The following is a 56,704-nucleotide window of genomic DNA, read 5'->3' on the forward strand; positions in this document are numbered from 1 at the left end:
CTGCCTGGAACGACTCGGAGTTCGCCCAGGGCACCTTCACAGCGGGGTCCTTCAACCTTGAGGGAAGCACCGACGGCACTGCATTCGCCGAGCACCCCGTTGGCTCGCCGGCGACCCTCTCCTTTACGGCCGCGCCCACCAACCTGGCGCCCGGTGATGTTGTCACTGCACCGTTCGCGGTGCGGCTTGACGAAGACACCACCAGCGGTGCCACGGTGACGGTCTCCACCGAATCATCCACCGGCGCACTGACCGGCCTGACATACTCGCTCACCCAATCGGACGCCTTCGGTTGCGGCGAACCGGTCACGGACACTTTGGTGGACCCCGGGACCGGATTGGGTACGACGCCGGGCAGCACCACTTTCGCGCTGGATGACGGCGGGGGTGCCGGTGCGGGAGCCGCAGTGAACCTGTGCTTCCGGATCACTGCCGGCTCCGGCCTGGTCCAGTCCCAGACCGGTTCCACCACCTGGGAATTCGCGGCCGAATCCCAGTAGTCCATGGGCACGCGACGCTCCACGAAGCACCGGGCGGTGAGGCCGCCCGGAAAGTACCTGCGGCTGCGTGCGGTCCTGGCCGGGGCCCTGGCGCTGGGCCTTGGCGGCTCGGTAACGCTCGCGTCCTGGACCGACAGTGACTTCGCCGGAGGGACCTTTGGCGCAAGTGTCTTTGTGACGGAGTCCAACGCCAGCAAACCCTACAACGCGTCGGGGACATGGAGTGCCAACGACGCTGCCCCGGGTGCCGCCTTGGTGTTTAACGCCACGGCCATGAGCCCGGGCTCGGTGGCCTACGCGCCCTTGGCCATTCGTACCCGGGCCGGGTCCGTGGGCGGAGAAGTGGTGCTCGGGGCACCGACGGTCACCAGCAGCGGCACGGGCACAGCGGACCTGGGGGCTGCACTCCGGTATCGTGTGGTCCGTTCAGCCGCCTGCGATGCCACCGCCTTCACGGGGACACCGGTGTTCGTGGTGGGCAGCGACGGAGCCAAGCCGTTCACCCAAGGCCAGGCGGCCGGCGTCGTCAATCCTTTGCAGGCGGCCACCGCCACACTGCCGGGGGCGCCCACGCAGTTCTGCTTTGAAGTGACCCTGCCCCTTGGCGCCAACAACGCCCTGCAGGGACAAACGGCCACTGCAACCTGGCAGTTCACTGCCACCTCCAGCCCATGAGCCGCGCTTTCACGTCCCGCGTCCGCGAATGCCTGCTGAACCTCGCCGCGGCCGGCGGTGCGGTGTGCATCGTGGCGGTGATCCTGGCGCTGGCATTCAACATCACGCTCATCTTGTTCAAGACCGGCTCCATGGCCCCGGGCATCCCCGCCGGATCCCTGGCCCTGGTGCGGGAAGTTCCTGCCGCTGACATCCGGGTGGGCGACGTTGTCACCGTTGACCGTCCCGGCAAACTGCCCATTACGCACCGGGTGCAGACCGTGGAGGATGCCACGGGTGCCTCCCGCACCATCACCATGAAGGGCGACGCCAATACCGCTCCGGACCCTGCGCCTTATGTGGTGGAACGGGTGCGGGTTGTCCTGTGGTCCGTCCCGGGGCTCGCGTACCCGCTTGCCGCAGCCGCCAACCCGGTGGTGCTCGGGGCAACAACTGTAGCCGTTTCCGGCCTGGTCACCTGGGTGCTGTGGCCGCGGAGTGAAACCCCCGGCAGAAGCGGCAACAAGCATGGCGGCCGCAGGCGTGGGCAGCATGTCGCGGCTTAAGCGGTGCTGGCTGTTGTTCCTTTGCGCCCTGATGCTCCAGCCTGCGCCAGCGCACGCCCTGACGTCCGATCGGCAGCCCGCCCGGGAGGAACCCTCCGGATGGTTGGAGCTCGACGCCGGTCCGGCCGGGAAGGTGCACCGGCTCACCCCGGGCCGGACTGCTGACTGGGCGGTGGCGGTGGGGGTCCGGGGCGAACCCGCCACGGCGCTGGAGTTGCGGCTGGAACCCGGGGCCGGGATCCTCCGGGACTACCTCAGTGTCACCCTGAGGACCTGCGGCCAGCCCTGGGACGAGGGCGGTCCGGCCGGCAGTACCTGCGGTGCTGGAGAAGACACTGTGCTGGAATCCACAGCGTTGAGGGAGGCCGAGGGGACGCGCCTGGATCTCCTGGGTGAGTCTTCGCGGGCCGCTTCCGGCTCCCCGCTACCTGATACCACCTATGTCCTCCTGACAGCAGCGCTCGCGGTCGATGCCCCAAAGTACGTGCAAGGGACCAGGACCAGCATCGTCATCGGTGTATTCGGCTCGGGCGATGGTCCCGGCGGTGCGGCAGCAACAAAGCCCGGCCAGCCGCCGTCGGGATCCCTTGCGGACACCGGCGCCCGCCTGGGTGGCTTCCTGCTGCTCGGTGTGCTCGCCGTGGGCGGCGGCTTTGCGGCTTCACGATGGCGGGGTGGGCGGGGATGAGGAAGTACCTGGCCGCCCTGGGCGCAGTGGCCCTCCCCGTGGCCATGATGCTGACGGCTTCCAACCCGCCGGCCGTCAGGAGGCTTCGTGGGCCCGTGGGACCTACGCATCCGGCAATTTCGGCACCGTGACAATCCCCGCCCCTACGCTGAACGGGCAATGCACCTACAACCCGGGTGTTTTGGGGTTGGGTGCCTACGTGCGGATCTTCTGGCTCCCGCCGTCCGGCTACACCCTGTCGCAGGCCGAGGTGCAGGCATCCACCAGCGGACTGGGCTCCGCGCTCGCACCGCTCACCGGGTACAACCTCTCCATCAACACCACCGGAAGTGCGGCCGCCGGTTACGTTACGGACGTACCCACCAACCTCCTGGGCGGTCTCCTGGGGCTGGGAACGGAACTGCAGATCGCCATTGTGATCAGGGACCCGGCAACGTCGTGGACGTCAAAGGCCGCGTCCGTGGCCAGCAACGCCGGGCTGATCGCCGGGCTGGGGGGCAACTGCCGGAATCTTCCACCCGGCACGTGATCCACCGTGTGCGCCCGCTGCAACCGGGCCGCCCACAAAACTTCACGCGACCGCCGTCGAACGCTCCTTGACACCAGACTTTCAGGTGCCATCGGCTAAACTTGGCTGGTAAGAGCCCCGAAACTCTTGCGTCTGCCGCGGCCGCGGCAGGCTGTACCAAGTACCGTCGGGGCATTCTCATGTACGGCGCCAAGGCCTGGCTTTCCAGCCGGGTCTTGCCCGAAAGAATGGGGGAGGATCCCATGCCCGCTATCGTGATCGTCGGAGCCCAGTGGGGCGACGAAGGCAAAGGCAAAGCAACCGACCTGCTTGGTGGCCGCGTCGACTACGTGGTCAAGCCCAACGGCGGTAACAACGCCGGGCACACCGTGGTGGTCGGCGGTGAGAAGTACGAGCTGAAGCTCCTTCCCGCGGGCATCCTGAGCCCCAACGCCATTCCGATTATCGGCAACGGCTGCGTGGTGAACCTCGAGGCCCTGTTCCAGGAGATCGACGGCCTTGAAGCCCGTGGCGCCGATACCTCCCGCCTCCGTGTGTCCGCCAACGCCCACCTGGTGGCTCCGTACCACCAGGTCCTGGACAAGGTCACCGAGCGCTTCCTCGGCAGCCGCGCCATCGGCACCACCGGCCGCGGCATTGGTCCGGCGTACATGGACAAGGTGGCCCGCCTGGGTATCCGCGTCCAGGATGTGTTCGACGAATCGATCCTGCGCCAGAAGGTGGAAGGCTCGCTGCGCCAGAAGAACGAGCTCCTGGTCAAGGTCTACAACCGTCGCGACATTGTGGTGGAAGAGATCGTGCAGTACTTCCTCTCCTTCGCCGAGCGCCTGCGCCCGCTGGTCATCGACAGCACGCTGGAACTGAACAACGCCCTGGACGAGGGCAAGGTTGTGCTCATGGAAGGCGGCCAGGCCACGTTCCTGGACGTGGACCACGGCACCTACCCGTTCGTGACCTCCTCGAACCCCACCGCTGGCGGCGCATCGGTCGGTTCGGGCATCGGCCCCACCCGCATCTCGCGGTCCATCGGCATTATCAAGGCCTACACCACGCGTGTTGGCGCCGGTCCGTTCCCCACGGAGCTCTTTGACGACATGGGCGTGTACCTGCAGAAGACCGGCGGCGAGTTCGGCGTGAACACCGGCCGTCCCCGCCGCTGCGGTTGGTACGACGCCGTCCTGGCCCGCCACGCCTCGCGCGTCAACGGCTTCACGGATTACTTCGTCACCAAGCTGGACGTGCTGACGGGCATCGAGCAGATCCCCGTCTGTGTCGCTTATGACGTGGACGGCGTGCGCCACGACGAAATGCCCATGACGCAGACCGAGTTCCACCACGCCGTGCCGATCTTCGAGTACTTCGACGGCTGGACCGAGGACATTACCGGGGCCCGCACGCTCGAGGACCTCCCCGAGAACGCCCGCAACTACGTGCTGGCCCTCGAGAAGCTCTCCGGCACGCGCTTCTCCGCGATCGGCGTCGGGCCGGACCGTGACCAGACGATCGTGGTGCATGATTTGATCGACGGCTAGTTTTACAGAATTACGACGACGGCGGGTCGCCCCAGGGTTCGAATGGAACCTTGGAGGCGGCCCGCCGTTTGTGGTTTCTGGACTGGCAGCCGTCTCGGACTGAGAAACAACGAAAATAGATATGTGCGTTATTCACAAGTTTGCATGCTTGTAATGCACGGTGACGTATGGCACGATGATGCTGGCATCCACTCCCGACCAAGGAACCTCCTCGTGAATATTGCACTCAAAAGCGTCCGCAAGCTGCGCATCCATTGGCCTGTATCTGTTGAGACGATGACCCGTATGGGGCAAGGCGAATCCAGCGCCCTCGAATCGGACACCGGCATCGCTCGCCTCCTGGACACACTGAAGGCCACCCCTGAGCTCGGCGGGTTCGGCAACTACCACCACGTCTTCGAATCCACGGCGGGTTTTGAGGGTTTCACCGTGGCAGAGGGCGCAAATCCAACGCTGGGTAAGGTCGGCCAGCGGACCATCTCGCCCACCTTTGTCTTCACGTCCTACTTCGATGCCGCCTTGGACGAACCATCCGTCCAGCTACTGGTGCAGCGCATTGTGGAAATCCACCCATGGGAGGTTCCCGTCATTGAAGTCTCCGCGCCGCTCAGCGTTTCCACCGGAGGCGCCGTATCCTCCAAGGCCGCGGACATCCTTCAGGAAAGGATCGCCTCGTGAAAGCTCCGTTGTGGCAGGAATTGGCGCCCCTGCTCGCCAACAGGACCTTCACCGACCTGACACACGCCTTCCATCCGGGCCAGCCGCACTTTGCGGCGTTTCCCGATGAGCAACGCGAAGCCCTCTTTGACATGGACAAGGGCGACGGATTCACCGCGCACAGGTACTCGATCGTCGGCCAGTGGGGCACGCACGTCGATCCGCCGTCGCACTTCATCCGAGGCGGCCGAACTCTTGACCAGCTACCGGTCCAGGAGATGGTGCTGCCCTTGGTGGTCCTGGACATCAGCAGCCGCGCCGCGACCGACAACGACGCTTCGCCGACGCTGGCCGACGTCGACGCCTGGGAGGAACGCAACGGCAGGATCCCGGCGGGATCCTTCGTTGCGCTCCGCACGGATTGGAGCCTGCGGTGGCCCGATGCCCAGGCAATGGCCAATCGTGATCCGGAAGGCATCAGCCACACGCCGGGATGGTCGCGGGAAGTCCTTGAGGTGCTGGTCGAGGAACGCAACGTAGCGGCGATCGGGCACGAACAGACCGATACAGACCCCGGCAGCGCCACATCACGCCAGGACTTCAGCCTCGAAACCTACATACTGGCCAAGGACAGGTGGCAGATCGAACTCCTCGCCAACCTGAAGGGCGTGCCGGAGTCCGGGGGCGCAGTTATAGCCACCTGGGCCAAGCCACTCGGTGGAAGCGGATTCCCCGCCCGCGTGTTCGCGGTCCACTAAGGCGACAGTCCGCCCGTCGTCAAGCCCGCGTCGGACTGCCCCCGGGACTGGCTAGAATCGAGAAATGTCAAAGACCTCCAGCATGGGCCGCGGCATGATGGCCGTCCTCACCGTTGGCGAGCGGCACGCCGAAGGGTACGACGGCGGTACGGTCGCCGAAGTTGCGGCGCGCCTGGACAAAGACCGCAGCCAGGTCTCCCGCAGCCTCAAAGGTGCACTCCAGGAAGGGTTCCTGGCACGCACGGCGGACCGGGCGTACTGCCTCGACTGGTCGCTCCTCACCGATGCCCAGCTGGTGACCGAGCAACGGCTGCGGACTGACGGGTTGGCGGCGTTGGAGGGGCTGGCGGCCGAATCCACCGAGGCCTGCTTCCTGGGCGTTCTCAGCGGAAACAGCACAGTCACCATTGCCGAGCACGTACCTGCAAGCGCCAACCTTGTTGGCTCATGGCTGGGCCGCCCCTATCCTGCCTATTGCAGCGACGCCGGCCAGGCTCTTCTGTGGGACGCTCCGGCGGAGGAAGTGCGGCGGATCTTCCAGAACGTGGAGTTCGTCCGGCACGGGCCCAACACGCCATCGTCGGTGGACGACTTTCTTCACCGCCTGGAAAGTGCCCGGAGCAGGGGCTACTCGATCGTCGACGAGGAGGCCGAACCGGGCCTCTATTCGCTTGCAGCACCGATCCGCGACTTCAAAGGCGACGTCGCCGCGGCGCTGCAGATAGTGGGCCCGAAAGAGCGGCTGGAACCCCAACGGGAACAGCATGCGCTGGCACTCGCGTCATGGCGCGACTGGCTTGAAACCCGGGTCGGCGGAATTCAGTGAACCTGGCCCTGGGCGGAACCCAACCGTTTTGCCGCCGCCTGCAGGGCCCCGGCCACCACAGCAATGTCCAGCTCAGCACCGGAAAGGCTGCCCAGCACGCTGAGTGCAGCCAGGATGTCACCGCGGGGTGAGCGCACAGGGACTGCCAGTTCCCACACAGCGTGCTCGTATTCTTCGGTTGCCAGGACGTATCCTCCCGGCCGGTCGCGCTCCATCAGCTCCTGCACCTCGGCTGGAGTGTGGGCGGCGGCCGGTCCGCCCACGCCGATGAAATTTACGTCCTTAAGCAACGAATGCAAGGCGCCGGTGTCGTGATCCCACAGCAGGGCCCTGCCTGCCCCCGTGCACCAGGCCGGTGTCACCATCCCGGGCTTGGCAAAACCGCCCAGAGCGGCGTTATTGATTGAAGCCCGAAGGAGCTGCACCCGCACGCCGTCCCGTACGGACAATCGGGCGCGGAGGCCAAACCCGGACACCAGCTCTTCCAACTCGGCTCTGGATTCCCGGACCCAGTTCCCGTTGAGGGAACCGGCCAGGGAAAAGAAGCGCCGACCCACCCTGAACGGCCCGCGGTCCTCCCGCTCCAACAACTCGAGGTCGCAAAGCTCCTGGGCCAGCCGGGATACGCGACTCTGTTCCATGTCCAGTTCCGCGGCCAATTGTGAGACACCCAGCAACTGCCTGCCCTGTTTTTCCCGGTCAGCCACCAACCGCACCAAGCGAAGGCCCTGGGCCAAGGACGACGCTTCGGATGGAACATCCACGGATCGGGCTCCTTTCAGCATGCTCTAGCCATTCTCACATGGCCGTCTCCTGCGCGAGGACGCGGGAACCCCCTGCCCACACTGTGTAGAGATCGGCAAGGATGCTGCCGTTGGCTGACTCTAGCTCATTCACCGTGATCTCCTCTCCACCTTGCCGGCCGAAGAGGACTACCTCGTCTCCCGGGCTGATGTCCGTGACGCCGGAAACGTCCACCACCATGGAATTCATGGAGACCGCGTCCACCACTCGAACCCGCTGTCCCCGGACGAGCACAGTCCCTGCCTTGGCCAACGCCCGCCTGTAACCGTCGCCATAGCCGGCGGTGACGGTGGCCAGCCGCGCGTGGGATCGCAGCGTATGAAGGAGTCCGTAGCCCACTTTGCTACCTGCGGGATAAGTGTTTACCGAGCCGATTCTGGCTTTGAAGGCCAGGCATCGCCGGTAGCCCGGATGCCGTGGATCCGAGTCGCCGTAGAGCAGCGCGCCCGTCCGGACCATGTCCAGCCAGGTTGCAGGAACGTTGAGCGTCGCGAAGGAGTTGGCTGCGTGCAGCAGTATCTGCTCACGTGGTATCCGGGCCGCACTAAGGATCGACAGGGCCTGCTCCAGGAAACGGCTCAGACCTGCTTCGATGTCCGCAACGTCGTCCAGCGGGAAATGCGTCATGATACCGGCAAGTTCCAGGTGCCGATGACTCAAAATTCCCGCTGCTGTTGCCCTCCCCAACGCCCCGGATACGTCAAGGCTGTGGCGGCTTATGCCGGATGAGTTGATGTCCAGATGGATGCGGACCACGCGCCCGGAATCAGCTGCAATCCGGTTGATTTCCCACGCGCTTTGAGGGTCGGCAACCAGCTCTTCGACGTCATATCCGACGGCGGCTGCTACCTCCTGTGGTGCGGCGGCGCGGACACGGAGCAACTTGCCGGTGAAGCCGACGCTCCGGGCGATAGCTGCTTCACGGTTGGAACCGACACCAATGCAGGGGACGCCGGTCCGCACGAGCGAAGGCATCAGCAGCTCCGCCCCGTGCCCGTACGCGTCAGATTTGATCACGGCGCAGACCTTGGCACGGTCACACAAGAGTGCCTGTACTCCACGCACGTTGGATTCGAAAGCGTCTCCGTCTACTTCCACCCAGCTGGCCAGATGATCAGTGCGGGGTTCGGGGGGAACCGGATGCAACATGGGGGTTCCTTTGAATACGGCTCAGCGGCCGGGCTAAACAGTGCCCGGCCGCTGAGCATGGATAACGGAATCAGGCCGGCTGGGCCTTGCGGGTCCTGCCGCCGTAGCGGAACCGGAAGAACAGGTAGCAAGCGGCCACGAACGGAACCCCGAAGTACAGCGCTGCTATCTGCGACGGGTCCATGGCGATGCCCACCAAGGAAACGAGGCACAGGACAAAGGCGAGGATGGGCACCAACGGAAACAATGGCGCCTTATAGGGGAGATCGGCTACGTTTCCGCCGTTGCGGACGAAGGCGCGCCGGTGGAAGAAATGGGAAGCCACAATCGACATCCATACGCCAACAACGGCAAAACCAGCCACGGACACCAATGCCAGATAGACGGTTTCAGGTGCCGCGACGCTGCTGATGAGGGATGCGAGGCCGCCCAGCATGCTCACGGAGAGCGCGATCATGGGAATGCCGCGGCGGGTGAGCTTTTTAAAGGCCTTCGGCGCGTGGCCTTCGTCCGCAAGCGAATAAAGCATGCGGGCACAGGAGAACAGGCCGCTGTTGCCGGCGGACAGCAGGGCGGTGATGATGACGAAGTTCATGATGTCCGCCGCATAGGGAATCCCCGCGGAAGAGAACACTGTGACGAACGGGCTTTCGTCCAGACCCACCTGGTCATAGGGGACCGTTGCCGCAATGACAGCAATTGCACCGACGAAGAAGATCAGCAAACGAATGACGGTGCTTCGCATTGCCTTGGGAATGTTTCGCGCGGGATCGGCCGTTTCCCCTGCCGCGACGCCGATCAGTTCAGATCCGGAGAAGGCGTAGAAGACCGCCAGCGCGGTAACCAGGACGCCAGTGAATCCATTGGGGAAGAGACCGGCTGAAGTATTGAAGTTCTCAAAGAGGAAGGGATGGTTGCCGGAACCGGACAACGGGTGAAAGCCAAAGAGGGCCGCGCCGCCGAGGATGATGAGGCCGATAATGGCGCCCACCTTGATGATGGCGAACCAGAACTCGGACTCCCCGAAGAACCGTGAAGAGATTGCATTGAAGCCGAAGAGGATTGCGGCGAAGACAAGGCACCAGACCCATACCTCGACATCCGGGAACCAGCGCTGCATCAAAAGTCCTGACGCCGTGAACTCCGAACCGATGGCCACGGCCCAGCAGAGCCAGTACAGCCAAGCGGTGGTGAATCCCGTGGCCGGTCCAATCGAGCGCGCTGCGTAGATGTGGAAGGCCCCGGATACGGGATAGGCAATGGCCAGTTCGCCGAGGCACGCCATGACAAGGTATACGACGAACGCACCAATCAGATAGGCGATGACTGCGCCCAGCGGACCGGCTTGGGAGATCGTATAGCCGGAACTCAGGAAGAGTCCGGACCCGATCACACCTCCCATTGCGATCATGATCAGGTGCCTGGTGCCCATTGATCTGCGAAGTCCGCTCGGGGCAGGCCCGGCGCCGGCTGCTTCCGGCCGGTGGTCCAGTTGCAGGGGTGTTGAAGATTCCATGTGATTCTCCGGTCGGTGACGGATGCGAAGGGGAAGAGCCGGGCGGGTCGAATTTCACCCGCTGGAGTCCGTAGTGATGAAGGTAACACAAAAGAACGCAAAGCAGTCATTAAAAACATTTATGAATGCATATAACGCACGCATAGATCTCCCGGATGACCTTTGATGTCCGGCGAATGGTCAAAATGACCATGCTCTCTGCCGGTATGACATGGCTGCGCTGACACCGGGCCCCCGCAGGATTGAGTCATCAAAGGCCACCCCACCTGAAGGAGCACCATGACCACCTACGATCTCGCCCTCATTGGCTTCGGCGGAGTCAACCGCACCCTTGCGGAAATCGTCCACATACGCGGTGAAGAACTCCGCGCCGAGCTCGGGTTCGGACTGCGCATTGTTGCGATTACAGACCTGCGCTTGGGATCGCTGATGGTCCCCGGCGGTATCGACCTCGGCATGGCACTGCACCTTTCGTCCGCTGAAACATTCGCAGACCACGGGGGATCCCGGGACACCAACAACGAAGCCGTGATCCGCAACTGCACGGCTGACATCATCTGCGAAGCCACCTTCACCAACCCGGAAGACGGTGAACCGGCCGTGTCCCACGTACGCTGGGCCCTGGAATCCGGCAAGAGTGTCTGCACAACCAACAAGGGGCCTGTGGCGCTCCAAGGCCCGGAGCTGGCACGCCTGGCCGAAGCGATCGGAGCCAGGTTCGAGTTTGAAGGCGCTGTGATGAGCGGTACTCCGGTCATCAGGCTCGCAAAGCAGATGTTCACCGGGCTTGCCATCGATGGGTTCGAGGGCATCCTGAACGGCACCAGCAACTACGTACTGGGCCGCATGGAAGCAGGCCTGGACCTGCAGTCCGCCGTTCGGGAAGCACAGGATCTTGGCTACGCCGAAGCCAACCCCACCGCAGACATCGAAGGATACGACGTCCAACTCAAGGTACTGATTCTGGCCAATGAACTGCTGGGTGCCGGGATCACGCTCAAAGACGTCAGCCGCGAGGGCATCTCCTCCGTAACCCCGTCAGACATCTCCAAGGCGGCTGCAGAGGGGCGGCGATGGAAACTGATCGGGTCAGCAAGCAGGAATACCGACGGCACAGTGTCAGCCTCAGTCAAACCGATGGCCCTGCCCTTGGACCATGGCTTGGCCGGTATTTCCGGTGCCACCAACGCCGTTTCCTTCGCCACGGACCTGTTGGGTCCGGTAACGATCTCCGGCCCTGGCGCCGGACGGATGGAGACTGCCTATGCCCTGCTCTCCGACATCATCGCCATGCATGCAGCCAAGAAAGTTGATTCCCATGTCTGAGACCTTGATCGCGGAGGTTCCAACCATGACCGACGTCCAGGATGTCACCAGTCCTTACGACCACCGGAGGATTGGCAGCATCAAGCTCACCAGCCTGGAAGAGGTAGAGGATGTCCTTGCCGCGGCGCGCGCCGGCGCCGAGGCATCAGCAGCGCTGTCCCGTAACGACCGGGGCAGGATCCTGGACCGCGCGGCGCAGTCCATCGAGGAACGCAGCGAAATCTTCGCCCGGACAATAGTCGATGAAGCAGGAAAGACCATCCGCCAGGCACGTAAAGAGGTCCTCAGGGCAGTGAACACCCTGCGGCTCTCAGCCGCGGAGGCCCGCCGGAATGCCGGTGAGGTCATCCCCTTTGACGCCTATGAAGGATCCGAGGACCGCCACGGGTGGTTCTCACGTGAACCCCTGGGAATCATTCTGGCCATCACGCCCTTCAACGATCCGCTCAACCTGGTAGCGCACAAGGTGGGGCCGGCAATCGCAGGAGGCAACGCCGTCGTACTTAAACCTTCGGCGTTGACTCCGCTGTCCGCCCAACTGCTGGCCGAAGCCCTCATCCAAGCCGGACTTCCGGACACCGTACTGACCCTTGTCCACGGTGGACGCGAGGTTGCCCGGAAGATCCTGTCCGCGCCGGACATCCGGATGGTGTCCTTCACCGGCGGATTCTCAACGGGCGAGGACATCGCAAGGACCGCCGGGCTCAAGAAGCTGGCCATGGACCTCGGCGGCAATGCGCCCGTCATTGTCATGGACGACGCCGACCTGGAGAAAGCCCTGGAGTCCTGCGTTTCCGGAGCGTTCTGGGCGGCCGGGCAGAACTGCGTTGGAGTGCAGCGCATCCTGGTCCACAGTTCCGTCTATCAGGAGTTCAAGGCCAGGTTCCTGGCCGAAACTGCATCGCTGGTGGTGGGCGACCCAAATGACGGAAAGACCGACGTCGGGCCGATGATCACCGCCGCGGCCGCCGGCGCGCTCATGGACAAAATCCGATTGGCCGTTGACGCCGGTGCAGTCCTGCTGGCGGGTGGCAGGAACGTCGGAAACCTTGTCCAGCCGACGGTAGCTGAGGCAGTTCCCGAAGACAGCCGGATGTGGCAGGAAGAAGCCTTCGGACCCCTCGTGATGCTGCGGCCCGTGGATTCCCTGCAAGAGGCAGTTGAGGTTGCCAACTCGATCGACTTCAGCCTCCATGCCGGGATCTTCACGTCCTCACTCGGCAATGCCATGGAGGCGGCCAAACAGCTCCAAGCGGGTGGCGTGATGATCAACGACTCCTCCGACTACCGGTTCGACGGAATGCCGTTCGGGGGTTTCAAGTACGGCAGCTTGGGCCGGGAGGGCGTGCGCTTCGCTTACGAGGATATGACTCAGCCAAAAGTCATCTGCATCAAGGACTGAGGGAGGGAAACTTTGCATAAGCAATATCGGGTGGAGGAAGACTCCCTTGGCCGCGTCGAGGTGCCGGTCGATGCCTATTGGGGCGCCCACACGGCCCGGGCCCTGTGGAACTTCCCCATTAGCGGAACTACCTTGGCGCAGCACCCCCGGCTCATCGTGGCCCTGGCAAGGGTCAAAAGGGCAGCCGCAGTCACCAACGGCCAACTTGGCGTCATTGATTCCGCCACAGCCCGGGCCATCGGCAAAGCCTGCGAAGCCATCGAGGCCGGGCGGTTCCATGATCAGTTCTGCGTTGACGTGATCCAGGGAGGCGCCGGCACCAGCACCAACATGAACGCCAACGAGGTGATCGCAAACATTGCCCTGGAAACTTTGGGGCACCCTCTCGGCAGCTACCAGTTCCTCCATCCCATAGACCACGTCAACCGTTGCCAGTCCACCAACGACGTGTACCCCACGGCCCTCAAACTGGCCTTGGCAGGAGCAGCGCAAGGCCTGTGCGAGGAACTGGACCGGCTGGTCGGGGCCTTCAAAGGCAAGGGCACGGCCTTCGCCCACATTGTGAAGATGGGGCGCACGCAGCTGCAGGACGCCGTTCCCATGACCCTGGGTCAAGAGTTCCAAGCCTTCGCAGCAACCATCGCCGAGGACCGGCAGCGGCTGGAAGAATCTGCCAGTCTCCTCCTTGAATGCAGCCTGGGGGCCACCGCCGTCGGAACCGGAATCACCGCCGCAACCGGTTACCGGGAGCGGGTAGTGGACGCACTGGCAGGGATCACTGGTTACCCGTTGGTTCCGGCCCTGAACCTGGTAGAGGCTACCTCCGATGTCGGTGTCTTCATGCACTTGTCCGGAATGCTGAAGCGCTCCGCGGTCAAGTTGTCCAAAATCAGCAGCGATCTCAGGTTGCTCTCCAGCGGACCACAAAATGGTTTGGGTGAGCTGAGGCTGCCGCCGCGGCAAGCTGGCTCATCGATCATGCCAGGCAAGGTTAACCCGGTCATCCCGGAGACCCTTAACCAGATCGCTTTCGCCGTCGCAGGCGCGGACACAACTGTCACCATGGCCGCTGACAACGGCCAACTCCAACTCAATGCTTTCGAACCGGTGATTGGGCATGTACTGCTTCAGGGACTGTCCTGGCTCACCAACGGAGCCCGCATCCTCCGGACCCACTGCGTCGAGGGCGTTGAAGCGGACGAGGAGCTGCTGCGGTCGAAGGTGGCGAGCTCGGCCGGTTTGGCCACCGCTTTCATCCCGGCGCTCGGATACGCAGCTGCAGCCTCGGTTGCGAAGCAGGCTTTGAGGGACAACGCGCCCGTGCTGGAGTCAATCACCTCAATGGGGTTGTTGGACGGGGATTCGGCCAAGGCCATCCTCGATGATGCCGCCGGACTCCGGCCGGGAATGCGTCCGGGCGGATAGCGCCCTAAACGGAACCTCTGCGGATCACATTGGAGAGCGTCATGGCCGTGACCGTATCGGCCACGCCCGGGATGGCGGCTATCTCCTCCCAGATTTCCTGGATTCGGCCCAAGGAACGGGCTTCGAGCCGGACGATCAAGTCAAAGTCACCGCTCAGGACATCGCAAAGGACTACCTCGGGGATCGCGCGGAGTGCAGCCAAAACGTCAGCTCCACGCATACGGTCCTTCCGGTAAACCATGAGGAATGCCGAAACGGAGTCCCGGGCATCTCCACCGGCCACCACGGTGTAGCCCTGGATGTAGCCCTGCCGCTCCATTCTTTCGATCCGCTGGCGTACCGCGTTCCTTGACAGCATGACCTTGCTGGCCAGTACCGCGTGGGGAACCCGGGCGTTCCTGGTCAACTCCGCGAGGATGCTTTGGTCAATACCGTCCAGGCTTGGTCGTTCCATGCGTCCCATCCACAAATAAGCATGCAGGCGCACAGTACAGCACCTGCCTTGACCGAAAGGCCCAAGAAGAAATGATACGTCCACAGCTCCGCGAGCCGACTGCGGGGGAATTCACGTGCATCCTTTTCGACATGGACGGCACCTTGGTCGATTCCGCCGAAGGAGTGACAGGGAGCGCAGCTGCGGCCCTGAAGGCAGTCGGGGCCGAAGCGCCTGGGCCGGAGGAACTGATGTCTTACGTGGGTCCGCCGATGATCGAGTCGTTCCGTTCGCTTCCGGGCATGGACGAAGAGCGGGCGCGCTTGGCCCTCAAGCATTATCGGACCCACTACGCCGAATGGGGAGTCCGGCAAGCCCGCCTCTTCGACGGCGTCTACGAGCTCCTCCAAGAACTGCCAAGCGGCCTCCCTATGGCTGTCGCCACCTCCAAGATTGAAGACCAAGCCCTCAGGATGGCTGACCTGCTGGGGATCGGCCAGTACTTCGTTGACATCTGCGGAGCCTCAGACGTACTGGATCGATCACACAAGAAGGACGTCATCGAAGCGTCCCTGCGGCGACTTCAGTTCCAAGGCGTGGACGTGGCCAGGCCTGTCATGGTGGGAGACAGGATTCACGACGTCGAGGGGGCTGCCGCCTTTGGAATCCCGACAGTTTTTGCCCTGTGGGGCTACGGCACCCAGGAGGAGCTGGCCGGTGCCGCTGCCTTGGCAGTCCACCCGAAAGATGTAGTTCCCATAGTGCTTGCCCAATAGGACCTCGCTCCACCCCAAGCCCGGGACTAATTCCGCCACCTCCGGAGTTACCTCTTTTTGGAGGAACAGCACGAACGCGACGGGATGACGGGATACATGACTACTGAGACTGAAGACGGCGTCGGGTTCCGATCCAAACGTGGCCCCATCCTGATTGCCCTGATGCTGTCCACCGGCCTGGTGGCGATCGATTCGACGATCGTCGCCACGGCCGTTCCGTCGATCGTTGAGGACATCGGCGGCTTCTCTTCCTTCCCGTGGCTCTTCTCGGCTTATCTGTTGGCGCAGGCCGTCTCGGTTCCTGTTTATGCCAAGCTCTCCGATGTCCTGGGACGCAAGCCGATCATCCTCAGCGGCATCGGGCTGTTCCTGCTCGGTTCCATCCTGTGCGGGCTGGCCTGGAGCATGCCGGCGCTCATCGCGTTCCGCGTGTTGCAGGGGTTGGGCGCCGGAGCGGTCCAGCCGGTCTCGATCACCATTGCCGGCGATATCTACACGCTTGCCGAGCGTGCCAAGGTGCAGGGTTACCTGGCCAGTGTCTGGGCCATATCGTCGGTCGTTGGCCCCACGCTCGGCGGTATTTTTGCTTCGTTGGAGATCTGGCGTTGGATCTTCCTGATCAACATTCCGCTGTGCCTGCTGGCCGGCTGGATGCTGGTCCGCACCTTCCACGAGGACGTCCAAAAGACCAGGCACCGCATCGACTACCTGGGTGCACTCCTGCTCACCACGTCGCTGAGCCTCCTGATCCTCGGTGCGCTGGAGGGCGGCCACGCGTGGGCGTGGGACTCCGCCATCAGCATCGCGGTGTTTGCGATCGGCGCGGTATTGCTCGGAGCGTTCCTGCTGGTCGAGCGGAAAGCGGCCGAGCCGGTCCTCCCACCGTGGGTGGTTTCCCGAAGGCTTCTGGCAACCACTGCGCTGGTCTCCTTTGGCGTCGGCGCTGTCATGCTCGGACTTACCTCCTACGTGCCGACCTTCCTGGAGGGCGCCATCCAAACCTCCCCCATCCTGGCGGGCCTGGCCTTGGCCGCGTTGACGCTCGGCTGGCCACTCAGTGCATCGCAGGCCGGCAGGTTCTACCTCCGGATCGGGTTCCGCACCACGGCCCTGATCGGCATCTCCATCACGGTCATCGGCACGGCGGTTCTTGCCTTGACGGCGTCAACTCCCAACGTGCTCCTGGTAGCCGTGGCCTGTTTCATCGTCGGACTCGGGCTTGGCCTGGTGGCCACACCGACCCTGATAGCAGCCCAGTCCAGCGTCGACTGGAACGAACGGGGCGTCGTCACCGGGACCAACCTCTTTTCCCGTTCCATCGGCAGCTCCATCGGCGTGGCCGTGTTCGGTGCGGTTGCCAACGCGATCTACGCGAACAGCGGCGGCCCGGACCCGCAGTCAACGGTCTCGGCGTCGATGGCCGTGTTCCTTGCCGTGCTGGTTGCTGCGGTACTGACGGTGGCAGCGGTGATCGCCATGCCCGGAGCCGGCGCGAAGGCCGCGCCCGAGTCGGCTCCTTCGGCGGAAACCGTGGGTTCGCAGGATTAGGCTCGATCCCGCAGGTCACAACGGAAGGGTCACAGCATGGAATTGATCACGGGTGCGGTGGTGAAGGTCTTCGAAGGCACCATCTGGGCCGAGGGACCGGTCTGGATCCCGCAATCCCAAACGGTCCGCTGGAGCGATATCCCCAACAACAGGATTCTGGAGTACAGCCCGGAGACGGGCCAAACGCGTGAGTACGCGACCGCCGTCGAATACACCAACGGGCGCACGCTGGACGCCGACGGAAGCGTGGTGCAGTGCAGCCACGGCCGGCGCCGCGTCGAGCGGGACCACGACGGCGTGGTGTCGCCGATCGTCGAAGCGTTCGGCGGGCGCCGGCTCAATTCGCCCAACGATGTTGTGGTGGCCAAGGACGGGACGGTCTGGTTCACCGATCCGCCCTACGGGATCCTCCCGGGCACGGTTGAGGGTCACGAGGGCGAGCTGGAGTACGGTGCCTGCTACGTCTTCCGTTTCGATCCCTCCACCCGGGAACTGACGCCGGTGGTCACGGACCTGGTGTACCCGAACGGGCTGGCCTTCTCGCCCGATGGGTCCTTGTTGTACGTCGCTGACACAGCCGGTCCGGCCCGCGGAGTTCCCTATCGCATCTGGGTGTATCCCGTGGAGCAGGGCAAGTGTGGCCCGGGCCGGACGTTCGTTGAGCTGGAAGACGACAAACCGTCCGACGGATTCCGCGTGGATGTCGAAGGCCGGGTGTGGACCTCGGCCGGAGCGTCGGTCCGGGTCTATGCGCCGGACGGCGCTCTGTTGGCGGACGTCGGGATACCGGAGAAGGTGTCGAACGTCTGCTTCGGGGGACCGGACGGCCATGACCTGTACATCACGGCGACGTCCTCGCTGTACCGGCTGCGGACCTCAACAACGGCAGCGGCCTAGCGTGTTGCTTTCCGACGTTTGTCCTGACTGGCGGCATCAGGTCATTCGGTAGAATATGATCATACTTATGTTCAAATGGAGCATAAGTGGGTATGCTTTTTCCAACCCTCACGGAAAGAGCAAAGATGCTTCTCGAACGAGACCTCATTCAAGCCACGGGATTCCGCAACGTCCGCAGCGGTGACCGCCTCACCGGATTCCAGTTGAAGCTGCGCATGCCTTCATACCGCGGCATGGCCGCGTCCCTGATCGATGGCGTAGCCGTCAGGGTAGGCAGTCTGGTGGATGTTCCGGCGCCGGTCCCAGTCTGGACTTTTGGCGGCACCACCTACACCTTGCAGGATCTGCAGGAAACTGATGGCGTCCGTTGGCCTTTGGAGGAGGCAGCCACCGTTACGGTGCCCTTCGAGGGCGGCCTGCCGCAAGGCGTACACGAGGTGTCCGTGGAGCTGAAGCTCCGCATGTCCTACATACCCCAGGAACACCAGCCATCGGTGTACCGCGAGTCCCGACACATCACGCTGGGTCCGGAAGGCGGCGATGGCGTCTTCCGCTACGGTGTCTCCCTGTACAGTTTCATGCACGATTTCGGAACGGTCCTTGACCTGGAAACCGCGTTGGCGGCCGTAGCGGACACGGGTGCAACCGGCGTCGAAATTCTCGGCGAAGGGCATGTTCCCGGCTACCCGGAGCCGTCCGCCGCCTGGATTGACGAGTGGTTCGGTTTGCTGGAGAAGTACTCCCTGGAACCCACCAACTACGGCTCCTGGATCGACACCCGCCTGCACCCGGGGCGCGGGATGACGGCGCAGGAAGGGGCGTCGGCGCTGCAGAGGGACCTCAGGCTGGCCAACCGCCTGGGCTTCGGGTTCGTGCGCCCCAAGATCGGCGTGGTTTCCAGCGACCTCATTCCGGACCCCATCTGGACCGAGTCCGTGGAGCGCTCGCTGGACCTGGCACACGAATTGGGCGTGGTGATCTGCCCCGAGATCCACTCGCCTACCCCCATCAAGCACCCGGTGGTGGATGACTACATTGAGCTCATTGAACGCACCGGGACCAAGAACTTCGGCCTGTTGATCGATACGGGGATCTTCCAGGACCGGCCCATTCCGCTCCGCGCTGGCGAGACGAGGGAAACGCGGCCCGCTTTCCTGGATGGCATCGGCGTGGATCCGGCGGATTTTGCTGACATCGCGAAATACGTGGTCTTCGTCCAAGCCAAGTTCCACGACATCGACGAGCACCTGGAAGACCAGCAAATTCCCTGGCAGCCCGTGCTCCAAGCCCTGAAGTCCGCCGGATACAACGGCTACCTCTCCAGTGAGTACGAAGGTGAACGGACGCCGTGGCGGTCCCTCGAACAGATACGCCGCCAACACTCGCTCATCCGCAGGATTGCCTCCGGACTCGACTGACTCAACCCCCGATTATTGGAGAAGACCCATGCCTAATGGACTGATTCACCACGACAGCCTCCGCGCCCATCCGGAAGGACTGGCGTTATCGCTCACCCTTCCCTGGTACCGGAGCCTGTGGCTCTCTTCCGTCTCCACCCTGAAGCTGACCGTCGACGGTGAGGAGATCGCGCACGAGGACCTTTCCCTCGAACTCGCCGGCAAGCGCTACGCCCTGGAGGAACTCCCCGAACAGGCGCAGACGCTGTGGTTCCTCCAGGAGCACCCGCTCCTGGTTGTCCGCCGCCCGGAACCCGTGGAGTTGGGGGAGACGCATACGATCCATATCCTCGGCGAGCTCCGCTTGCCCTACATGCAGATCGCGCCCGGCCAGGACGGTGGACCGGGAATGTATGTGCCGAACTTCGTCAACCAAACCCTGGAGCTCGCGGTGGTCGACCGGGACGCCCCGCCGCCCACATCCACGACGGCGGTCGCGCCCCCGCCGCCGAAAGCGGACGAAGATCCGTTCCACTTGGGGTTGACCCTCTACTCAGCCAGTGCCGAGTTCCGGGCAGGATGGTACGACTTTGACGGTTTGCTGAGCCGTGTGGCGGAGCTGGGCATCGGCCCGGGCATCGAGATTGTCGCCTCGCAGGTGCTGCCCACCTATCCGCAGGTCACCGACGACTTTGCCCGGTCCTGGCAGGCTGCCTTCGACAAATTCGGGTTCGCTGCGAGCTCCTTCGGCGCCAACCTGGACATGGGGCGCCGGCGGGACCGCGACATGACGCCGGACGAAGAGTACGAGTTCACGGAGACGCTCTTCCATGGGGCCAAGAAGCTCGGGTTCCCGCTGGTGAGGATCCAAAGCGCAAAGCCGGCGCTGCTGCGGAGGCTGCTGCCACTGGCGGAGAAGCTTGACCTCAAGCTCGCCTATGAGATCCATGCGCCCTTGGGCCCCAACTCTCCGGAGATCATGAAGGTCCGCGACGTCTACGCGGAGCTGGATTCGCCGTTGCTTGGCTTCGTGGCCGATTTCTCCTCCACCATGCACAGCATGTCTCCCACGTTGCTGCGGGCTGTATCAAGGGCCGGCCTGGACAGTGAGGCCTTGGAGCGCCTGCAGTCCATCTGGTCCACTGATGCCTCCATGCGGGAGCGCCAGGAGGAATTCATCGGGTACCTCCGCAGCCGGGACTTCGACCCCGCAAGGCTGGGCTCCTTCGCCCACCTTGCGTTCAACATGCACGGGCATGTTGATCCCCGCGAATGGTCGGACATCATGCCGCAGATCATGCACGTGCATGCGAAGTTCTACGACATTGACGAGCGCGGGAACGAGCCTGCCATTGACTACCCGGAACTGGTGCGGGTGTTTGTGGAAGGCGGCTACCGAGGCTACTGGTCGAGTGAGTGGGAGGGGCATGCCTTCGCCGAACTGGGCGAGGTGGACCCCCTGTTGCTGGTCCGGAAACAGCATGACCTGATCAGGCGCAGCATGCGTGCGGCTATGACCGCCGCCGTCTGACGCACAGCATAAAAGAGGAGCAGAGCCCGGCCGGGTTTCCGGCCGGGCTCTCTGCCCTGGGGTCAGTCTCCGGACTCAGTCCCTGATGCCACAATGGCCGCGGCCTCTTCAAACAGTCCGCGCATCCAGATGTGCTCGGAATCGGCATTGTGCACCGGATGCCACCACAGGGCGTTGACCAAGGGCGTGGCCGGGAACGGCAGCGGCAGGACGCGGACGCCGCCAAGCCGCAGCGCGATGGGAGCCAGGGCCGCCTGGATCAGCCCGATCCGGTTGGTTCCGGTGATGAAATGGGGGAGCGCTTGGAAGCTTTCCACCACGACCTCCACCCGCGGTTCAATGCCCAACTGCTGGATCTGCCGCTCTGCCGAGGTGAACGCGGATCGGGACTGGTAGGTCATGACCCACGGGAGCGTGGCGATGTTATCCATGGAGACTTCCCCGCCCACCTCCGCGTTGGTCTCGGAAACCACCGCAAGCCAGTCATCGCGCCACAGGTCCACGTAGGGCAGGCCGGTCAGGATGCCATGGGGAATCACCATGCCGTCCGCTGCCCTGAGCCGGTTGGCCGCGTCTTCCACCACCACGGGGTTGTGCAGCATGAAGCGGAAGCGCACTCCCGGCGCGCGCTCCGCCGCCAGCTCCGACACCACCTTTCCCACGGTCGTGAAGCCATAGTCCGAGCCGTAGATGGAGAATTCCCGCGCGGATTCGTTGGGCTCCCAACTGGCCTGGCTCTCGAAGACGCGGCGTGCGGCATCGAGGGCCAAGGTGGTGTGCTCGGCCAGCCGCAGTGCAAAAGGAGTGAGTTCATAGGTGTTTCCCCGCCTGGCCAGGATGGGATCCCCAAAGTGGTTCCGAAGCCGGGCCAGCGACGCGCTGAGTGCCGGCTGGCTCAGGTGAAGCCGTTCAGCTGCGCGGGTGACGCTCCGTTCGGTGATGAGCGCGTCCAGTGATGTCAGCAGATTGAGGTCGAGCCTGGAGAGCAGGGAGTAGTCCGTCACTGGGGGCATCCTTTGAGTCAGGGCCTGGCGGAAAAGGCGTGGCAGAAACATCTTACGCAGAGTGCCGGGACTTATGTGCGGTATCCGAAATACTTATGTGTCTTTCCTGCAGATGCCGGTCATACTGGTGAGTGACCGGGGTCACGGACCCCGACAGACAAAGAAGTCAGAAAGGCTGAAAATGACACAGCACCGCTTCCGGGGACTCAAGGTTGGCGTCCTCGCAATCCCAACCGCTGCGGCACTTGCGCTGACCGGCTGCTCGGGTTCCACTACGACGGGCACAGAGGGAGGCTCCAAGGAGTTCTCGCTGACGTTCGCCACGTCCAACACCATTGAGAGCCCGTTCCAGGAGTTGGCTGAGCAGTACATGGCTGCCCATCCCGACGTGAAGATCACGTTCAACGCCCAGCCCAACGACTCCTATGACCAGACGGTCCGCACGCAGTTGCAGGCCGGCAATGCCTCTGACGTCATCGTCACCTCGCCCGGGTCCGGCACGGGCCGCAGCATCCTCCCCCTGGTGGAAGCCAACTTCCTGGAACCGCTGGACGACTCCGCCAAGAGCCTTGTCCCCGTGGGCAGTGAAGCGCTGTTCGGAAAGGACGGTAAGGTCTACGGCCAGGCGCCCGAGATCACCGTGGTGGGCATGGTGGCCAACGAGACTGCGGCCAAGGCGGCCGGTGTCTCTGAATTCCCCGCCGACTTCGCCGGCCTGGAGAAGCAGTGCTCCACGCTCAGCTCCTCCGGAAAGTCCTTCTTCGCGCTCGCCGGTGCAGCCGCGCCCAACACTGGCCTGATGGCGATGTCGCTCGCAGCGACCCGCGTCTATGCCGAGGACCCCAAGTGGAATGAGAAGCGGAGCAACAAGGAAACCACCTTCGCAGACTCACAGGGCTGGAAAGACTCCCTTGAAGCCGTCAAGAAGATGAACGACGCCGGATGCTTCCAGAAGGGCGCAGCGGGTGCCGGCTTCGATGCCATCACCAAGGGCCTTGCCAGCGGAACTTCCGTGGCCGGTTTCATCCCCGGCCCCTCATGGAAGCAGCTGAAGACCGCGGCCGCCGACTCGGAGTTCGTGGTCCGTGCCCTTCCGGCGCAGGACAGCTCGGATAAGGGCTTTGTCTACGCCAGCGCCAACTACGCCTTCTCCATCAACGCTGCGTCCAAGAACAAGGAAGCTGCCAAAGCATTCCTGGCCTGGGCCGCCGAGCCGGAACAGACCAAGACGTTCGCCGAGATTGACGGAGCCCTCCCCGTGAGCGGCCTTGAGAGCTACGACTTCGGGTCGGGTGCCTACAAGAACGTCGGCGACCTCATCAAGGAGGGTAACTACGGTCCGCTGCCCAACAGCCAGTGGCCCAACTCCGCCGTCTATGACGCACTGGCCACCGGTGTACAGGGTCTCCTGACCGGCCAGAAGTCTGTCGACCAGGTCCTGCAGGCCATGGACGCAGCCTGGGGCTGACCCGGGACTCCCACCACCCACGCCCAGACGACTCAAAGGGACAAGCAAGGATTACCATGACTGCGACGATGCAATCCAAGACCGAAGCAGCTGACGCTTCCCGGCGAGGCAGGCGCGCTCCGGGAACGGCCCGAAAGGTCCGTTCCCGGGGCGGCTCCCTGCAGTTCGGTCACTGGTGGTGGGCCCTTCCAGGTATTGCCCTGGTGATCGCCATCCACTATGTGGCAACCGGGATTGGCGGCTACTTCGCTTTCACTAACTGGACCGGAATCGGCTCGTTCAAAGTAGTTGGACTCGCCAACTTCGAGGCCATCTTCAAGGACCCCACCAAGCTTGGGGCCTTGATGAACACCCTGTTCCTGGCCTTCTCGTCGGTGTTCATCGGCAACGTGGCAGGCTTGGTCATCGCCCTTGGCCTGAACCGCGTGCTGAAGACCCGCTACATCCTGCGCACGCTGTTCTTCATGCCCGTAGTGCTGAGCCCGCTGGCAACGGCCTACATCTGGAAGTACATCTTCGACTTCGATGGTCCCATCAACGTTTTCCTCCGGTCCATCGGAGCCGAAGATCTCGCAAAGCCTTGGCTCGCGGACCCGCAGTGGGCCATCTGGACCGTGCTGGTTGTCCTTGTATGGGGCAGCACCGGCTTCGCCATGGTCATCTTCATGGCGGGCCTGGCCAGTGTTCCCGTTGAAATCGAGGAAGCAGCAGCGATCGACGGCGCCAACCTCTGGCAGCGTTTCTGGAATGTCACCCTTCCGGGGATCCGCCCGGCCGTGGCCATTGCCACCACGCTCGGCATTGTCCAGGGCCTCCGGGTCTTTGACCCCATCATGGCCCTCACCGGCGGTGGCCCGGCCGGTGCAACCGAAACCCTGGCCACGCAGGTCTACAAGCAGGCCTTTGCCTTGGGCAACTTCGGCGGCGGTGCCGCCCTTGCCTTGGTCCTGGCCGTCATCATCCTGTTCTTCGCCGTGATCCAGCAGCGGCTGACGCGATCGAACCCCGAGGACTAAGACATGTTCCGCTACACCAAATTGACCCTCCTGCGTGAGATCGGCCTCTGGGCACTGGCCCTGACGTTCCTGGCACCTTTCTATTTCCTGGTGACCACCGCCTTGAAGTCCGACGCCGAGATCTACACGACGTCGCCGCTGGCACCGCCGTCGAGCCCCGACTTCAGCAACTTCACCGCGGTGCTGACCGCATCAGGGAACTCCAACGTGGTGCTTGGCCTGGTCAACAGCGTCATCATCACCGCGGGCAGCATCGTGGGCCTCATTGCCTTGGGTTCGATCACCGGCTATGTCATTTCCCGCTCCACCAAACGCTGGAGCAAAGGGGTCTACTACCTCTTCCTCATCGCCATCATCCTGCCCGGGCAGCTGGGAGCAGTGCCGCTGTACATGGGCGCGCGCACCCTGGGCCTGACCGGCTCGGCATGGGGGTTGATCGTCCTGTACACGGGTATGCTCCTGCCCCTGTCAATCTTCCTTTATGCCAACTTCTTCCGCGGGCTAGGAACGGACTACGAGGAAGCGGCCACCATTGACGGGGCCAGCAAGACCCAGATCTTCTCCAAGGTGGTGTTTCCCATGATGGCTCCGGCCACGGGAACGGTCACGATCTTTGCCGGCCTGATCGTGTGGAACGACTTCTTCACCTCGCTCATCTTCCTGGGCGGTTCCAGCAACCAGACCCTGCCGGTAGCCATGTACTACTTCATCGGATCGCTGGTGTCCCAGTGGAACTCGATCTTCGCCATTGTGATCGTGTCCATGATTCCCATCCTGGCCCTGTTCCTGTTCGCCCAGAAGCGCTTTATCCAGGGCTTCTCCGGCGGGCTCAAGGGCTAGCCAGCCACCCTCACCGACAATCCGTACAGATCTTAAGGAGACACCCATGTTCCAACTTGCGCCGAATATCGACCTTTTGTTCTCTGAGGCCGGCGAAAGTGCAGCCGACCGCGTCCGGGCCGCAGCGGCCGCCGGCTTTGACGCCATCGAGATGTGGGGACCCACTGGCAAGGACATCCCGGCACTCAAGGCTGCCCTGGAGGAGACGGGCGTCCAGCTCACGGCCCAGCTCGCCGAGCCGCGCATGCAGTTCATGATTCCGCCCAAGAACCACGAACCCTTCTATGAGGGGCTCGATGCCGGTGTGAAGGTGGCCCAGGAACTTGGCTGCCCCCGCATCGTCGTGGGCAGTGGCACGGGCTTCGGCGGCCGCAAGCGCCAAGACCAGCTGGACGAGCTCATCGAGATCTTCACCAAGGGCATCAACCACATCCAGGGTTCCGGAATCACGCTGGTCCTGGAGCCGGTCAACATCCGCGTTGACCACCCCGGTGCCCTGCTGGACCGCACATCAGAAGCCGTTTACATCGCCCGTGGCGTGGACTCGCCTGATTTCGGCATCCTTTACGACCTCTATCACTCCACCGTGGAGGGCGAAGACGTCGCCGCCGAACTGGCCAACGCCGGGAGCCTCGTTAAGTATGTCCAGATCGCAGACGCTCCCGGCCGCGGCGAGCCAGGTTCCGGTTCCATCGACTGGTCCGCGCGGCTCAATGACCTGAAGGCCAGTGGCTACGCCGGGCCTGTGGGCCTCGAGTACTACCCGACCATCGAGTCTGCCAAGTCGGTGCGTCGGATCCAGGAACTGGTGGCCTCCCGGTGAGCCAGCGCTCCTACCCTTCCGCAGTGGACGTCGCAATCGTGGGCAGTGGGCCCACGGCGTCGGCGTACGCACGGATCCTCAGCGAAGAAGCGCCGGGCGCCACGATCGCCATGTTCGAAGTTGGCCCCACGGTCAGCAATCCCCCGGGTGCCCACGTGAAGAACATCGCTGACGCGGAAAGCCGGATCCTGGCCCAGCGCGCTTCCGAAGGTCCCGGTGCAGGGGCTGCCACGGTCAACTCGCCCGGCGCCGTCAAGAGCGGCGAACGGAGGGCGAGGCCCGGCACGTATTTGCTGAGCGAAGGCTACGCCTTCCCCGGCGAAGACGGACTGCCCGTTGCTGCGATGTCCAGCAACGTCGGCGGCATGGGTGCCCATTGGACGGCGGCTTGCCCGCGTCCCTCCGGCAAGGAATCCATCGGCTTCGTGCCGGACATGGATGCGCTGCTGACCGATGCGGAGCGCCTCCTCGGCGTCACCACGCACGCCTTCGACGGTGCCCCCTTCTCCGACATCGTCCATGACCGGCTCTCCGCCGCCGTGGATGAGGGCCGCGAAGCCGCCCTGCGTGTCCAGCCCATGCCGCTCGCTGTCCACCGCGAGCCCGACGGCCGCCTCATGTGGTCCGGAGCCGACGTCGTGATGGGCGAGGCGACCCGGCAGAACCCGCGGTTCGAGCTGTTCGACGAATCGCTGGTCACCAGGGTGACGTACGACGGCGGCACGGCCACCGGCGTCGAGGTCCAGGACCGCCGGACCGGGCAAAGCCACCAGGTTGCGGCCCGCTTCGTGGTGGTTGCCGGGGATGCCCTGCGGACACCGCAGCTGCTCTGGGCCTCGGGTATTCGGCCCGATGCCTTGGGTCGATACCTCAATGACCAACCCCAGGTGGTTTTCGCCAGCCGGCTGGAGGGCGTTACGGCTCCAGTGCCTGCCGAGCCGCGGGCCGGCGGGGCGTTGAGCCAGCAAAGCGGCGTCGCCTGGGTTCCGTACACCGACGACGTTCCCTTCCACGGCCAGATCATGCAGTTGGACGCTTCGCCCGTGCCGCTCGCGGACGATGATCCGGTGGTGCCGGGATCGATCGTGGGGCTGGGCCTGTTCTGCGCCAAGGACCTGCAGCGCGAGGACCGAGTGGCGTTCGATGAGGACATCCGCGATGCCTATGGCATGCCGGCCATGCGCATCCACTACAAGCTGACGGCCACGGACCACGAGGTGATTGATCGGGCCAAAGCCGAGATCGTTCGCTTGGGCAAAGCTGTGGGCCACCCGCTGGATGAGCGTCCGTTTGTGCTTCCGCCCGGAGCCTCGCTGCATTACCAGGGTTCGACCCGTATGGGCGTGAGCGATGACGGAGAAAGCGTCTGTTCGCCGGACAGCGAGGTGTGGGGAGTGGCGGGCCTGTTCGTGGCAGGAAACGGCGTCATCCCGACCCCAACGGCGTGCAACCCCACGTTGACGGCTGTGGCACTTGCAGTCCGCGGGGCGCGCAAGATCGCATCTGAACTGGGCAGCTCTTTACTTATGTCAGAATCAGACAATAGAATTACTAAATAAGGAAAAAGTCCCGTGGGGCGCCGATGCCCCGGGCAAGACAAGGAGTCCCGATGATTGCCGACCGCATGATCGAGCAGGGAACGCTCACCACCGAAGGCGACCGGACCGCCGTCGAAGTCCGAATCCCGTGGTACCGCGCCCTTCCGGGTTCGTGCATCGCTGACGCGTCGCTCACCGTTGACGGTGTGGCTGCGCCCAAGGAATCGCTGCGCTGGACCATGAATGAGCGCACCTTCAGCTTCGACGAACTCGTGGAAGAGACAGGGGAGTGGTGGTACCCGCTGGATTCGGCCGTCCTTTCGGGCGAACTGCCGATTGATGACACAGCGGCTGACCATGAGGTCCGGGTGGACCTCAAGCTCTACATCCCCTACATCATTACGGACCACGGGGTCCTGCACATCGAAGAGAACTGCACCAAGACCATGAAGGTAGGACAGTGATGACCGGCCTCGGCACGCCCATCCAGGGCGTAACCCTGTACAGCTTTACCCGTGCCTTCCACGGCCGGCAGTACGATCTTGACGGCCTGATCCGCAAGGTGGCTGCGGAGGGCTTCGGCCCCGGACTGGAAATCATTGGCTTTTCAAGCCTGCGCGGTTTCCCGGACAAGATTGATGATTCCTTCGTCGGCCACTTCCGCGACCTGGTAGCGGAAGTGGACCTGGTGCCCACCTCCCTGGCCGTCAATGTGGACACGGGCATCCGCAGGGACCGCCTCATGAACCACGACGAACTGGTGGAGTACATGCGGACGCAGATCGAGGTGGCCTCACGGCTGGGATTCCCGATCGCCCGGGTCCAGATCTCCCTGACACCGGACGCCATGGAAAGCCTGCTGCCCGTGGCTGAAAAATACGGGGTCACCTTGGCGCTGGAGGTCCACGCAGACCAGCATGGCGCCCATGAGCGCGTCCTTGCCCTGCGCGATCGCTACGAGAAACTCAACTCGCCGCTGCTCGGATTTACCGCCGACTGGGGCGCTACGGTCACCGGATTCGCTCCCTCCCTTGTTGAGGCTTACCGGCGCCGTGGTGCTTCCGAAGAGCTGCTCCAGCAGGTAGTTGAGCTCTGGAATGGCTTCTACGCCGAGGGCCCGCCCAATACGCAGAAGGTCCACGGGGAACGCTTCGGAGCCTTCATTGGCCTGGCTGCCCGGCATGGACGTCCGGACCTCGGCATCGACTTCGCCATCAACGGCACCGGGCTGTTCGGTCCGGCTCCGATCGATACCTGGCTTGAAATCATGCCTTTCGTCCGCCACGTCCATGGAAAATTCTTCGGCATCGACGAGAACGGCGAAGAGCCGTCCGTGCCGGTACGGGACCTTGTCCGCCAGCTCGTGGAGAACGGCTACTCCGGTGCCATCTCCAGCGAATACGAAGGCTGGCACTGGAACAACTGGCAGGACCCCTTCGAGATCATCCGCGGGGAACAGACGGTCCAGCGCTCTGCAGCCTCCAACGCAGGCTCGGCCATGATTACCGATGCGTCTGAAGCCCGCCGCATCCTCAGCAGTCACCTCGCCCAGCCGGTCCTCGGCTAAGAAGAAACGGATACCACCATGTCTAACGGCATCGCAGGCTCGGGCATCGAGCTTGGCATCACCCTCTACTCCCTCACCTCGGAATTTGCGGCAGGGATCTACACCCCCGAGACTCTCATCAAGGCCGTCGCCGATGAAGGCCTGGGCCCCGGCGTCGAGTTCAACATCGCGCAAATGCTGCGCACCTATCCGGACGTCGACGACGAATTCGTCAAGCTCTGGCGGGACAGCATGGACCGCTACGGGCTGACCCCCAGTGCGGTAGGTACCAACCTGGACATGGGCCGCCGCAAGGACCGTGACATGACTCCTGACGAGGAGTTCGACTTCTTTGCCCGCCAGCTGAAGACGGCGAACACCCTGGGCTTCCACAAGATCGTCATCCGGTCCGCCGGCAAGGAACTGCTGCGCCGGCTCCTGCCGCTGGCCGAGAAGTACGACCAGAAGCTCGGCTACGAAATCCACGCCCCACAGGGCCCGAACGATCCCAAAATCCTGCAGATCCGCGAGATGTACGAGGAGCTGGGAAGCGAGCGGCTGGGCTTCACGGCGGACTTCAGCTCCACCATGCACAGCCTGTCGCCTACCCTGTTCCGTACGCTCACGCAGATGGGCCTGCCCGAGGAACACTTCGCAGTGATGCAGGACATCTGGCGCAAGCCCCTGCCCATGCAGGAACGCAACCAGGAGTTCGAGGACTACCTGCGCTCCAACAACTTCGATCCTGCCAATCTGGGCCCCTTCACCCGGCTCGCGTTCAACATGCACGGCTTGGTGGCTCCGGAGGAGTGGCTGGATATCATGCCACAGATGTTCCACGTCCATGCCAAGTTCTACGACATTGACCAGGACGGCAATGAGCCGGCCATGGACATCCCCCGCATCGTCCGCCAGTTCGTCAAGGGCGGCTACACGGGCTTCCTCTCCAGCGAATGGGAAGGCCACGCCTTCGCCGACCTGGGCGAGTCGGATCCGATCGACTTGGTGAAGAAGCAGCACGCCCTGATGCGCCGTGCGATCGAAGAGGCCCGCGCCACCGATTCCGTCGCAACGGCCTAGGGGAGGGGCGACATGCCTGCCATAGATACGGACCTCACGGCGGAGATCGAGCAACTGCGGGCCGAGCTGAAGGAAACCCAGCGCCTGGCCCGCCGCGCCAACGACCGCGGTGACATTGAAAACCTGTTCAACCGCTACATGTACCTGCACAACGCCTTCCAGGATGAGCAGATCATTCCGTTGTGGGTCAAGCGCGGGACTCCAGGCATTCGGGCCAGGTACACTAACGCCGGACAGTACACCGATTACGACAGCGTGATCGGGTACCACCAGGGCCGCCCAACGCCTGTGGGCAAGCTGATCCTGCATTACACCACCACGCCGGTGATCGAGGTGGCCGCTGACGGTAAGACCGCCAAGGGCGTGTGGATCATGACCGGCAACGAATCCGGGTTAACCGACCCGGAGGTGGCCAAGGAAAGCCCCGACTACATGTATTCGCCCGGCGAAGTGCAGGGCAAAAAGGTGTGGGCGCACTGGGTCTGGTGCAAGTATGCCGTGGACTTCCTCCGCCAGGACGGTGAATGGAAGATCTGGAAGTTCCGCTGCTACGAGCTCCTCCGGGCGCCCTTCGAGGAAAACTGGATCAGTTTCGCCGAGAAGAACCAGCACGCCTTCGCCCTGGACCTCATGTACTTCGGTGATGACGGCAAGCCCGTCTTCATGCCCCCGGCCGACGAGCCCGTTCCCGCCGAGTACCACCCGTACAGCCCGTCCACGCGGCAGACCCTGGATCCGCAACCGCCGGTTCCGCACCAGACTTTCGTCGAGACATTCGAGTAAGGATCATCATGGCAACCCACAACTCCCTTTTCCAGGACGCTGACGTCCGCCGGCACCCCGAAGGCATTTCAGTTTCGGTGCAGTTGCCGTGGTACCGCAGCCTCTGGCTGTCCGCTGTGGATGACGTGGCGGCGACCGTCAACGGCGTCGACATTCCGAGGTCGGAATTGCGCTTTGAACTGCAGGGCAAGTCCTACTCCATTGCCGAACTCCCGGACCAGTGGGAAACCCTGTGGTTCGTCGCAGACAAGCCGGACATCATCATCCCGCTTGACCGCGTCCCTGACGCAGGCGAGGAGATCGACGTCGAGGTCATCCTGACCCTCCGCCTGCTGTACATGCAGATCGCACCCATGCGCTATGTGGGCAACCGCGTGGCTGTTGAGCGCAAAGTCGTGCTGGCATGAAAAGCCTCCGGGTGGCCATGATCGGCTATGGGTTCATGGGCGCAGCCCATTCCCAGGGCTGGCGCACGGCACCGCGGGTGTTCGATCTTCCGGCGGGAGCCGAGATGGCGGTGATCGTTGGCCGCGATGCCGGTGCCGTTGCCAGGGCGGCCACCAAATGGGGCTGGGCCGAGTCGGCAACCGACTGGCGTGAAGTGATTGCCAGGGACGACATCGACATCGTGGACATCGTCACCCCCGGTGACTCCCACGCGGAGATCGCCATCGCCGCCCTGGACGCAGGCAAGCATGTGCTGTGCGAGAAACCACTGGCCAATACCGTTGCCGAGGCGGAGGCCATGGCCGCTGCCGCAGAACGTGCCGCCGCACGGGGCATCAAGGCCATGGTCGGGTTCACCTACCGCAGGGTTCCGGCGGTGACCTTCCTTCGCCAGCTCATTGCCGAGGGCGTGGTGGGCAGGATCGCCCACGTCCGCGCGTCTTACCGCCAGGACTGGCTCGTGGACCCGGACATGCCCCTGGCATGGCGGCTCCAGAAAGAGCACGCGGGTTCCGGTGCCTTGGGGGACATCGGAGCGCACGCGATCGACTTGGTGGAATACGTGACCGGTATGGATGTGGAACGCGTTTCCGGCGTGTTGGACACGATCGTCAAGCAGCGTCCGCTCCAGGGCAGCGGTTCCGGCCTCTCCGGCAAGGCCACTGCCGGCTACGGCCAGGTCACCGTGGACGACATCGCGATCTTCACCGGGCGCCTGGCCTCGGGGGCCTTGGCCTCCTTCGAGGCCACCCGGTTTGCCACGGGCCGCAAGAATGCGCTCACGATTGAGGTTTCCGGGGACAAGGGGGCTCTTGCGTTCGACCTTGAGGACCTCAACAGCATCCAGTTCTACGACCGGACGGCACCGGCGGACCTGCAGGGCTTCCGCAAGATCCTGGTGACCGAACCCGTCCACCCGTACGTCTCGGCCTGGTGGCCGGCGGGGCACATGCTCGGTTACGAACACGGCTTCTCCCACCAGGTGAAGGACCTGGTGGAAGGCATCGTACGGAACACGGACCCGCACCCCACGTTTGCCGATGGCCTCCGGGTACAGCGCGTACTGGATGCGGTGGAACGCAGCTCGGAGAACGATTCGGTGTGGACGCGCGTTGCGGCGGACGTCCCGGTGAAGGCATAGAAAGAGGACCACAACATGGCACGACCAATCACCCTGTTTACCGGGCAGTGGGCCGATCTGCCGTTCGAAGAGGTCGCCCGGCTCGCTGGAGAGTGGGGCTACGACGGGCTTGAAATCGCGTGCTGGGGCGACCACCTTGATCCCTGGCGTTGGGACGATGAAGCCTATGTCCAGGAAAAGCTCGACATCCTGGAACGGAACGGCCTCAAAGTGTGGACCATCTCCAACCACCTCAAAGGCCAGGCGGTTTGCGACGACCCCATCGACCAACGCCACCGCGACATCCTGCCGGACATCGTCTGGGGCGACGGCGACCCGGAAGGCGTGCGCCGCCGGGCTGCCGAGGAAATGAAGAACACGGCCCGCCTGGCCGCGAAGTTGGGCGTCAAGACAGTCACCGGTTTCACGGGTTCGGCCATCTGGAAGTACGTGGCCATGTTCCCGCCAGCCAGCGAAAAGATGATCGACGCCGGGTACCAGGACTTCGCGGACCGGTGGAACCCCATCCTGGACGTCTTCGACGAGGTGGGCGTCCGCTTTGCCCACGAAGTCCACCCGTCCGAGATCGCGTATGACTACTGGACCACCCAGCGCGCGCTGGAAGCGATCGGTCACCGCGAGGCCTTCGGCCTGAACTGGGACCCGAGCCACATGGTCTGGCAGGACATCGATCCCGTCGGCTTCCTGTGGGATTTCAAGGACCGTATCTACCACGTGCATTGCAAGGACACGAAGAAGCGCCTCAGCAATGGCCGCAACGGCCGGCTGTCCTCGCACCTTGCCTGGGCTGACCCACGCCGCGGTTGGGACTTCATCTCCACGGGGCATGGGGACGTTCCGTGGGAGGACGCGTTCCGCATGCTGAACGCGATCGACTACTCCGGGCCCTTGTCCGTGGAGTGGGAGGACGCGGGCATGGACCGCTTGCTCGGTGCGCCGGAGGCCTTGGGCTTTGTCCGCAAGCTCTCCTCCTACCAACCCTCCGCCGCGGCTTTCGACGCCGCGTTCAGTACCAAGTAGGGGACCATGCGGCTGCGCAGGCCCAGGCTCGAAGGCAAGACTGCCGTTATCACCGGCATCGCCAGTGGCCAGGGCCGCGCGGCCGCTTTGGCGTTTGCGGAGGAGGGCGCCGTCGTGGTCGGCTGCGGCCACGCGCTTCGCACCCGTAGAGCAGATTTCTGCCCCGGGGCACCCCCATGACCGCTATCGCCGAGCACATTCCGGTGTCGGGCGCACGAGTTCGTGGGTCAGGCGCCCAGTTCGCTGTTCCGTTACGGCGAACCGGGCGCGGTTCCCGCGAAGTGGTTCAGGTAGCCTTTGCGGGTTCCCGGGTGGAGCCCGCGGCGAGCGATGCTTCCGCCAGAGCCAGGTGCCGTCGGGTCATCTCCGAGGGATCATTCCGCAGCCATTCGTGGCCGCCCCACTCGCTGGTGAGCGTTCCCGTGAATCCCTGCCGGGTCAAGAGCCGACCAAGATCTTCGATGGGCTGCGAAACCCGCCCGTCCGCGTCCTCCAGATCCCAAAACTTCAAGTGGAACCCGCCCACAAGCGGCATGATGTCCCGCAGCTCGGCGGCGTCGCTGCGACCGAACCGGATAAGCAGGTTCATGAACAAAGTGTGGATCCGTCCGGGAACGGTACCGGAACGCAGCGCAGCCACCACTGCCTGATTGGTGGCAGGGTCCTTCCACTCGCTCTCCAACCTGCTGCACAACACTGGAGAGATACCCCCGCGGGCCAACTCATCAAGATAAGTAACAGGCAGTGCCGGCATCAGCATGCTGATGTCTACCAGGACCCTGACCTTTGGATCGTCCAGCGCGGCGATCTGGTCCAGGGCAGGGCGGATCTGGGGATTGTGTGGAGTCTGGTGGCCTTGGATCTCTTCAAAAAGGACCAGGTCCAGGTCATGCAGGAGAGGCAGGATCAGGCGCAGGAGCTCAGGACCGGCCTGCCCGATCGGGAGCCGCACGCCCGTAGCACCCACGCGATGTGCTGCGTCCAGTTGGGGAACCAGGAATTCAAGCCGCTGGCCGGTAGTACGGCGTTGCGTTGTACCCGTGAAATCATCCAGGCTGCAGCCGACTGTACTGACCCGGCCTCCCGCGGCCCGGAGCTCCTCGCGGAAGGCGTCAACCTCGTGGTTCTGCGGCGCAGGAAAGGTCCGCCAGAGCAGGCCCGGCTCCAGCTCGATAACGTTGGCCACGTTGTCCCCGGCGATGCCTGTCACGATCTCCGCGCTGGTTCGACGGGCTTCGATGATGTGCGGGGTCCAATTGAAAGCACTGGCGGCCAGCGTCCAGCCGGTGGGAAGAGTGGCGTCCATGGTGGGCCTTTCCAAAATAGTTGCTTACCGACAAACTTATGTCAGAATCAGACAAAAATCATCAAATAGCCAAAGATGGCGATGAATGAAGGAGTGGGCGATGCTGCAGAACGCGTTGCGCCAGGATGCGTTGACGGTGGTGCAGGAGGGTTATGAGCTGCGGATTGGCTTGCCGTGGATCCGGTCCATGCCGCTCTCCAGCGTTTCCGGGTTTTCCGTGAGGATGGACGGGGTGTCCGTTAGCGATGACCTGCACGTCCATCTCGGCGAACGTACTGTGCCTGCCGAGGCTTTGGCGGACGAGGCGGGCTGGTGGTTCATCCAGGATCGCCTGGTGCTCTTCATTCCGGCCGGCCCCGGAGACTTCGGCCCCGGTCGCCACCACGTGGCGGTCGATTTTGAGCTGATGGTGCCCTATCTGCGGGGCGGGGGAGAAGGCCCACTCGTGTTGCCGCTCCATATGGAGGCGATGCTGCTGGTTCGAAGCCCCGGAGCCGCGGAAGTCTCCCGTGATGTAGCCTGACGCGGACGGTTGGGGGGTGTGTGCGGAGGGCGGGTTCTTGGTCCTTACGAGGCCGCCAGGGTCTTGACCGGCCCAGGCTTGCCCTGCGCGAACCATCGCGGGAACGTAATTTCGAAAAGCTGCTCCCGTGCAAGTTCCACTCCGCCCCGCAAGGGCTCGCGCTCGTCATTGACCGACAACAGGATCCGGAGGTCCCTGGTGGCCAGGGGGAGGGATAGCTCGTAGACCCGCTGCCGCACTTCGGCCAGGTAGACCTCGCCGGCAGAGGCCATGGCTCCGCCAATCACGATGATTCCCGGGTTGAACATGTTGACGAGACCGGCGATTGACTCTCCGACCACCCGCGCCGAGTTCTGCAGCAGCCGAACAGCAAGACCGTCGCCGTTGACTGCGGCCAAGGCAATCGCCTCGGGAGAGAGCGGGTTCCCCTTCTGAACTGAGGTGGCGAGCGGGCCGGTGGCGCCTTCCTTGATGGCGAGCTCAGCGTCGCGGATCAATGCCCAGCCGCCGGCGACGGCCTCCAGGCAGCCGACCTTGCCGCAACGGCACGGGGCGTCCGAGTCCGGCACGCGGACATGGCCGATGTCACCGGCGGCGCCGTTCGCTCCGCGGTGGATGCGTCCCTGTGACAGCAAGCCCGCTCCAATGCCGGAGCCTATCTTGCAGTAGATCAGGTCCGCATAGGCATCGCGGCGCCGGGCACGTTCACCCAAGGCCAGCAGGTTGACGTCGTTATCCACCCATGCCGGTGCGTCGAAGCGTTCCTCGAAGGGCGTCCGGATGTCGAAACCGTTCCACCCCGGCATGATGGGCGGAGCCACGGGCTGCCCGGTGGCGAAGTCCACCGGTCCCGGCACGCCGATCACCGCCGACCACACCGGCTTATCCGCGGCGCCGTTTAGCAGATCATCCAGGAGTTCCATGGCCGCCTTGAGGGTTTCCTCGGGCCCACGGGCGATGTCCCATTCCCGGTGTTTCTGCTCCATGATGTCTCCGTCCAGGTCGGCATAGCCAACCCGGATGTGCAGGGCGCCGAGGGCGCAGACGATGATGCGGCCCTGCTCCGACCTGAAGCGGAGGGTGCGTGGCGCGCGACCGCCGGATGAGGCGCCGAACTCCCCGTCGCCCAGGAATCCCATGTGGATTGCCTGGTCCACCCGTTGGGTGACGACGCCGCGGCCGAGGCCTGTCACGCGGCCAATCTCGGGGCGCGTGGTGGCTTCTCCTGTACGGACGAGGTTGACGATGCGGAGCAGGCTCGTGACTTCGTCCGTCTGTGCGCCAAACCGGAGCGTCGAATCTGTGGTCATATCCCCAGATTCTTCCACAGAAGCGGTACTAAGGTGCGGAAATCCTCGACTATAGCCAGAATCACATCAACTTATGGATAATACTGACAAAAGAGAGGGTAATGCTGTGAAATTAGGATTCCTGGGTGCCGGACCCGGTGTCGGAGCGCTGCATCTTCCTACGGTTGGCCGCTTAGGGAGCCGGATCCGGGTAACCCATATTGCCGACGGCGGCAGTGGCAGGTCCCAGCAGTTGGCGGGGCCCTTGGGTGCCCGGTGGTCGAAGGGAGACCGGGAGCTCCTTGCTGACGCCGACGTTGACGTTGTGGCTGTCTGCACTCCTCCCTCTGAACATCAACGGCAGATCCAGGCAGCGGTCAGTGCGGGAAAGAAAGCCATCTTCTGCGAGAAGCCATTGGCCACCCGCCGGGAGGAGGCCACCGCCGTCGTAACTGCCTGCCGGGAAGCCGGCGTGGCGCTGATGGTGGGCACCAACCACCTGTACGACCCCGCGTGGCTGCAGGTCCGCGGCTGGCTGGACCAGTTGGACGAGCCGGTCCAATCCATTGCCGTCACCTTGGCTCTTCCTCCCAACGGCCGCTACCACGAGGTGGTTTTCGACGGCGGACCGTTCCCGGCTCCGTCCCGGGGGCGGCCTGACACGCAGGACCCGGCCATCGCGGCAGCCATCGTGAAGCAGCTGATCACGGGGCTTGCGATCCACGACCTTCCGGCCATCCGCTACGTAGCACCCCACATCGAGGCGGTGCAGTATGCACGGTTTGTCCCGCCGATCGGCTATGCGGTGGGGTACAGGGCCAGCGGGATCGACATCCAGCTTGCCCTCACCATGCTCCCCGGAGGGCCGGATTCCCTCTGGCGCATGAGCTTCTTCACGGGGAGCCAGCGGCTTGACCTGGACTATTCGCCGCCGTTCGTGCACGCCGGCAGCGGTTCGGTCGCCACGCGTCCCGCCGATGGTTCGGCGATCAACCACCCGCCATCGCGAATGGACGGCTATGAAGCGGAGTGGCTGAATTTTGCCGAGCTTGTGGAGGGACGCCATCCCGTTGACTACGATCTCATCCTGGCCGACGCCCTGTACCCAATTGAACTGGCCGAACGGGTCTTTGATGTCATGACGGCAGGAGACCGGCCATGAACCCGGCTGTTCCCGTATTTGCCGCCTCCGCGCGCTATCGGGCAGCCGTCGCAGAGCTGCCGACAGGCACGAGGAAGGCCGGGTCGGTCAGGGGCTCAGTGGTCGACATCCCCGGAAGCGGTGACTGGTGGACCGCGCTGCTTCACGCGCAAGCCGAAGGTGCCGTGGCCGCCGTCGTTGGCAATCCGCAGAAGGTTCCGGCGGAAGCGGTGGCTACCCTCCTCGGCCGGCTGTCCATCCCTGTGGCGGTCGAGCGGTCGTTGGCACGGCCGGACGATCTTGCGGCGGCCCTCGCAGCCCGCTCCGGCGGTCCGGCGACGCTGGTGACCATCGAATGCTCGGCGCCTGCCGGCGACGAGGGGTCTGCCCTCCGTGACGGTCTGCGGTGGGCGGCAACGCTGGCAGGTGGCCCGCTTGAGGCAACCTCCGTGCCTATACCGGCTGAAGGTGGCATGGCGCTGCTTCACGCCGCAACATCCCGGGGGCACCTCCCTGTGACGGTGCTGACCACTCGGTTGTCCCGGATGGATGCCCTTCCAGTTCTCCGGGTGGCGGCCCTGGGCGAGGTCCGTTCGGTGGTCGAATCAGGGCCCACTGGAGCTGGAGTCCGCCTCACAACATCATCCGTCGGGGGTTCCACCCTCGCAGCTGCACGCTACGAAAGCCCCGCCCGGCTGGCCCTTCGTCGCGCTGTGGACGCCGCCACCTCGGGGGCCCTCCTGCCGGACCTTGCTGACCTGCTGGAGGACCAGAGGATCGTCGCCACACTCCTGCAGATGCATAACCAAGGCTGATCTTCGGCATAGGCAATATCGTCTTCCCTGATGTGCCAAGCGGGCCGGAGACTTGATGTGGGCAGCTTCACAGAACCATTCGCCAGCCGAAAAATTGAAAGGATCGAAGATGATCAAGCTTCTCTCCCACCTCTCCTATGTGGCCATCACCACGCCCGACGTCGAAGCCTCCGTTGACTTCTACGTCAAGCAGGTGGGCCTCAAGGTTGTAGACCGCGTCGACGGTGCCGTCTACCTGCGCTGCTGGGGCGACTACTACCGCTACAGCGTCGTGGTTGTCCCCGGCGACGAGCCGGCCTTGGAGACCATGGCCTGGCGTACCTCCAGTGCCGAGGCCCTTGACGAGGCGGCGCGCAGGATCGAGGCCGCCGGTGTCACCGGTGAATGGATCGAGGTTCACGGCATCGGTCGGGCCTACCGCTTCACCGGTCCGTGGGGCCACAGCATGACCCTGCACTGGGATGTCACGCGCTACCAGGCCGAGGGCAACGAACTTTCCACGTACCCGGATCGTCCGGCCCGCCGCAGCATGGTGGCCGGAGCGCCGCGCCAGCTCGACCACGTGACCATCGCAACCTCCGACGTTGACGGCTTCGCCAAGTGGTACAACGACGTCCTTGGCTTCCGGATCATGGCCAGGACCGTTCTGGACGAGGCTCCCATCTCGGTCTTCTCCGTCCTGACCACCAACGAAAAGTCCCACGACCTCGGCGTCGTGCTCGACGGTTCCTCCCGCGCCGGCCGCATCAACCACTACGCCTTCTGGGTGGACACGCGTGAGGAACTCTTGATCGCGGCCGACACCCTGATCGAGAACGGTGTCCCGATCGAGTATGGTCCCTCCATCCACGGCATCGGCGAGCAGAACTTCCTCTACTACCGGGAACCGTCCAGCCTGCGCATCGAGCTCAACACCGGCGGCTACCGCAACTACGTTCCGGACTGGGAGCCTAACACCTGGACCCCTTCCCTGGGATCGAACAACATGTACCGCAACGGTGCCATGCCGATGTCCATGACGGAGTCCTTCCCGCCCGCCGATGGCCCCAGCGCCACGGAAGAGGGCGTGCCGGACGAGATCAAGGAAGCACTCTTCAACCCCTACGCCCGCCAAGGCCAGGGCTAGCCAATCCAGGGCATCACCGGCATGGACATCCATGCCGGTGATGCCTTGTATCACCACGAATTGATTTACTTATGTCGATTTCCGACATTAAATGAAAGTGGGCCGCGGATGGTCCACGAGGGGAGTTACGTTGACGACGACGTCAGGACAAGTGGAAGCGCCATGTGCGATCGCCCGTTACCGCGACGGGGACTCGGTCAGGCTCGGACTCGTAGCAGGAGACCGCATCCGGCCCATCGGCCCGGGGGAGCTTGGGGCTGCCGGGCTCAATGACTTCCTCGGCTCGACCGACTGGAGCCGACTGGAAGACCTCGCCGCCCAGGATGGCCCATGGCTTCCCCTGGACAGCGTGACACTCACCGCTCCGGTGGAACCGCGCCAGGTCCTGCAGACGGGTGCGAACTACCGTACGCACGTCATCGACCTGGTGGTGGCCGGGCTGGCAAAAGACGATCCGCGCTCGCCGGAAGAGGCGCGCGAATGGGCCGGGAAGATGATGGATGACCGCCAGGCAAACGGCGAGCCCTACTTCTTCATTGGCCTCCCCGCCTGTGTCGTGGGCGACGACGTACCCCTGGTGCTGCCAGCCTACAGCCAGAAGCATGACTGGGAACTCGAACTCGCTGTGGTCATTGGAACCGAAGCCTTCCGGGTGTCCAAGGACGACGCCATGGACCACGTTGCCGGCTACACGATCGTCAACGACATCACCACCCGGGATTTAGTCTTCCGCCGCGACATGAAGGAAATCGGCACGGACTGGTACCGCGGAAAGAACGCCCCCGGATTCCTTCCGACGGGTCCGTTCCTTGTGCCTGCGCCCTACGTGGATCCCGCCAAACTCAAGGTCAGGTTGGAACTCAACGGCGACGTCATGCAGGACGCTACTACGGATGACCTGCTTTTCGACATCCCCGCGCTCATCTCCGCCGCATCGCAGAACATGCCGCTCCTGCCAGGTGACCTGCTGCTCACCGGCAGCCCCGCAGGCAACGGCGCGCACTGGGGCCGGCTCCTGCGTGACGGGGACGTCATGACCGGCAGCATCCAGGGCCTCGGCACGCAGGCAGTCCGGTGCGTCGCAGAAGAAACAGCGGGAAAGGTGCAGGCATGAACCTCGGGAACTCGGAACTGGTGAACAGTCCTGCCCTGCTGGACGAGCCCGGCAGCCTGGACCGCAACGACCCCGACGGCGAGATCGCCCGCCGCGGCAAGGCCTACCGCAACTGGGGCCGCTGGGGCGACGACGACGTCCTGGGAACCTTGAACTTCATCGATGCGGCCAAGCGGCAACAGGCCGCCGCCCTGGTTCGTGATGGCGAGGTCATCTCCCTCTCGCAGCCTTTCGACATGAACGGCCCCCAGAAAGGCTGGCGCCGGCGGACCAATCCAGTCCACACCATGTTGGACACGGGAACGGATGCAGAGCGTGGCACCCAGGGGTTCCCGCACGGTCTCGGCGGTGCGGACGACGTCATCACCATGCCGCTCCAATGCTCAACGCAGTGGGACGGATTGGGCCACATCTTCGATCACGGTGCTGCCTGGAACGGCCGCCGTGCGGGGGACGTGGTGACCAGCGACGGCGACCTCGTCACCGGTATCGAGCACGCAGCCGCTGCGCCGGTGTCGCGGGGTGTCCTCCTGGACCTTGGCCGTTTCCTGAGCCCCGAAACGGGAGAGCTCCCGGACGGCTATGCGATCACCACTGCGGACCTGGAAGCCTGCATTGAAGCCCAGGGCGCCACCAGCATGGTAGGCCCGGGAGACATTGTCCTGGTGCGGACCGGCCAGCTCACCCGCGCCCGGCGTGAGGGCTGGGGCGATTACGCTGGAGGCCCGGCGCCCGGACTTTCGCTCACGACGGCGGGCTGGCTGCACCGCACGGAAACCGCCGCCATTGCCACGGACACCTGGGGATTCGAAGTGCGTCCCAACGAATTCGACGTACCGGCCTTCCAGCCGCTCCACCAAGTGGTCATCCCCAACATGGGACTCACCGTGGGTGAACTCTGGGACCTGGACGCGCTGGCTGACAAATGCCGGGCCGGGGGCCGCTACGAGTTCCTCTTGGTGGCGGCGCCGTTGCCGATCACGGGTGCGGTGGGTTCGCCCATCAATCCCGTCGCGATCCTTTAATACACCCGAGACAAACAAGGGGTCATCATGACTGCAGTACAGAAAGTGGCCATCGCCGGCAGCGGTGTGGCTGCCATGGCCACCGCCATCCAGCTCGCCAAGGCGGGGGTTGCCGTCGAGGTTTTCGAAGCGAAGCCGGAGCTGAGCGCGCTCGGTTCGGGTATTACGCTGCAGGGCAACGCCCTGCGCGTCTTTGACGCGTTGGGCGTGTGGGAGGACGTGCGGGAAAAGGGGATGGCTTTCGAAGGCCTCACGCTCCGCGCCCCGGGCCCGGAGGCGCCGGTCATCGCGCAGCTTCCCGAGGTCAAGACCGGTGGCCCGGATTATCCCGCCTGCATGGGCATGTATCGTCCCGATCTTGCCAGGATCCTGCTGCAGCATGCAGAGAAGGCCGGCGCCAAGGTGGCTTTCGGTTCCACGGTGACCGGCTTCGACGTCAAGGACGACAACTCGGTTGAGGTCTTCGTCAACGAGGCTTCGGCTGGAACCTACGACCTGCTGATCGGTGCCGACGGAGTGAACTCCTCGGTCCGGAGCCTCATGGGCATCGATACCACCCCGGAGAGCACCGGCATGGGCATCTGGCGGGCTTTCGTTTCCCGGCCCAAGGAAGTGGAACACAGCGAGCTGTACTACGGAGGCCCCGTCTACATCGCAGGTTATACGCCCACCGGTGAGGACACCATGTACGCGTTCCTCGTGGAAAAGGCGCAGGACCGGTTCGGGGTTTCGGACCAGGATGCCACCGGGATCATGCTGGGCGAATCCATGGCCTACGGCGGTCCGTGGAATGCCATCCGCGAGGACCTGAACCAGGGTGCCAAGGTCAACTACACGTGGTTCACCAAGCACCTGGTACCAGGCCGATGGAACCGCGGACCCGTGGTCATCATCGGCGATGCCGCGCACAGTTGCCCCCCGACGATTGCCCAGGGGGCCGCCCAGGCACTGGAGGACGCTGTGGTCCTGGCTGAGCTCCTGATCGGGTCGGACGAGCTCAGCGACAAGCTGTGGGACAGCTTCCACGAACGCAGGATCCCGCGGGTTCAGGCCGTGGTGGATGCTTCCGTCCAGCTCGGTGAGTGGCAGATCGAGGGCAGGAAGGACGCGGATGCTCCGGGCTTGCTCTTCGGCATCGCGCAGAAGATGGCGGTCCCAGCATGACCATCGACGTCCACGCCCACGTGCTCCTTCCCTCCCTCCAGGCCGAGGTGGAACGCAGAGCGCCTGAGGCTTTCAAGGCCGCAGTCGACCTCGAGGCGCGCCGGAATGGGCCAGCCAGCCTCGCGGCTTCGGGCCGCATGATCGGTGAGCGGTTCCCCAAGCTCACGGATGTCCGCGCCCGCCTGGCCGCCATGGACGCACAGGGCGTCGACCACCAGTGGGTCAGCGCCTCCCCGAACCATTTCTACCCCTGGGCTGAAGAAGGCCTTGCCGTATGGACGGCCACGGAGGCCAACCGCCTGGTGGCCGAGCATGTTGCCCAAGCACCGGAACGCCTGACCGGGCTTGGCCTGGTGCCGTTGCAGCACCCGGAACGGATCGTCGAATGCGTTGACGATGCCGTCCTTGGTCGCGGCCTGGCGGGTATCGAGATTTCGTCCTTCGCCGGCGATGTCGAATTGTCCGATGAGCGGCTCGAACCCTTCTGGAGCCGCGTGGAGGAGCTTGGCGTCGTTGTGTTCCTCCACCCCTTCGGGTGCAGCCTGGACGAGCGCCTCGACCGCTACTACCTGTCCAATACCGTAGGGCAGCCGGCCGAAAACGCCGTAGCACTGTCGCACCTGATCTTCTCGGGCGTGCTGGACCGCCACCCCGGCTTGAAAATCCTGGCTGCCCATGGAGGCGGCTACCTGCCAACGGCCATCGGCCGGTCCAACCACGCCTGGCGGGTCCGTCCGGAAGCCCACGGTTGCGCGGAGGAGCCGTCCAGCTACCTGCGGCGCATCTGGTTCGACACCGTGGTCCACGATCCTTCCGCACTGCGCCACCTTGTCGACGTCGCAGGACCGTCCCAGGTCCTCATGGGCAGCGACTTCCCGTTCGACATGGGGCCGGAGGACCCGGTTGCAGAGGTCAGGGCAGCCGGGCTGCCCGCCGATGTAACGCAGGCGATCCTCTCCGGCAACGCCGCCGCCCTCATGGGGGAGCGGGTCCGGGCATGAAGATCGCACGGTGGCAGGACGGCGCCGAGGTCGGCGAGGGTTTCATCATCGGCGACACCGCGGTGCCCTTCCCGAACGGCTTGCGGGTGGCCGAGGTCCTGGCGCGCGGCCTGGCCGGCGCCCGTGAGGTGTATGGACGGTTGAACCACGACGCCGGTCGGCCGCTTGGCGCTGTCCGGCTGCTCGCGCCGTTGGTTCCGGCGGCGATCCGGGACTTCGTGGCCTTCGAGGAACACGTCGAAGGAGTCAGTGCTTCGGTGGATGGAAAGAGTGAGGTGGTGCCGGAATGGTATGAGGCCCCCACCTTCTACTTCACCAATCCGCACACCGTGCTGGGGCCCGGTGAGCCTGTGCTGCCGCCGGTCACCCAGCGGCTGGACTTCGAGCTTGAAATCGCCGCTGTGATCGGTGGTCCGGGAGGCTCAAACCTGTCCGCTCCGGAAGCTGCAGGGGCGATTTTCGGGTACACCATCATGAACGACTGGTCCGCTCGCGACATCCAATCACGTGAGATGAAGGTCCGCCTGGGCCCGGCCAAGGGGAAGGACTTCGGAACCAGCCTGGGGCCCTGGATCGTGACGGCCGATGAGCTGGAACCGTTCACCGATGACGATGGATTCCTGGCACTCAGGGCCGAGGTCTTCGTCAATGGAGAGCTCGTGGGGGAGGACCTCGTATCCAATATGGGCTGGACCTTTCCGGAACTGGTGTCCTATGCGTCGAGGAACTCCAAGGTGGTGTTCGGTGACGTCCTCGGGTCCGGAACCGTGGGCAACGGTGGCTGCCTTGGTGAGCTGTGGGGGCGGCGTGGTGCGCTTGATCCGGCACCGCTTGCCCAAGGTGATGCGGTCCGCATGGTGGTGGAAGGCATCGGTGAGCTGACAGCTACCGTGGGTGCCGCCGTCGTGGGTCCTGACGTCCGCCGCGCGCGCAGCCGCAACCGCGCGCGAATCCGGGTCTAATTCGGACAATCTTTTGTTGATTTCCGACTAAAGCCGATTTAGAATGGAAGTGGCGTCGGGATCCCTGGGTGGATCCGTTCCCGGCAGTGAGGATGCTGCCGGGGCACAACCCGTCGCGTCGACGGCCCGATCGTTCGGGCAGAACACCATGCCACTTTCACCCTTAAGACTTCGCTTCCTTGTTGCCTCCCTGCTGACCGTGTCCTTCCTGGGGGCACTTGACCACACCGTTGTCTCCACCTCGCTGGCTACCATCGCCGGCGAACTCGGAGCCTTGGAACTCATGGGCTGGGTGGTGGTCGGGTACACCCTGGCCAGCACGGTCCTGCTGCCGGTCCTGGGGAAACTCGGAGATGTGCTGGGTCCGCGCCGGGTCTTCCTGGTCTCCCTGCTCGTGTTCCTGCTGGCCTCGCTCGCGTGCGGATTTGCGCAGGACATGACGTGGTTGATTGTTGCGCGGGTGGTCCAGGGCATGAGCTCGGCCGGGCTGCAGCTCATGTCCCAAACCATCATTGCCAAGGTCACCACTCCCCGGGAGCGCCCGCGGTACATGGCCATCATCGGCGCCGCATTTCCGATCGCCATCCTGGTGGGCCCGGTCCTCGGCGGAGTCATCACCGATTATTGGGGCTGGGCCTGGGTCTTCTGGATCAATATCCCGGTGGGCCTCGTTGCCCTGGCGTTTGCGTTCGCGGCGGTTCCGCGGCTGGAACGCGGACAGATTCCCCGCCACTACGACGTCGCCGGTGCCGCCACGTTCACTGTGGGGCTCGTGTTCCTTGTCCTTGGCGTCACGTGGGCTGCTGAACGCAGCGGTGGCGTCCAGGCTGTTGCCGCACTGGTGGCCGCGGCGGTGGCGCTGCTGGCATTCTTCATCATCGAGGTCCAGGCACCTGAACCACTCGTCCCCCTTCGGTTCTTTGCCAACCGCACCATAGCCGCAGGCACCGCGCTCTCGGCGATCATCGGCGTCGGGCTCTTCTCCATTACCGCCTACCTGCCCACGTACTTCCAGATGGCGTACCAGGTCAGCGCAACCGTCTCCGGGCTGGTGCCCATAGCAACAGTCCTGGGCATGCTAGTGAGCAACCTGTTGACGGGGTGGCTGGCCAGCCGAACGGGCCGGTACCGCGTCTTCCCGATCATCGGGACGTGCATGGGCGCGGCAGGCCTGTTCATGATGGCGGGCCTGCCCGCCGGACTTCCGCTCTGGGTGCCCATGCTTGTCATGGCCGTGGTGGGGATGGGTACAGGCTCCTTCATGAGCCTGATCGTCGCAGTCGTCCAGAGTGCCGCCCCGGACAGCCAGACCGGTGCGATCACGGCATCCATCAACCTGGTGCGCCAGGTCGGATCCACGGTTGCCACGGCCATCATCGGCGGCGGCATCGCGTTCGGAGTTGCCCGGCTGCTGCCCGCTGGAATCGACCCGGCGTCCCTGACCCCCCACGCAGTCCATCAAGCACCGGCGGCCACTCAGGACGCCGTCGCCGGAATCTACAGCCAGGTGTTCACGCCCATCTTCATCGCCCTGGCCGTTACGTACGCAATCGGCATCATCGCTGCCCTCCTGCTTCCGCACGGGCGCTTGTCTGATGAGCCGCGCACTGCCGCTTCCGAACTCGCCGAGCCCCTTTCGGCCTGACCTCCACGAAGGAGAAACCCATGACGTCACACCGCTCCCCGAACCCGACCATTGCAGTAGTTGGCAGTGGCCCCATTGGCTCCACCTACGCCCGTTTGCTGGTGGAAGGCATCCCGGACGCCAAGGTCATCATGTTCGAGGCAGGCCCGCAGCTGACGGACCGGCCCGGCGAAAGCGTCCGCAACATCGTCGACGCCGACGCCAAGGCCCGTGCCCGCGAAATGTCGCAGGGTCCCCAAGCCGGCGCCTACCGCGAATCCCTCGGCATCCCGGCAGGGACTGTCACCGAAGGGATGTTCACTGCGCGCCAGGGTACCCATCTCCTGGACTTCGGTGGAACCGGATCGGCACACGCCGAGACCTTCCCGGCAGCAGCAGCGGCCACCAACGTCGGCGGCCAAGGTGCCCATTGGACCTGCGCCACGCCGTCGCCTGCCTTCAGCGAGAAGATTCCGTTCATCGACGATGCCGAGTGGGACAAGCTGATTGGCCAGGCCAAGGAACTGCTGCACGTCCAGGGCGCAGCCTTTGCCGATTCCGGAGTGGGAGCCGCCATCCGGTCCCTCCTGGAGGAGGAATTTGCCGGTGAGCTGCCGGAAGGCTACGGCGTAGGCACGCTTCCCGTTGCCGGTGACCCGCAGCCGGACGGGTCCATGCGCTGGGCCGGGGCCGACGTCGTCCTGGGGCCGCTCATCGACCCGGCATCGCCGTTGTCCCAGCGGTTCGAACTCCGCGACCTGACGCTGGTCCGCCGCGTGGAAACAACGGGAAACCGTACCACTGGCGTCACCGTGGAAGACCTCCGCACCGGGGCGTCCTCTTTCGTGGGAGCCGACGTAGTGGTGGTTGCGGCGGACGCCTTCCGTTCGCCGCAGCTGCTGTGGGCTTCGGGCATCCGCCCTGCTGCACTGGGCCACTACCTGACGGAGCACCCCGTGGTGATCTCCACGGTGGCCCTCGACGCAGAGAAGATGGAACGCTTCGCCAGCGAGTCCGACCTGGACGCAGAGCTCGCGCGTCGCGCGCAGAACCCGGTCGATCCCGTGGCAGCCGTCAACCGCATCCCCTTTTCCGAGCCGGACCACCCCTTCTCCGTCCAGGTGATGTACTCGGAGACGACCCCGTTCCCGATGCCCGCGGATGCACCCCGCGCTCAGAACCGCTGGGGCTACGTCAACATGGGCTACGGCTTGCGCAAGCACCCGCGCTTCGAGGACGGCGTCACGTTTGACGACAACGAACTGGACTACCGTGGCTTCCCGAACATGACAATCACGTACGCGCTCACGGACCGGGAGAACGCCGAGATCCAAGATGCCACCGCCCGTCTTCGGCGTGCAGGCAATGCCTTGGGCGAGTTCGTGGCCGAACCCCGGTTGATGCCGAATGGTTCCAGCCTCCACTACCAGGGCACTTTGCGGATGGGCGATTCCGACGACGGCACCTCCGTTGCGGACCCATGGTCCCGCGTGTGGGGCTACGACAACCTGGTGGTGGGCGGCAATGCATTGATCCCCACCGCGACGGCCATGAATCCGACGCTGATGAGCGTGGCCATCGCGGTTCGGGGAGCGCAGAAGGTGGTGGAAGGCCTGGCCGTTGGCGCCGGGGAATTCATTACCCGGGAGCAAACGGTTAGCGCGTCCGCCTGAGCCGCCCGCGTCCGCCTCATCACATTCAATGGACAGCCTCCTGAGGAAGGGAGCATAATAGTTAGCGGAGCTAATTAGCACTGCTAACTATTTTGCCAACCTCAGGAGGCGCCTCCATAGTGACCACGGCCCACGCAGCAACACACCCGGAAAAAACCGTTCAGCCCGACACCCTCGCCATCGAACTCCGCACCGCGGTGATGCGCACGTCCCGCCGCCTGCGCATCGAAGCGACCGGCGACGTCATCACCCCCGGCCAGTACACCGTGCTCGCCCACCTCAGCAATGGGTCGCAGACCCTCAGGGAACTCGCCGAACGTGAGCACGTACAAGCGCCCTCTATGACCCGCATTGTCAACGCCCTGACCGAACAAGGCTTCGCCTCACGGCAGGCCCACCCGGGCGACGGACGCCAGGTCCAGATCAGCATCACCCCCGCAGGGCAGGAAGTCCTGGCCGAGGCACGCAGCCAACGGACCGCCTGGTTGGCGCAGCGCGTAGCAGGCTTGAACGATGAGGACCGGCAGATACTCAGCCGCGCCGCGCACATCATGCAGGAAATGAGTGCCAAATGAGCGCCATGTTCCAGGCACTGGAGAACCGCAACTACCGGATGTGGGCCGGCGGCGCCCTGGTCTCCAACATCGGCACGTGGATGCAACGCGTGGCCCAGGATTGGTTGGTCCTGACTGTCCTGACCAACCACTCGGGAACGGCCGTCGGTATCACCACCGCACTGCAGTTCCTGCCCATGTTGTTGCTGGGCCCCTACGCCGGCGTCCTTGCCGACCGCTACCGGAAACGCGTGATCCTGCTATGGACGCAAACGGCCATGGGCATTTGCGGATTGATCGTCGGCCTCCTGGTGGTTACCGGGGTGGCCCAGTTGTGGCATGTGTACATCGCTGCGGCAGCCTTGGGGGTCGCTGCCGCCATGGATGCGCCGGCCCGGCAGGCCTTCGTTTCCGAACTTGTGGGGCCGGACAAGATCGCCAATGCCGTTGCCCTCAACTCGGCGTCCTTCAACAGTGCGAGGCTCACGGGTCCGGCCATCGCCGGAATGCTCATTGCCTGGATCGGTACGGGGCCGGTCTTCCTTCTCAATGCAGTGAGCTTCGTTGCCGTCATCCTCTCCCTTGTCCGGGTCAAGGTCTCCCAACTCGAGCCGTCGACCCCCGTTGCCCGGGGCAAACACCAGTTCATTGACGGTCTCAGCTATGTCCGTGAGCGCCCTGACCTGGTCCTCATCATGGTCATGGTGGGGCTCCTCGGCGCCTTCGGGATGAACTTCCCGGTGACCAACTCCCTGATGGCGACGGCCGAGTTCGGCATGGGGCCCGAGGAATTCGGCGTCCTTGGTTCCATCATGGCGGTCGGGACCCTCGCCGGTGCGCTGCTCGCAGCCCGGCGTTCCGGACCCCGCCTCCGCTTCATGCTCGGCGGAGCCCTGTTCCTTGGCGCCTTCACGCTGCTGGCGAGCGTGGCGCCGTCGTTCTGGATTTATGCCGTTGTCCTGATTCCGGTGGGGTTGGCGTCCATCACGTTCCTCAACAGCTGCAACACCACCATCCAACTCTCTGTCGAACCCCAATTCCGCGGACGCGTGCTGGCCCTCTACCTTGCGATCCTCCAAGGAGGGACAGCGATCGGTGCGCCACTGATGGGCTGGATCGGCACGGAGTTCGGTGCGCGGTGGTCGGTGGCGGCGGGCGGTGCGATCGTCCTGGTGACCGGCGTGGCCGCCGTCGTCCTTGTCAGCCGGCGCAACCACGTGACCTTCCGCCAGCAACTGCGTGGCGCCTGGCAGCGGAAACGCGCGGCAGAAGCGTCCTGAGGCCTTTCATTTCCGACGGCGGCACTTGCGTTCTGATTGCCGGGCGACTGGAGGCCCTAGCGAGCCTCCAACTCGTCCAGCGTCTTGCCTTTCGTGTCAGGGGACATCAATGTGGCCACGGCGGAGACGATGCAAATGCCGAGCGTCGTCAGGCCGATCACCAAGGGGATATTCGCCGAGCCCGGCGGAGCGATGGCCGTGAAGAGGCTCGGGAAGAAGGAGGCGATCATGAGCCCGATGTTTTGGGAAACTGCAAAGCCAGTGACGCGCATCCGCATGGGGAACTGCTCCTGGAAGAACGTTGCGAACGTCCCGTTCCACATCTGGAAGAAGATGCCTTGGACGATCACCACGCACACAAACACCAACGGCAGGCTGCCCAGCTGGATGGCATACAGGTAGCCCATGGTGAGCAGGCCACCGACGATGCCGCCGGCCACCATCAGGGTCCGCCGGCCAATGCGGTCGGACAGTGCCCCGAAGACTGGAATGGTGACCACCGCTGCCACGTTCGCTGCCATGGTGACCCAAAGGAATTCGCTGCTGGAGAAGCCAATGCCGTAGCCCTTTTGGGTGGCGAAGGAAACGCCGAAGATGAGCGTGGCCATGCCGATGACGTTGGTGAACGTCATGGCGATGCAGCGGACCAGGACCCATGGGTGGGTACGGAGCAGATCGACGAACGGGAAGCGGCGCTTGGCCGGGGCAGCCTCGGACTGCGCAAGATAGGCGGGCGGTTCCTGGACCCGGCGGCGGATGACGTAGCCGGCAATGATCACCACGGCGCTGAGCAGGAACGGAATGCGCCAGCCCCAGGAGTGGAAGTCCTCGTCAGGAAGCAGGGACGCCAGCGGGATCAGGACCGCTGTTGCCAGGATGGAACCCACCTGGGTCCCTTGCAGACTGAAGCTCGCGAAGAAGCCGCGGCGGGCGTCGGGGGAGTGCTCCACGATCATCGCGCTGGCTCCGCCAAGTTCGCCCGCCACAGCGAAGCCCTGGACCAGACGGAGGACCACCAGCAGGATCGGAGCCAGGAGGCCCACCTGTCCGTAGGTGGGCAGCAGGCCCACGGCAAACGTGGCAAAGCCCATCAGCAGCATCGCAACCACAAGGACCTGCTTGCGGCCATGCTTGTCACCGTAGGCGCCAAGCACCACGGCGCCCAGGGGCCGGGAGACGTAACCCACCGCGTAGGTGGCGAGGGAGGCAATGATGCCAACGGTCGGGTTGTCCGCAGGGAAGAAGATGGTGGGGAACAGCAACGTTGCTGCCAGCGAGTACAGCGCGAAGTCGTAATACTCCAGTGCGCTTCCGATCCACCCGCTCATCGCGGCTTTTTTGGGATCTTTCCGGCCGGGGCCGTTGTGGTGGGGTGCAGTCCCTGCGGTGGGCTGGACGTCCTTCCGGTGCATGACGTTCATTCGTGAGTCTCCTTTGTCCGTCATTGGCAAGGAACAAGAGCTTTCCCCGCACATCAACGTGAGGAGGGTTACATCTTGAATCGATTCATAAATCATAGAACGTGACCTGCGCTACGTCAAAGGACATGCAGCACGACGGCGGGTGGTTGCGTCTTGGTACTCAGGCAACCACCCGCCGTCGGAGGCGTAACGCTACGCGCCCAACTCCATCAGCCGCGCGATCTGTTCCTCCGCCCCGCTCCCCGGCGCTGGCGTGTAAACCACCAGATGCAGGTCCGGCCTGTCCGACGGCGAAACCTGGTGATGCTCCAGGTGAAGGACGCCGACGGCGGGGTGATGAAAGAGGCGCTCGCGGGATTCGAAGCCCAGGATGTCGTACTGGTCCCAGCTTTCCTGGAATTCCGGGCTGGCTTCCTTGAGGCGTTCCACCTGGAATTTCACGTCGGGGTCTCCCAGGCGTTGGCCGGTCTCGGCCCGGAACTCGGCAAGGAAGCGCCGGCTGGTGACGTCCCAGTCCGGGAGCAGGTCGCGGACGTACGGGTCGGTGAAGACCAGCCACAACAGGTTCCGGTCACTCGCAGGAACCGTGGCGATGTTCGGATACAGCGCCGCGTACGCCTTGTTCCACCCCGCCACGCCCCAATCGGGGGAGAGGGCATAGGAGGGGTTCGGATCGAGGGCATCCAGGAGGCGCTGGACGTGCGGGGGAGCGCTTCCGGCCACGGGCGCGGTGGAAACCGAGGAAGCATAACCACCCAGGGACAACACGTAGGCCAGCCCGGTATCGGATAAGTGCAACGCCCGTGCGATGGCTTCCAGCACCTGCCGGGACGGGCTGATGTCACGGCCTTGCTCAAGCCAGGTGTACCAGGTGACGCTCACACCGGAGAGGAAGGCGACTTCCTCGCGCCGGAGTCCACGCTCGCGTTTGCGGGAAATCGGCGGAAGGCCGTATTCGGTGCGGAGTGCCTGATCCCGGCGGGCCCTCAGGAAGAGGCCCAGCTCCTTGCGTCTCTCCGAATCATGCACCCACAAATACTATTACTCTGGTACTCCTACTACTAGTATCAGGGCCGTCTTCTGCGGGGCTGACAAACACAGCAGGATGGTACTCATGCCTGCATTACGCTCTAAAACTGTCACCCACGGCCGCAACATGGCCGGCGCCCGCGCACTGCTGCGCGCGTCCGGCGTCGCCAACTCGGATATCGGCAAGCCGATCATCGCCGTAGCCAACTCCTTCACGGAGTTCGTTCCCGGCCACACCCACCTTGCCCCCGTGGGCCGGATCGTTTCCGATGCGATCCTCGCCGCAGGCGCCGTCCCGCGTGAGTTCAACACGATTGCCGTGGACGACGGCATCGCCATGGGCCACTCCGGCATGCTTTACTCCCTGCCCTCCCGCGACCTGATCGCCGACTCGGTGGAGTACATGGTCAACGCACACTGCGCTGATGCCCTGGTCTGCATCTCCAACTGCGACAAGATCACCCCCGGCATGCTCATGGCCGCGCTGCGCCTGAACATCCCTGTAGTGTTCGTCTCCGGCGGACCCATGGAGGCTGGCCGCGTGACCCTGACCGATGGTTCCGTACGCTCCCTGGACCTGGTGAACGCCATTGCCGATGCCGTGGACGAATCCATCTCCGATGAAGACATCAACCTCATCGAAGAGAACGCCTGCCCCACCTGTGGTTCCTGCTCGGGCATGTTCACCGCGAACTCCATGAACTGCCTCACCGAGGCCATCGGCCTGTCCCTGCCGGGCAACGGTTCCGTTCTTGCAACCCACACCGCCCGCAAGGCGCTGTATGAGAAGGCGGGCGCGACCGTCGTCGACCTCGTCAAGCGCTACTACGACGGCGACGACGAGTCGGTCCTGCCCCGCTCCATCGCCACCGCCAAGGCCTTCGACAACGCCATGGCCCTGGACATCTCCATGGGCGGTTCCACGAACACCATCCTGCACCTGCTGGCCGCTGCCCAGGAAGCAGGCGTGGACTATGGCCTGGCCGAGATGGATGCCAAGTCCCGCCAGGTTCCGTGCCTGGCCAAGGTGGCCCCGAACGTTGCCAAGGACAAGACCTACTACATGGAGGACGTGCACCGCGCCGGCGGCATCCCCGCGCTGCTGGGTGAGCTCAACCGCGGCGGGCTCCTCCACAAGGACGTCCACTCCGTACACTCCAACGACCTGGACGGCTGGCTGGACGACTGGGACATCCGCGGCGGCAAGGCGACCGAGGAAGCCCAGGCCCTGTGGCACGCTGCCCCCGGTGGCGTCCGTTCCTCCACGGCGTTCTCGCAGTCGAACGAATGGACCTCCCTGGACGTCGACGCCGAGGGTGGCTGCATCCGCTCGGTGGAGCACGCCTACTCCAAGGACGGCGGCCTGGCCGTGCTCCGCGGCAACATCGCCGTGGACGGTGCCGTGGTGAAGACCGCAGGCGTGGACGAGTCCATCTGGAAGTTCGAAGGCCCGGCGATCGTGTGCGAGTCGCAGGATGAGGCCGTGGAATTGATCCTGAACAAGACCGTGAAGGAAGGCGACGTGGTGGTCATCCGCTACGAAGGCCCCCGCGGCGGTCCGGGCATGCAGGAAATGCTCTACCCGACCTCGTTCCTCAAAGGCCGCGGCCTGGGCAAGAAGTGCGCCCTCATCACCGATGGCCGCTTCTCCGGCGGCACCTCCGGACTGTCGATCGGGCACATCTCTCCTGAGGCTGCTTCCGGCGGCGACATCGCCCTGGTGGAAAACGGCGACATCATCAGCATCGACATCACGCAGCGCTCGCTCCAGTTGCAGGTCTCCGACGAGATCCTGGCCGAACGACGCGAAAAGCTCCTGGTCAACGGCGGTTTCAAGCCCAAGAACCGTGACCGCCAGGTTTCCCCGGCTCTTCGGGCCTACGCCGCCATGGCGCTCTCCGCGGACAAGGGCGCAGTGCGCGATGTTTCCCTGGTGGAGAACCTCTAGGGGTACTGCGGCGGGTTAACGCACGACGGCGGCGGGTCGCCCGGGTTCCGAACGGAACCACGGGCGGCCCGCCGCTTTGTTCAGCACATCACCGGTAGCCGCCGGATACCGGCGGGAGCGTCTGGCCTGCCTCCACAGCGTCCTTGAGTTTTTCCCGGTCCAGTTTCCAGACGACGGTTTCCCCGTTGGTTGGCCCCGTGAACGTGAAGACGGGTTCGGCGTTGCCCGCCAGCCACACCAGGAGTTCAGGGGCTGCGAAGCCATAGCCCTGGCTGAGTTGCCTGCCCTGGGTGAGGACATACTGCGCGTCTTTGTCCCGGAGCGAGAGCAGCGACGGCAGGACTTCCCAGTGATCGCGGGGCAGCAGCGCGAATTCGCCGGTGACCGAGGTCAGCCCAACGGTCGCTGAGGCCGGGATGTTGTTGACCATCCACTCCCGGGCCCGGACCAGGCCATCGTCGGTGACCGTCCTTGCCTGTACCCCCAGAGCGAGCCCAACAATGACAACCGCCACCGTGGCGATGACGAAGGCCCGCCGGAGCCTTGGGCGCCACCGCATCAGCATTTCGACGGCGATCGGCGTGGAAACGAGGGCGGCCAGCACCACGCAATAACCGAACTGCTCCTCTGCTGCTCCGAAGAAGACGGAGTAGATTCCCATGAAGCCCGTAAACAGTGAGAACAATCCGATGGTGCGCCGGGTGGCAACTTTTGAGGTGGCCGCTACTGCCCCGGAGAGAATGGAAAGCCCCAGCAGCAGGTAGCTCGTTCCAAAGCGACCAGTCATTTCGATCAGCCGTCCCGCAAGATCCGCACTCGGAACGGCGTTGAAACCTGTCATCTGGACGGCCCCCAGGATCCGCAGGACACCGACCGATTTCTGGTCGAACCACTGCGGAAGCAGCCCGTTGGCCGCCACCCAGCCCATGTACGCCACATATGGAAGACTGGCGGACCCCATCATGCGCAGGGCCGTCAGGGGTGGAATGGTGTTCCTCCAGAACACGCCCGCAAGGAGCGGGACCAGGGTGAACACCACCGTCATGTCCTTGATGACGATTGCCAGTCCGAAAACCAGCCCCGCGCCGAGTTCCAGCCATAGACGCGGTCGTCGCCATTTCCGGTTCAGCAGCACTATCACCAGGAGCCACCCGGACACGACGGCCAACCCGGCGGGCGTTTCCATCATCAACCGGCCGTCCATGCGGAGGATGAAGGGGTCACTTGCCATGATGATGCCGGCTGCTGCTGCGGGCAGCACCCCCACCAGGCCTCGGACCAGAAGGCAACAGACCCCGACGGTTACCGCGCCGAGCACGGCGTTGACCCATCGTAACTGCAACGCGAGGTCCATAGGGTGGCCCTCAAGGCCAAACATGTTGATGACCCACGAGTTAAGGATGTAGGAGCCGGGAGGATGCAGGAAGAAAGGATTTCCGAGTATTGAGGGAACGGTTCCCTGCGCTATTTGTCCGGCCAGATCGGCATAGGTGATTTCGTCGATGAAGACGTCGTTTGCCCGGTGAACACCGGTGAATCGAAACAGCATCGCCAGGATGACCACGGATCCCACCACCCAGCCGTGACGCATGTGTTCCCCCATAATTATTGATTGCTTGCGATGTTCAAAAGTAGTTGAAAATTGCACGTCTGTCCTTTTTGAACGTCAAATACAAAAAGTACAAAAAACATTTCATTTATCGCGTCATGAAATAACTACCCCGCCCACTCAGCCGTAGCACCGCCTCAGCCGCCGGGGCTAAGCTACTGGGAACCGGCGCGGGTTGAGCCAACTGCCCTGCAAGCCGGTGCCACAGGAAGAAGCCCCTTTGTTCGAAGCCCCCAGCATCCTGTTCTTTGCGGCCGGCCTGGCGGTCCTCGCTGCCGCGGTGTTGCCCAAGCTGCTGCTCCGTATGCCGCTGTCCATGCCCATGGTGTTCCTTGGCAGCGGAATTCTGGCATTCGCCCTGCTTCCCGACCTGCCTGACCCGGACCCGGTTAAGTACGCCGATTTCACCATGCATCTGACCGAGGTATGCGTCATCATCTCGCTCATGGGTGCGGGGTTGGCGCTGGACCGGCCTTTCCG

At 64.1% G+C, this 56,704-nt stretch carries 55 protein-coding genes and 1 pseudogene (2 of these 56 running past the window's edge); 46 read left to right on the forward strand and 10 right to left on the reverse strand.

Annotated elements, in window-relative coordinates; all coding sequences use genetic code 11:
* The 10 genes from ACSVIE_RS06280 to ACSVIE_RS06325 form a co-directional block, all read left to right on the forward strand.
* Positions 1 to 500, forward strand: partial view of a SipW-dependent-type signal peptide-containing protein gene (locus ACSVIE_RS06280; protein WP_426005704.1) — the 3' portion only. The gene continues 115 nt to the left of window position 1, outside the view; the window shows 500 of its 615 coding nt (coding positions 116–615); the start codon falls outside the window, past its left edge; its stop codon occupies positions 498 to 500.
* 36 nt (positions 501 to 536) lie between these two features.
* Entirely contained in the window at positions 537 to 1,175 is a 639-nt protein-coding gene (locus ACSVIE_RS06285; protein ID WP_426005705.1) for a SipW-dependent-type signal peptide-containing protein, read from the forward strand.
* Positions 1,172 to 1,720, forward strand: a complete 549-nt coding sequence (locus ACSVIE_RS06290; RefSeq protein ID WP_442423337.1) for a signal peptidase I — start codon at positions 1,172 to 1,174, stop codon at positions 1,718 to 1,720. Before ACSVIE_RS06285 ends, ACSVIE_RS06290 begins: the two co-directional genes overlap by 4 nt.
* Entirely contained in the window at positions 1,707 to 2,408 is a 702-nt protein-coding gene (locus tag ACSVIE_RS06295; RefSeq protein ID WP_442423338.1) for a hypothetical protein, read from the forward strand. The genes ACSVIE_RS06290 and ACSVIE_RS06295 overlap by 14 nt, the downstream gene beginning before the upstream one ends.
* A complete protein-coding gene (locus tag ACSVIE_RS06300) occupies positions 2,405 to 2,539 on the forward strand; it encodes a hypothetical protein (RefSeq protein ID WP_442423339.1) in 135 nt (44 codons plus the stop codon). Before ACSVIE_RS06295 ends, ACSVIE_RS06300 begins: the two co-directional genes overlap by 4 nt.
* Positions 2,536 to 2,937 (forward strand): hypothetical protein, encoded by a 402-nt coding sequence (locus ACSVIE_RS06305; RefSeq protein WP_442423340.1) that lies wholly within the window; start codon positions 2,536 to 2,538, stop codon positions 2,935 to 2,937. The genes ACSVIE_RS06300 and ACSVIE_RS06305 overlap by 4 nt, the downstream gene beginning before the upstream one ends.
* A 242-nt stretch (positions 2,938 to 3,179) precedes the next feature.
* Positions 3,180 to 4,469, forward strand: coding sequence for an adenylosuccinate synthase (locus ACSVIE_RS06310; RefSeq protein ID WP_442423341.1), 1,290 nt, complete (start codon positions 3,180 to 3,182; stop codon positions 4,467 to 4,469).
* Positions 4,470 to 4,682: 213 nt separating this feature from the next.
* Positions 4,683 to 5,147: a hypothetical protein gene (locus ACSVIE_RS06315; RefSeq protein WP_426005713.1), complete on the forward strand. Its 465-nt coding sequence runs from the start codon at positions 4,683 to 4,685 to the stop codon at positions 5,145 to 5,147.
* Entirely contained in the window at positions 5,144 to 5,884 is a 741-nt protein-coding gene (locus tag ACSVIE_RS06320) for a cyclase family protein (RefSeq protein WP_426005715.1), read from the forward strand. Before ACSVIE_RS06315 ends, ACSVIE_RS06320 begins: the two co-directional genes overlap by 4 nt.
* A gap of 64 nt (positions 5,885 to 5,948) precedes the next feature.
* On the forward strand, positions 5,949 to 6,710 hold the full coding sequence (locus ACSVIE_RS06325) for an IclR family transcriptional regulator (protein WP_426005716.1): 762 nt from the start codon (positions 5,949 to 5,951) through the stop codon (positions 6,708 to 6,710).
* On the opposite strand, the gene ACSVIE_RS06330 is transcribed toward ACSVIE_RS06325, so the two are convergent.
* From ACSVIE_RS06330 to ACSVIE_RS06340, 3 genes are all read right to left on the reverse strand, one after another.
* Entirely contained in the window at positions 6,704 to 7,474 is a 771-nt protein-coding gene (locus ACSVIE_RS06330; RefSeq protein WP_442423342.1) for an IclR family transcriptional regulator, read from the reverse strand. The two genes, ACSVIE_RS06325 and ACSVIE_RS06330, sit on opposite strands and share 7 nt — an antisense overlap.
* Before the next feature lie 34 nt (positions 7,475 to 7,508).
* Positions 7,509 to 8,663 carry an alanine racemase gene (gene alr, locus ACSVIE_RS06335; RefSeq protein WP_442423343.1) on the reverse strand — a complete coding sequence of 385 codons (1,155 nt, stop codon included), beginning with the start codon at positions 8,661 to 8,663 and terminating at the stop codon, positions 7,509 to 7,511.
* Between the two features lie 70 nt (positions 8,664 to 8,733).
* Positions 8,734 to 10,179, reverse strand: a complete 1,446-nt coding sequence (locus tag ACSVIE_RS06340) for an amino acid permease (RefSeq protein ID WP_442423344.1) — start codon at positions 10,177 to 10,179, stop codon at positions 8,734 to 8,736.
* Positions 10,180 to 10,458: 279 nt separating this feature from the next.
* On the opposite strand from ACSVIE_RS06340, the gene ACSVIE_RS06345 reads away from it, so the two are divergent.
* From ACSVIE_RS06345 to ACSVIE_RS06355, 3 genes are read left to right on the forward strand one after another with little or no spacing between them, the layout of a single operon-like run.
* Positions 10,459 to 11,505: a homoserine dehydrogenase gene (locus tag ACSVIE_RS06345; RefSeq protein WP_426005723.1), complete on the forward strand. Its 1,047-nt coding sequence runs from the start codon at positions 10,459 to 10,461 to the stop codon at positions 11,503 to 11,505.
* Complete coding sequence (locus ACSVIE_RS06350) at positions 11,498 to 12,907, forward strand: aldehyde dehydrogenase family protein (RefSeq protein WP_426005724.1); 1,410 nt, start codon at positions 11,498 to 11,500, stop codon at positions 12,905 to 12,907. The genes ACSVIE_RS06345 and ACSVIE_RS06350 overlap by 8 nt, the downstream gene beginning before the upstream one ends.
* Positions 12,908 to 12,919: 12 nt before the next feature.
* On the forward strand, positions 12,920 to 14,332 hold the full coding sequence (locus ACSVIE_RS06355) for an aspartate ammonia-lyase (protein WP_426005725.1): 1,413 nt from the start codon (positions 12,920 to 12,922) through the stop codon (positions 14,330 to 14,332).
* Between the two features lie 4 nt (positions 14,333 to 14,336).
* On the opposite strand, the gene ACSVIE_RS06360 is transcribed toward ACSVIE_RS06355, so the two are convergent.
* Entirely contained in the window at positions 14,337 to 14,786 is a 450-nt protein-coding gene (locus tag ACSVIE_RS06360; RefSeq protein ID WP_426005726.1) for an Lrp/AsnC family transcriptional regulator, read from the reverse strand.
* A 71-nt stretch (positions 14,787 to 14,857) separates the two neighbouring features.
* Between ACSVIE_RS06360 and ACSVIE_RS06365 the strand changes: the two genes are divergently transcribed.
* The 5 genes from ACSVIE_RS06365 (at position 14,858) to ACSVIE_RS06385 (ending at position 20,914) form a co-directional block, all read left to right on the forward strand.
* Complete coding sequence (locus tag ACSVIE_RS06365; protein ID WP_426005728.1) at positions 14,858 to 15,541, forward strand: HAD hydrolase-like protein; 684 nt, start codon at positions 14,858 to 14,860, stop codon at positions 15,539 to 15,541.
* 96 nt (positions 15,542 to 15,637) lie between these two features.
* Positions 15,638 to 17,089, forward strand: coding sequence for an MFS transporter (locus ACSVIE_RS06370; protein WP_426005729.1), 1,452 nt, complete (start codon positions 15,638 to 15,640; stop codon positions 17,087 to 17,089).
* Positions 17,090 to 17,125: 36 nt separating this feature from the next.
* Positions 17,126 to 17,986, forward strand: a complete 861-nt coding sequence (locus ACSVIE_RS06375) for an SMP-30/gluconolactonase/LRE family protein (protein WP_442423345.1) — start codon at positions 17,126 to 17,128, stop codon at positions 17,984 to 17,986.
* Between the two features lie 125 nt (positions 17,987 to 18,111).
* Positions 18,112 to 19,404: a C-glycoside deglycosidase beta subunit domain-containing protein gene (locus tag ACSVIE_RS06380; RefSeq protein ID WP_442423346.1), complete on the forward strand. Its 1,293-nt coding sequence runs from the start codon at positions 18,112 to 18,114 to the stop codon at positions 19,402 to 19,404.
* A 28-nt stretch (positions 19,405 to 19,432) separates the two neighbouring features.
* Entirely contained in the window at positions 19,433 to 20,914 is a 1,482-nt protein-coding gene (locus ACSVIE_RS06385; protein ID WP_442423347.1) for a C-glycoside deglycosidase beta subunit domain-containing protein, read from the forward strand.
* Between the two features lie 62 nt (positions 20,915 to 20,976).
* On the opposite strand, the gene ACSVIE_RS06390 is transcribed toward ACSVIE_RS06385, so the two are convergent.
* Positions 20,977 to 21,918: a LysR family transcriptional regulator gene (locus ACSVIE_RS06390; protein ID WP_426005734.1), complete on the reverse strand. Its 942-nt coding sequence runs from the start codon at positions 21,916 to 21,918 to the stop codon at positions 20,977 to 20,979.
* Positions 21,919 to 22,099: 181 nt separating this feature from the next.
* Between ACSVIE_RS06390 and ACSVIE_RS06395 the strand changes: the two genes are divergently transcribed.
* From ACSVIE_RS06395 to ACSVIE_RS06455, 13 genes and pseudogenes are all read left to right on the forward strand, one after another.
* A complete protein-coding gene (locus ACSVIE_RS06395) occupies positions 22,100 to 23,386 on the forward strand; it encodes an ABC transporter substrate-binding protein (RefSeq protein ID WP_426005735.1) in 1,287 nt (428 codons plus the stop codon).
* 56 nt (positions 23,387 to 23,442) lie between these two features.
* The gene (locus ACSVIE_RS06400) at positions 23,443 to 24,402 is read left to right on the forward strand and encodes a carbohydrate ABC transporter permease (RefSeq protein ID WP_426005736.1); all 960 of its coding nucleotides are present in this window, start codon (positions 23,443 to 23,445) and stop codon (positions 24,400 to 24,402) included.
* 3 nt (positions 24,403 to 24,405) lie between these two features.
* Entirely contained in the window at positions 24,406 to 25,242 is an 837-nt protein-coding gene (locus tag ACSVIE_RS06405) for a carbohydrate ABC transporter permease (protein ID WP_442423348.1), read from the forward strand.
* A 46-nt stretch (positions 25,243 to 25,288) separates the two neighbouring features.
* Positions 25,289 to 26,065: a TIM barrel protein gene (locus ACSVIE_RS06410; protein WP_442423349.1), complete on the forward strand. Its 777-nt coding sequence runs from the start codon at positions 25,289 to 25,291 to the stop codon at positions 26,063 to 26,065.
* The gene (locus ACSVIE_RS06415) at positions 26,062 to 27,624 is read left to right on the forward strand and encodes a GMC oxidoreductase (protein ID WP_442423350.1); all 1,563 of its coding nucleotides are present in this window, start codon (positions 26,062 to 26,064) and stop codon (positions 27,622 to 27,624) included. Before ACSVIE_RS06410 ends, ACSVIE_RS06415 begins: the two co-directional genes overlap by 4 nt.
* 50 nt (positions 27,625 to 27,674) lie before the next feature.
* Complete coding sequence (locus ACSVIE_RS06420; protein ID WP_426005742.1) at positions 27,675 to 28,067, forward strand: C-glycoside deglycosidase beta subunit domain-containing protein; 393 nt, start codon at positions 27,675 to 27,677, stop codon at positions 28,065 to 28,067.
* Entirely contained in the window at positions 28,067 to 29,170 is a 1,104-nt protein-coding gene (locus tag ACSVIE_RS06425; RefSeq protein ID WP_442423351.1) for a sugar phosphate isomerase/epimerase family protein, read from the forward strand. The genes ACSVIE_RS06420 and ACSVIE_RS06425 overlap by 1 nt, the downstream gene beginning before the upstream one ends.
* Before the next feature lie 18 nt (positions 29,171 to 29,188).
* Complete coding sequence (locus tag ACSVIE_RS06430; protein ID WP_442423352.1) at positions 29,189 to 30,229, forward strand: sugar phosphate isomerase/epimerase family protein; 1,041 nt, start codon at positions 29,189 to 29,191, stop codon at positions 30,227 to 30,229.
* Positions 30,230 to 30,241: 12 nt separating this feature from the next.
* A complete protein-coding gene (locus tag ACSVIE_RS06435; protein ID WP_442423353.1) occupies positions 30,242 to 31,012 on the forward strand; it encodes a nuclear transport factor 2 family protein in 771 nt (256 codons plus the stop codon).
* Between the two features lie 8 nt (positions 31,013 to 31,020).
* Positions 31,021 to 31,419, forward strand: coding sequence for a C-glycoside deglycosidase beta subunit domain-containing protein (locus ACSVIE_RS06440; RefSeq protein ID WP_442423354.1), 399 nt, complete (start codon positions 31,021 to 31,023; stop codon positions 31,417 to 31,419).
* Complete coding sequence (locus ACSVIE_RS06445; RefSeq protein ID WP_442423355.1) at positions 31,416 to 32,600, forward strand: Gfo/Idh/MocA family protein; 1,185 nt, start codon at positions 31,416 to 31,418, stop codon at positions 32,598 to 32,600. The genes ACSVIE_RS06440 and ACSVIE_RS06445 overlap by 4 nt, the downstream gene beginning before the upstream one ends.
* Positions 32,601 to 32,615: 15 nt before the next feature.
* A complete protein-coding gene (locus ACSVIE_RS06450; RefSeq protein WP_442423356.1) occupies positions 32,616 to 33,620 on the forward strand; it encodes a sugar phosphate isomerase/epimerase family protein in 1,005 nt (334 codons plus the stop codon).
* 6 nt (positions 33,621 to 33,626) lie between these two features.
* Positions 33,627 to 33,740, forward strand: a pseudogene (locus ACSVIE_RS06455) (SDR family NAD(P)-dependent oxidoreductase); the annotation flags it as partial.
* A gap of 166 nt (positions 33,741 to 33,906) precedes the next feature.
* Here ACSVIE_RS06455 and ACSVIE_RS06460 read toward each other — a convergent pair.
* A complete protein-coding gene (locus ACSVIE_RS06460) occupies positions 33,907 to 34,926 on the reverse strand; it encodes a restriction endonuclease subunit R (RefSeq protein ID WP_442423357.1) in 1,020 nt (339 codons plus the stop codon).
* A gap of 100 nt (positions 34,927 to 35,026) precedes the next feature.
* Here ACSVIE_RS06460 and ACSVIE_RS06465 point away from each other — a divergent pair, with 100 nt between their 5' ends.
* The gene (locus ACSVIE_RS06465) at positions 35,027 to 35,449 is read left to right on the forward strand and encodes a C-glycoside deglycosidase beta subunit domain-containing protein (RefSeq protein ID WP_442423358.1); all 423 of its coding nucleotides are present in this window, start codon (positions 35,027 to 35,029) and stop codon (positions 35,447 to 35,449) included.
* Between the two features lie 44 nt (positions 35,450 to 35,493).
* Here ACSVIE_RS06465 and ACSVIE_RS06470 read toward each other — a convergent pair whose 3' ends face one another.
* Complete coding sequence (locus ACSVIE_RS06470) at positions 35,494 to 36,759, reverse strand: ROK family protein (protein ID WP_442423359.1); 1,266 nt, start codon at positions 36,757 to 36,759, stop codon at positions 35,494 to 35,496.
* Between the two features lie 106 nt (positions 36,760 to 36,865).
* Between ACSVIE_RS06470 and ACSVIE_RS06475 the strand changes: the two genes are divergently transcribed.
* The 12 genes from ACSVIE_RS06475 to ACSVIE_RS06530 all read left to right on the forward strand — a co-directional run bounded on the left by ACSVIE_RS06475 (position 36,866) and on the right by ACSVIE_RS06530 (position 50,217).
* Complete coding sequence (locus tag ACSVIE_RS06475) at positions 36,866 to 37,900, forward strand: Gfo/Idh/MocA family protein (RefSeq protein ID WP_442423360.1); 1,035 nt, start codon at positions 36,866 to 36,868, stop codon at positions 37,898 to 37,900.
* Positions 37,897 to 38,694 carry a hypothetical protein gene (locus ACSVIE_RS06480; protein ID WP_442423361.1) on the forward strand — a complete coding sequence of 266 codons (798 nt, stop codon included), beginning with the start codon at positions 37,897 to 37,899 and terminating at the stop codon, positions 38,692 to 38,694. The genes ACSVIE_RS06475 and ACSVIE_RS06480 overlap by 4 nt, the downstream gene beginning before the upstream one ends.
* Positions 38,695 to 38,803: 109 nt before the next feature.
* Positions 38,804 to 39,820 (forward strand): VOC family protein, encoded by a 1,017-nt coding sequence (locus ACSVIE_RS06485; RefSeq protein ID WP_442423362.1) that lies wholly within the window; start codon positions 38,804 to 38,806, stop codon positions 39,818 to 39,820.
* Between the two features lie 130 nt (positions 39,821 to 39,950).
* On the forward strand, positions 39,951 to 40,934 hold the full coding sequence (locus tag ACSVIE_RS06490) for a fumarylacetoacetate hydrolase family protein (RefSeq protein WP_442423363.1): 984 nt from the start codon (positions 39,951 to 39,953) through the stop codon (positions 40,932 to 40,934).
* Positions 40,931 to 41,959, forward strand: a complete 1,029-nt coding sequence (locus ACSVIE_RS06495) for a cyclase family protein (RefSeq protein ID WP_442423364.1) — start codon at positions 40,931 to 40,933, stop codon at positions 41,957 to 41,959. The genes ACSVIE_RS06490 and ACSVIE_RS06495 overlap by 4 nt, the downstream gene beginning before the upstream one ends.
* A gap of 27 nt (positions 41,960 to 41,986) precedes the next feature.
* Positions 41,987 to 43,123, forward strand: coding sequence for an FAD-dependent monooxygenase (locus ACSVIE_RS06500; protein WP_426005759.1), 1,137 nt, complete (start codon positions 41,987 to 41,989; stop codon positions 43,121 to 43,123).
* Positions 43,120 to 44,124 (forward strand): amidohydrolase family protein, encoded by a 1,005-nt coding sequence (locus tag ACSVIE_RS06505; protein WP_426005760.1) that lies wholly within the window; start codon positions 43,120 to 43,122, stop codon positions 44,122 to 44,124. Before ACSVIE_RS06500 ends, ACSVIE_RS06505 begins: the two co-directional genes overlap by 4 nt.
* The gene (locus ACSVIE_RS06510) at positions 44,121 to 45,086 is read left to right on the forward strand and encodes a fumarylacetoacetate hydrolase family protein (RefSeq protein ID WP_442423365.1); all 966 of its coding nucleotides are present in this window, start codon (positions 44,121 to 44,123) and stop codon (positions 45,084 to 45,086) included. The genes ACSVIE_RS06505 and ACSVIE_RS06510 overlap by 4 nt, the downstream gene beginning before the upstream one ends.
* 43 nt (positions 45,087 to 45,129) lie before the next feature.
* A complete protein-coding gene (locus ACSVIE_RS06515) occupies positions 45,130 to 46,731 on the forward strand; it encodes an MFS transporter (RefSeq protein WP_442423366.1) in 1,602 nt (533 codons plus the stop codon).
* Between the two features lie 20 nt (positions 46,732 to 46,751).
* Positions 46,752 to 48,383, forward strand: a complete 1,632-nt coding sequence (locus tag ACSVIE_RS06520) for a GMC oxidoreductase (RefSeq protein ID WP_426005764.1) — start codon at positions 46,752 to 46,754, stop codon at positions 48,381 to 48,383.
* 200 nt (positions 48,384 to 48,583) lie between these two features.
* On the forward strand, positions 48,584 to 48,958 hold the full coding sequence (locus tag ACSVIE_RS06525) for a MarR family winged helix-turn-helix transcriptional regulator (RefSeq protein WP_426007475.1): 375 nt from the start codon (positions 48,584 to 48,586) through the stop codon (positions 48,956 to 48,958).
* Positions 48,955 to 50,217, forward strand: coding sequence for an MFS transporter (locus tag ACSVIE_RS06530; RefSeq protein WP_426005766.1), 1,263 nt, complete (start codon positions 48,955 to 48,957; stop codon positions 50,215 to 50,217). The genes ACSVIE_RS06525 and ACSVIE_RS06530 overlap by 4 nt, the downstream gene beginning before the upstream one ends.
* Before the next feature lie 56 nt (positions 50,218 to 50,273).
* Here ACSVIE_RS06530 and ACSVIE_RS06535 read toward each other — a convergent pair whose 3' ends face one another.
* Together ACSVIE_RS06535 and ACSVIE_RS06540 are read right to left on the reverse strand one after the other, a co-directional pair.
* Positions 50,274 to 51,638 carry an MFS transporter gene (locus ACSVIE_RS06535; RefSeq protein WP_442423367.1) on the reverse strand — a complete coding sequence of 455 codons (1,365 nt, stop codon included), beginning with the start codon at positions 51,636 to 51,638 and terminating at the stop codon, positions 50,274 to 50,276.
* A gap of 192 nt (positions 51,639 to 51,830) precedes the next feature.
* On the reverse strand, positions 51,831 to 52,667 hold the full coding sequence (locus tag ACSVIE_RS06540; RefSeq protein WP_442423368.1) for a helix-turn-helix transcriptional regulator: 837 nt from the start codon (positions 52,665 to 52,667) through the stop codon (positions 51,831 to 51,833).
* Positions 52,668 to 52,752: 85 nt separating this feature from the next.
* Here ACSVIE_RS06540 and ilvD point away from each other — a divergent pair, with 85 nt between their 5' ends.
* The gene (gene ilvD, locus ACSVIE_RS06545; RefSeq protein ID WP_442423369.1) at positions 52,753 to 54,615 is read left to right on the forward strand and encodes a dihydroxy-acid dehydratase; all 1,863 of its coding nucleotides are present in this window, start codon (positions 52,753 to 52,755) and stop codon (positions 54,613 to 54,615) included.
* Positions 54,616 to 54,703: 88 nt separating this feature from the next.
* Here ilvD and ACSVIE_RS06550 read toward each other — a convergent pair whose 3' ends face one another.
* Positions 54,704 to 56,206 (reverse strand): ArnT family glycosyltransferase, encoded by a 1,503-nt coding sequence (locus ACSVIE_RS06550; RefSeq protein ID WP_442423370.1) that lies wholly within the window; start codon positions 56,204 to 56,206, stop codon positions 54,704 to 54,706.
* A 238-nt stretch (positions 56,207 to 56,444) separates the two neighbouring features.
* On the opposite strand from ACSVIE_RS06550, the gene ACSVIE_RS06555 reads away from it, so the two are divergent.
* Positions 56,445 to 56,704, forward strand: partial view of a cation:proton antiporter gene (locus ACSVIE_RS06555; protein ID WP_426005772.1) — the 5' portion only. It continues 1,039 nt past the right edge of the window; 260 of the gene's 1,299 nt are visible here — the first part of the coding sequence; the start codon lies at positions 56,445 to 56,447; the stop codon falls past the right edge of the window.

Source organism: Paenarthrobacter sp. NCHU4564, from assembly GCF_052156435.1.
Taxonomy (GTDB): domain Bacteria; phylum Actinomycetota; class Actinomycetes; order Actinomycetales; family Micrococcaceae; genus Arthrobacter.

Coding starts and splice junctions, on each gene's coding strand:
- ACSVIE_RS06485 (WP_442423362.1), top strand. CDS start 38,804: ATGATCAAGCTTCTCTCCCACCTCTCCTATGTGGCCATCACCACGCCC.
- ilvD (WP_442423369.1), top strand. CDS start 52,753: ATGCCTGCATTACGCTCTAAAACTGTCACCCACGGCCGCAACATGGCC.
- ACSVIE_RS06440 (WP_442423354.1), top strand. CDS start 31,021: ATGGCAACCCACAACTCCCTTTTCCAGGACGCTGACGTCCGCCGGCAC.
- ACSVIE_RS06525 (WP_426007475.1), top strand. CDS start 48,584: ATGCGCACGTCCCGCCGCCTGCGCATCGAAGCGACCGGCGACGTCATC.
- ACSVIE_RS06350 (WP_426005724.1), top strand. CDS start 11,498: ATGTCTGAGACCTTGATCGCGGAGGTTCCAACCATGACCGACGTCCAG.
- ACSVIE_RS06370 (WP_426005729.1), top strand. CDS start 15,638: ATGACTACTGAGACTGAAGACGGCGTCGGGTTCCGATCCAAACGTGGC.
- ACSVIE_RS06535 (WP_442423367.1), bottom strand. CDS start 51,638: ATGAACGTCATGCACCGGAAGGACGTCCAGCCCACCGCAGGGACTGCA.
- ACSVIE_RS06530 (WP_426005766.1), top strand. CDS start 48,955: ATGAGCGCCATGTTCCAGGCACTGGAGAACCGCAACTACCGGATGTGG.
- ACSVIE_RS06395 (WP_426005735.1), top strand. CDS start 22,100: ATGACACAGCACCGCTTCCGGGGACTCAAGGTTGGCGTCCTCGCAATC.
- ACSVIE_RS06510 (WP_442423365.1), top strand. CDS start 44,121: ATGAAGATCGCACGGTGGCAGGACGGCGCCGAGGTCGGCGAGGGTTTC.
- ACSVIE_RS06405 (WP_442423348.1), top strand. CDS start 24,406: ATGTTCCGCTACACCAAATTGACCCTCCTGCGTGAGATCGGCCTCTGG.
- ACSVIE_RS06450 (WP_442423356.1), top strand. CDS start 32,616: ATGGCACGACCAATCACCCTGTTTACCGGGCAGTGGGCCGATCTGCCG.
- ACSVIE_RS06465 (WP_442423358.1), top strand. CDS start 35,027: ATGCTGCAGAACGCGTTGCGCCAGGATGCGTTGACGGTGGTGCAGGAG.
- ACSVIE_RS06515 (WP_442423366.1), top strand. CDS start 45,130: ATGGAAGTGGCGTCGGGATCCCTGGGTGGATCCGTTCCCGGCAGTGAG.
- ACSVIE_RS06310 (WP_442423341.1), top strand. CDS start 3,180: ATGCCCGCTATCGTGATCGTCGGAGCCCAGTGGGGCGACGAAGGCAAA.
- ACSVIE_RS06495 (WP_442423364.1), top strand. CDS start 40,931: ATGAACCTCGGGAACTCGGAACTGGTGAACAGTCCTGCCCTGCTGGAC.
- alr (WP_442423343.1), bottom strand. CDS start 8,663: ATGTTGCATCCGGTTCCCCCCGAACCCCGCACTGATCATCTGGCCAGC.
- ACSVIE_RS06325 (WP_426005716.1), top strand. CDS start 5,949: ATGTCAAAGACCTCCAGCATGGGCCGCGGCATGATGGCCGTCCTCACC.
- ACSVIE_RS06480 (WP_442423361.1), top strand. CDS start 37,897: ATGAACCCGGCTGTTCCCGTATTTGCCGCCTCCGCGCGCTATCGGGCA.
- ACSVIE_RS06345 (WP_426005723.1), top strand. CDS start 10,459: ATGACCACCTACGATCTCGCCCTCATTGGCTTCGGCGGAGTCAACCGC.
- ACSVIE_RS06430 (WP_442423352.1), top strand. CDS start 29,189: ATGTCTAACGGCATCGCAGGCTCGGGCATCGAGCTTGGCATCACCCTC.
- ACSVIE_RS06410 (WP_442423349.1), top strand. CDS start 25,289: ATGTTCCAACTTGCGCCGAATATCGACCTTTTGTTCTCTGAGGCCGGC.
- ACSVIE_RS06400 (WP_426005736.1), top strand. CDS start 23,443: ATGACTGCGACGATGCAATCCAAGACCGAAGCAGCTGACGCTTCCCGG.
- ACSVIE_RS06365 (WP_426005728.1), top strand. CDS start 14,858: ATGATACGTCCACAGCTCCGCGAGCCGACTGCGGGGGAATTCACGTGC.
- ACSVIE_RS06520 (WP_426005764.1), top strand. CDS start 46,752: ATGACGTCACACCGCTCCCCGAACCCGACCATTGCAGTAGTTGGCAGT.
- ACSVIE_RS06550 (WP_442423370.1), bottom strand. CDS start 56,206: ATGCGTCACGGCTGGGTGGTGGGATCCGTGGTCATCCTGGCGATGCTG.
- ACSVIE_RS06380 (WP_442423346.1), top strand. CDS start 18,112: ATGCTTCTCGAACGAGACCTCATTCAAGCCACGGGATTCCGCAACGTC.
- ACSVIE_RS06385 (WP_442423347.1), top strand. CDS start 19,433: ATGCCTAATGGACTGATTCACCACGACAGCCTCCGCGCCCATCCGGAA.
- ACSVIE_RS06500 (WP_426005759.1), top strand. CDS start 41,987: ATGACTGCAGTACAGAAAGTGGCCATCGCCGGCAGCGGTGTGGCTGCC.
- ACSVIE_RS06295 (WP_442423338.1), top strand. CDS start 1,707: ATGTCGCGGCTTAAGCGGTGCTGGCTGTTGTTCCTTTGCGCCCTGATG.
- ACSVIE_RS06505 (WP_426005760.1), top strand. CDS start 43,120: ATGACCATCGACGTCCACGCCCACGTGCTCCTTCCCTCCCTCCAGGCC.
- ACSVIE_RS06445 (WP_442423355.1), top strand. CDS start 31,416: ATGAAAAGCCTCCGGGTGGCCATGATCGGCTATGGGTTCATGGGCGCA.
- ACSVIE_RS06290 (WP_442423337.1), top strand. CDS start 1,172: ATGAGCCGCGCTTTCACGTCCCGCGTCCGCGAATGCCTGCTGAACCTC.
- ACSVIE_RS06420 (WP_426005742.1), top strand. CDS start 27,675: ATGATTGCCGACCGCATGATCGAGCAGGGAACGCTCACCACCGAAGGC.
- ACSVIE_RS06470 (WP_442423359.1), bottom strand. CDS start 36,759: ATGACCACAGATTCGACGCTCCGGTTTGGCGCACAGACGGACGAAGTC.
- ACSVIE_RS06460 (WP_442423357.1), bottom strand. CDS start 34,926: ATGGACGCCACTCTTCCCACCGGCTGGACGCTGGCCGCCAGTGCTTTC.
- ACSVIE_RS06375 (WP_442423345.1), top strand. CDS start 17,126: ATGGAATTGATCACGGGTGCGGTGGTGAAGGTCTTCGAAGGCACCATC.
- ACSVIE_RS06425 (WP_442423351.1), top strand. CDS start 28,067: ATGACCGGCCTCGGCACGCCCATCCAGGGCGTAACCCTGTACAGCTTT.
- ACSVIE_RS06435 (WP_442423353.1), top strand. CDS start 30,242: ATGCCTGCCATAGATACGGACCTCACGGCGGAGATCGAGCAACTGCGG.
- ACSVIE_RS06300 (WP_442423339.1), top strand. CDS start 2,405: ATGAGGAAGTACCTGGCCGCCCTGGGCGCAGTGGCCCTCCCCGTGGCC.
- ACSVIE_RS06340 (WP_442423344.1), bottom strand. CDS start 10,179: ATGGAATCTTCAACACCCCTGCAACTGGACCACCGGCCGGAAGCAGCC.
- ACSVIE_RS06360 (WP_426005726.1), bottom strand. CDS start 14,786: ATGGAACGACCAAGCCTGGACGGTATTGACCAAAGCATCCTCGCGGAG.